This window comes from Pseudomonas sp. CFBP 8771, from assembly GCF_014841695.1.
In the GTDB taxonomy this organism is placed as follows: domain Bacteria; phylum Pseudomonadota; class Gammaproteobacteria; order Pseudomonadales; family Pseudomonadaceae; genus Aquipseudomonas; species Aquipseudomonas baltica.
Genome location: NZ_JACYUJ010000003.1, coordinates 270261 through 325891, shown reverse-complemented (window position 1 = coordinate 325891; position 55631 = coordinate 270261). Strand labels below are relative to the sequence as shown.

General features: G+C 62.5%; 54 protein-coding genes (2 of these 54 cut by a window edge). 27 read left to right on the top strand and 27 right to left on the bottom strand.

The genetic code is table 11. From position 1 onward, the window contains the following. Positions 1-786: the 3' end of an ABC transporter ATP-binding protein gene (locus IFT80_RS09020; protein WP_244652377.1), read on the top strand. The gene continues 1038 nt to the left of window position 1, outside the view; only the last 786 of its 1824 coding nucleotides appear in the window; its start codon lies beyond the left edge, outside the window; it ends in the stop codon at positions 784-786. Between the two features lie 109 nt (positions 787-895). Here the strand turns inward: IFT80_RS09020 and IFT80_RS09015 are convergent, their stop codons facing one another. Together IFT80_RS09015 and IFT80_RS09010 are read right to left on the bottom strand one after the other, a co-directional pair. Continuing rightward, positions 896-1180 (bottom strand): type II toxin-antitoxin system RelE/ParE family toxin, encoded by a 285-nt coding sequence (locus IFT80_RS09015; RefSeq protein WP_122477635.1) that lies wholly within the window; start codon positions 1178-1180, stop codon positions 896-898. After that, positions 1170-1412: a CopG family ribbon-helix-helix protein gene (locus IFT80_RS09010; protein WP_122477637.1), complete on the bottom strand. Its 243-nt coding sequence runs from the start codon at positions 1410-1412 to the stop codon at positions 1170-1172. Before IFT80_RS09010 ends, IFT80_RS09015 begins: the two co-directional genes overlap by 11 nt. 315 nt (positions 1413-1727) lie before the next feature. Here IFT80_RS09010 and IFT80_RS09005 point away from each other — a divergent pair, with 315 nt between their 5' ends. Genes IFT80_RS09005 through IFT80_RS08985 form a run of 5 tightly spaced genes read left to right on the top strand, consistent with a single transcriptional unit; the run spans position 1728 to position 8220 of the window. Next, entirely contained in the window at positions 1728-3395 is a 1668-nt protein-coding gene (locus IFT80_RS09005; protein ID WP_192137361.1) for an ABC transporter substrate-binding protein, read from the top strand. Further along, on the top strand, positions 3392-4384 hold the full coding sequence (locus IFT80_RS09000; RefSeq protein ID WP_192137359.1) for an ABC transporter permease: 993 nt from the start codon (positions 3392-3394) through the stop codon (positions 4382-4384). The genes IFT80_RS09005 and IFT80_RS09000 overlap by 4 nt, the downstream gene beginning before the upstream one ends. Continuing rightward, complete coding sequence (locus IFT80_RS08995) at positions 4381-5244, top strand: ABC transporter permease (RefSeq protein ID WP_192137358.1); 864 nt, start codon at positions 4381-4383, stop codon at positions 5242-5244. Before IFT80_RS09000 ends, IFT80_RS08995 begins: the two co-directional genes overlap by 4 nt. Then, the gene (locus IFT80_RS08990) at positions 5241-6953 is read left to right on the top strand and encodes a dipeptide ABC transporter ATP-binding protein (RefSeq protein ID WP_122477644.1); all 1713 of its coding nucleotides are present in this window, start codon (positions 5241-5243) and stop codon (positions 6951-6953) included. The genes IFT80_RS08995 and IFT80_RS08990 overlap by 4 nt, the downstream gene beginning before the upstream one ends. 46 nt (positions 6954-6999) lie before the next feature. Further along, a complete protein-coding gene (locus IFT80_RS08985) occupies positions 7000-8220 on the top strand; it encodes an acyl-CoA dehydrogenase family protein (protein WP_192137356.1) in 1221 nt (406 codons plus the stop codon). Positions 8221-8377: 157 nt separating this feature from the next. Here IFT80_RS08985 and IFT80_RS08980 read toward each other — a convergent pair whose 3' ends face one another. Continuing rightward, positions 8378-9478 carry a sigma-54 interaction domain-containing protein gene (locus IFT80_RS08980; protein WP_192137354.1) on the bottom strand — a complete coding sequence of 367 codons (1101 nt, stop codon included), beginning with the start codon at positions 9476-9478 and terminating at the stop codon, positions 8378-8380. A 473-nt stretch (positions 9479-9951) separates the two neighbouring features. Here IFT80_RS08980 and IFT80_RS08975 point away from each other — a divergent pair, with 473 nt between their 5' ends. From IFT80_RS08975 to IFT80_RS08960, 4 genes are all read left to right on the top strand, one after another. Further along, complete coding sequence (locus IFT80_RS08975; protein WP_122477647.1) at positions 9952-10761, top strand: energy transducer TonB; 810 nt, start codon at positions 9952-9954, stop codon at positions 10759-10761. An 80-nt stretch (positions 10762-10841) separates the two neighbouring features. After that, complete coding sequence (locus IFT80_RS08970; RefSeq protein WP_122477649.1) at positions 10842-11567, top strand: MotA/TolQ/ExbB proton channel family protein; 726 nt, start codon at positions 10842-10844, stop codon at positions 11565-11567. Between the two features lies 1 nt (position 11568). Beyond that, positions 11569-11970, top strand: a complete 402-nt coding sequence (locus tag IFT80_RS08965) for an ExbD/TolR family protein (protein WP_122477651.1) — start codon at positions 11569-11571, stop codon at positions 11968-11970. A 326-nt stretch (positions 11971-12296) separates the two neighbouring features. Beyond that, positions 12297-12755 (top strand): YfcE family phosphodiesterase, encoded by a 459-nt coding sequence (locus IFT80_RS08960; protein ID WP_192137352.1) that lies wholly within the window; start codon positions 12297-12299, stop codon positions 12753-12755. Between the two features lie 10 nt (positions 12756-12765). Here IFT80_RS08960 and lldD read toward each other — a convergent pair whose 3' ends face one another. Continuing rightward, positions 12766-13899: an FMN-dependent L-lactate dehydrogenase LldD gene (gene lldD / locus IFT80_RS08955; protein ID WP_122477655.1), complete on the bottom strand. Its 1134-nt coding sequence runs from the start codon at positions 13897-13899 to the stop codon at positions 12766-12768. Positions 13900-14154: 255 nt separating this feature from the next. Between lldD and uvsE the strand changes: the two genes are divergently transcribed. Both uvsE and IFT80_RS08945 read left to right on the top strand, forming a co-directional pair. Further along, entirely contained in the window at positions 14155-15174 is a 1020-nt protein-coding gene (gene uvsE / locus IFT80_RS08950) for a UV DNA damage repair endonuclease UvsE (RefSeq protein ID WP_192137351.1), read from the top strand. A gap of 148 nt (positions 15175-15322) precedes the next feature. Next, positions 15323-17680, top strand: coding sequence for a glycoside hydrolase family 65 protein (locus IFT80_RS08945; protein WP_192137349.1), 2358 nt, complete (start codon positions 15323-15325; stop codon positions 17678-17680). Positions 17681-17704: 24 nt separating this feature from the next. Here IFT80_RS08945 and IFT80_RS08940 read toward each other — a convergent pair whose 3' ends face one another. Next, entirely contained in the window at positions 17705-18403 is a 699-nt protein-coding gene (locus tag IFT80_RS08940; RefSeq protein WP_192137347.1) for an SOS response-associated peptidase family protein, read from the bottom strand. 95 nt (positions 18404-18498) lie between these two features. Between IFT80_RS08940 and IFT80_RS08935 the strand changes: the two genes are divergently transcribed. Then, on the top strand, positions 18499-18927 hold the full coding sequence (locus tag IFT80_RS08935) for a LexA family protein (RefSeq protein ID WP_122477662.1): 429 nt from the start codon (positions 18499-18501) through the stop codon (positions 18925-18927). Further along, positions 18914-20191 (top strand): translesion error-prone DNA polymerase V subunit UmuC, encoded by a 1278-nt coding sequence (gene umuC, locus IFT80_RS08930; RefSeq protein ID WP_192137345.1) that lies wholly within the window; start codon positions 18914-18916, stop codon positions 20189-20191. The genes IFT80_RS08935 and umuC overlap by 14 nt, the downstream gene beginning before the upstream one ends. A 57-nt stretch (positions 20192-20248) precedes the next feature. Here the strand turns inward: umuC and norR are convergent, their stop codons facing one another. Beyond that, positions 20249-21835 (bottom strand): nitric oxide reductase transcriptional regulator NorR, encoded by a 1587-nt coding sequence (gene norR, locus IFT80_RS08925; RefSeq protein WP_192137338.1) that lies wholly within the window; start codon positions 21833-21835, stop codon positions 20249-20251. A gap of 124 nt (positions 21836-21959) precedes the next feature. Here norR and hmpA point away from each other — a divergent pair, with 124 nt between their 5' ends. After that, the gene (gene hmpA / locus IFT80_RS08920; protein ID WP_192137336.1) at positions 21960-23147 is read left to right on the top strand and encodes an NO-inducible flavohemoprotein; all 1188 of its coding nucleotides are present in this window, start codon (positions 21960-21962) and stop codon (positions 23145-23147) included. 70 nt (positions 23148-23217) lie between these two features. Further along, a complete protein-coding gene (locus tag IFT80_RS08915; RefSeq protein ID WP_244652375.1) occupies positions 23218-24285 on the top strand; it encodes an NAD(P)H-dependent flavin oxidoreductase in 1068 nt (355 codons plus the stop codon). A 43-nt stretch (positions 24286-24328) separates the two neighbouring features. Here the strand turns inward: IFT80_RS08915 and IFT80_RS08910 are convergent, their stop codons facing one another. Both IFT80_RS08910 and IFT80_RS08905 read right to left on the bottom strand, forming a co-directional pair. After that, positions 24329-25366 carry an LLM class flavin-dependent oxidoreductase gene (locus IFT80_RS08910; RefSeq protein ID WP_122477671.1) on the bottom strand — a complete coding sequence of 346 codons (1038 nt, stop codon included), beginning with the start codon at positions 25364-25366 and terminating at the stop codon, positions 24329-24331. Positions 25367-25438: 72 nt separating this feature from the next. Continuing rightward, a complete protein-coding gene (locus IFT80_RS08905) occupies positions 25439-25924 on the bottom strand; it encodes a flavin reductase family protein (protein WP_122477673.1) in 486 nt (161 codons plus the stop codon). 236 nt (positions 25925-26160) lie between these two features. Here IFT80_RS08905 and IFT80_RS08900 point away from each other — a divergent pair, with 236 nt between their 5' ends. After that, positions 26161-27564 carry a purine-cytosine permease family protein gene (locus IFT80_RS08900; protein ID WP_192059734.1) on the top strand — a complete coding sequence of 468 codons (1404 nt, stop codon included), beginning with the start codon at positions 26161-26163 and terminating at the stop codon, positions 27562-27564. Positions 27565-27649: 85 nt separating this feature from the next. Here IFT80_RS08900 and IFT80_RS08895 read toward each other — a convergent pair whose 3' ends face one another. The 5 genes from IFT80_RS08895 to ribBA form a co-directional block, all read right to left on the bottom strand. Beyond that, complete coding sequence (locus tag IFT80_RS08895; RefSeq protein WP_192137332.1) at positions 27650-28804, bottom strand: ABC transporter ATP-binding protein; 1155 nt, start codon at positions 28802-28804, stop codon at positions 27650-27652. A gap of 9 nt (positions 28805-28813) precedes the next feature. Beyond that, entirely contained in the window at positions 28814-29623 is an 810-nt protein-coding gene (locus IFT80_RS08890) for an ABC transporter permease (RefSeq protein WP_122477679.1), read from the bottom strand. A gap of 6 nt (positions 29624-29629) precedes the next feature. Continuing rightward, positions 29630-30568, bottom strand: a complete 939-nt coding sequence (locus IFT80_RS08885) for an ABC transporter permease (protein ID WP_192137330.1) — start codon at positions 30566-30568, stop codon at positions 29630-29632. Then, on the bottom strand, positions 30553-31578 hold the full coding sequence (locus IFT80_RS08880) for an ABC transporter substrate-binding protein (protein WP_122477683.1): 1026 nt from the start codon (positions 31576-31578) through the stop codon (positions 30553-30555). The genes IFT80_RS08885 and IFT80_RS08880 overlap by 16 nt, the downstream gene beginning before the upstream one ends. 95 nt (positions 31579-31673) lie before the next feature. Beyond that, positions 31674-32822 (bottom strand): bifunctional 3,4-dihydroxy-2-butanone-4-phosphate synthase/GTP cyclohydrolase II, encoded by a 1149-nt coding sequence (gene ribBA, locus IFT80_RS08875; RefSeq protein ID WP_192137328.1) that lies wholly within the window; start codon positions 32820-32822, stop codon positions 31674-31676. A gap of 88 nt (positions 32823-32910) precedes the next feature. Between ribBA and IFT80_RS08870 the strand changes: the two genes are divergently transcribed. Continuing rightward, on the top strand, positions 32911-33213 hold the full coding sequence (locus tag IFT80_RS08870; protein ID WP_122477686.1) for a DUF1330 domain-containing protein: 303 nt from the start codon (positions 32911-32913) through the stop codon (positions 33211-33213). Here the strand turns inward: IFT80_RS08870 and IFT80_RS08865 are convergent. The 6 genes from IFT80_RS08865 to IFT80_RS08840 form a co-directional block, all read right to left on the bottom strand. Beyond that, positions 33210-33773 carry an NUDIX hydrolase gene (locus IFT80_RS08865; RefSeq protein ID WP_192055357.1) on the bottom strand — a complete coding sequence of 188 codons (564 nt, stop codon included), beginning with the start codon at positions 33771-33773 and terminating at the stop codon, positions 33210-33212. The two genes, IFT80_RS08870 and IFT80_RS08865, sit on opposite strands and share 4 nt — an antisense overlap. Positions 33774-33778: 5 nt before the next feature. Then, positions 33779-34531 carry a GntR family transcriptional regulator gene (locus IFT80_RS08860; RefSeq protein WP_122477690.1) on the bottom strand — a complete coding sequence of 251 codons (753 nt, stop codon included), beginning with the start codon at positions 34529-34531 and terminating at the stop codon, positions 33779-33781. A 125-nt stretch (positions 34532-34656) separates the two neighbouring features. After that, positions 34657-35142 (bottom strand): flavin reductase family protein, encoded by a 486-nt coding sequence (locus tag IFT80_RS08855; RefSeq protein WP_192137326.1) that lies wholly within the window; start codon positions 35140-35142, stop codon positions 34657-34659. Positions 35143-35153: 11 nt separating this feature from the next. Further along, a complete protein-coding gene (locus IFT80_RS08850) occupies positions 35154-36635 on the bottom strand; it encodes an aldehyde dehydrogenase (RefSeq protein WP_122477694.1) in 1482 nt (493 codons plus the stop codon). Beyond that, entirely contained in the window at positions 36632-37465 is an 834-nt protein-coding gene (locus IFT80_RS08845) for an alpha/beta fold hydrolase (protein ID WP_122477695.1), read from the bottom strand. Before IFT80_RS08845 ends, IFT80_RS08850 begins: the two co-directional genes overlap by 4 nt. A gap of 23 nt (positions 37466-37488) precedes the next feature. Then, positions 37489-38079, bottom strand: coding sequence for an amino acid synthesis family protein (locus IFT80_RS08840; RefSeq protein WP_185793182.1), 591 nt, complete (start codon positions 38077-38079; stop codon positions 37489-37491). A 351-nt stretch (positions 38080-38430) separates the two neighbouring features. On the opposite strand from IFT80_RS08840, the gene IFT80_RS08835 reads away from it, so the two are divergent. Beyond that, complete coding sequence (locus IFT80_RS08835) at positions 38431-39774, top strand: MFS transporter (RefSeq protein ID WP_185793183.1); 1344 nt, start codon at positions 38431-38433, stop codon at positions 39772-39774. A gap of 59 nt (positions 39775-39833) precedes the next feature. Here IFT80_RS08835 and IFT80_RS08830 read toward each other — a convergent pair whose 3' ends face one another. Next, complete coding sequence (locus IFT80_RS08830; RefSeq protein WP_185793184.1) at positions 39834-40733, bottom strand: LysR family transcriptional regulator; 900 nt, start codon at positions 40731-40733, stop codon at positions 39834-39836. Between the two features lie 65 nt (positions 40734-40798). Between IFT80_RS08830 and IFT80_RS08825 the strand changes: the two genes are divergently transcribed. From IFT80_RS08825 to IFT80_RS08805, 5 genes are all read left to right on the top strand, one after another. Further along, positions 40799-41458, top strand: a complete 660-nt coding sequence (locus IFT80_RS08825; protein ID WP_244652373.1) for an RraA family protein — start codon at positions 40799-40801, stop codon at positions 41456-41458. Positions 41459-41474: 16 nt separating this feature from the next. After that, complete coding sequence (locus IFT80_RS08820; RefSeq protein ID WP_185793186.1) at positions 41475-42344, top strand: NAD(P)-binding domain-containing protein; 870 nt, start codon at positions 41475-41477, stop codon at positions 42342-42344. A gap of 178 nt (positions 42345-42522) precedes the next feature. Beyond that, positions 42523-43374: a LysR family transcriptional regulator gene (locus tag IFT80_RS08815; protein WP_192137324.1), complete on the top strand. Its 852-nt coding sequence runs from the start codon at positions 42523-42525 to the stop codon at positions 43372-43374. Between the two features lie 111 nt (positions 43375-43485). Continuing rightward, entirely contained in the window at positions 43486-44481 is a 996-nt protein-coding gene (locus IFT80_RS08810) for an aldo/keto reductase (protein WP_192137322.1), read from the top strand. A gap of 39 nt (positions 44482-44520) precedes the next feature. Next, entirely contained in the window at positions 44521-46596 is a 2076-nt protein-coding gene (locus tag IFT80_RS08805; RefSeq protein WP_244652372.1) for a hybrid sensor histidine kinase/response regulator, read from the top strand. A 9-nt stretch (positions 46597-46605) separates the two neighbouring features. Here the strand turns inward: IFT80_RS08805 and IFT80_RS08800 are convergent, their stop codons facing one another. The 3 genes from IFT80_RS08800 to IFT80_RS08790 are packed head-to-tail and all read right to left on the bottom strand — an operon-like array spanning position 46606 to position 49618. Next, positions 46606-47604, bottom strand: coding sequence for a lysylphosphatidylglycerol synthase domain-containing protein (locus IFT80_RS08800; protein WP_192137321.1), 999 nt, complete (start codon positions 47602-47604; stop codon positions 46606-46608). Further along, entirely contained in the window at positions 47601-48839 is a 1239-nt protein-coding gene (gene clsB, locus IFT80_RS08795; protein WP_192137319.1) for a cardiolipin synthase ClsB, read from the bottom strand. The genes IFT80_RS08800 and clsB overlap by 4 nt, the downstream gene beginning before the upstream one ends. After that, on the bottom strand, positions 48836-49618 hold the full coding sequence (locus tag IFT80_RS08790; RefSeq protein ID WP_192137317.1) for an endonuclease/exonuclease/phosphatase family protein: 783 nt from the start codon (positions 49616-49618) through the stop codon (positions 48836-48838). The genes clsB and IFT80_RS08790 overlap by 4 nt, the downstream gene beginning before the upstream one ends. A gap of 346 nt (positions 49619-49964) precedes the next feature. Between IFT80_RS08790 and IFT80_RS08785 the strand changes: the two genes are divergently transcribed. Both IFT80_RS08785 and IFT80_RS08780 read left to right on the top strand, forming a co-directional pair. Further along, complete coding sequence (locus IFT80_RS08785; protein ID WP_122477707.1) at positions 49965-50282, top strand: helix-turn-helix domain-containing protein; 318 nt, start codon at positions 49965-49967, stop codon at positions 50280-50282. Further along, on the top strand, positions 50275-51546 hold the full coding sequence (locus IFT80_RS08780; protein WP_192137315.1) for a type II toxin-antitoxin system HipA family toxin: 1272 nt from the start codon (positions 50275-50277) through the stop codon (positions 51544-51546). The genes IFT80_RS08785 and IFT80_RS08780 overlap by 8 nt, the downstream gene beginning before the upstream one ends. 1 nt (position 51547) lies before the next feature. Here IFT80_RS08780 and IFT80_RS08775 read toward each other — a convergent pair whose 3' ends face one another. The 3 genes from IFT80_RS08775 to IFT80_RS08765 all read right to left on the bottom strand — a co-directional run bounded on the left by IFT80_RS08775 (position 51548) and on the right by IFT80_RS08765 (position 54116). Next, positions 51548-51973 (bottom strand): VOC family protein, encoded by a 426-nt coding sequence (locus tag IFT80_RS08775; RefSeq protein WP_122477711.1) that lies wholly within the window; start codon positions 51971-51973, stop codon positions 51548-51550. A 122-nt stretch (positions 51974-52095) separates the two neighbouring features. Further along, a complete protein-coding gene (locus IFT80_RS08770) occupies positions 52096-52959 on the bottom strand; it encodes a LysR family transcriptional regulator (protein ID WP_192137313.1) in 864 nt (287 codons plus the stop codon). A 188-nt stretch (positions 52960-53147) separates the two neighbouring features. Then, positions 53148-54116 carry an AraC family transcriptional regulator gene (locus IFT80_RS08765; protein WP_192137312.1) on the bottom strand — a complete coding sequence of 323 codons (969 nt, stop codon included), beginning with the start codon at positions 54114-54116 and terminating at the stop codon, positions 53148-53150. Positions 54117-54218: 102 nt separating this feature from the next. Here IFT80_RS08765 and IFT80_RS08760 point away from each other — a divergent pair, with 102 nt between their 5' ends. After that, on the top strand, positions 54219-55469 hold the full coding sequence (locus IFT80_RS08760) for an MFS transporter (protein WP_192137310.1): 1251 nt from the start codon (positions 54219-54221) through the stop codon (positions 55467-55469). Between the two features lie 6 nt (positions 55470-55475). On the opposite strand, the gene IFT80_RS08755 is transcribed toward IFT80_RS08760, so the two are convergent. Next, positions 55476-55631 carry the final stretch of a type II toxin-antitoxin system RelE/ParE family toxin gene (locus IFT80_RS08755; RefSeq protein WP_122477718.1) on the bottom strand. It continues 219 nt past the right edge of the window, so only the last 156 of its 375 coding nucleotides appear in the window; the start codon falls outside the window, past its right edge; its stop codon occupies positions 55476-55478.

Sequence of the window (55631 nt, the reverse complement as noted above, 5' to 3'; positions counted from 1 at the left end):
GAGCCCGATGCCCAGCCGCTCGCCGCCGTGCGCGGCGCCATTGAGTTTCGCGACGTGAGCTTCGGCTATTCACCGCAGAAACCGGTGTTCGAACACCTGCAGTTGTCGATCCCGGCGGGACAGCGGGTGGGTTTGGTCGGCACGTCCGGTTCGGGCAAGTCGTCGCTGCTCAATCTGCTATTGCGCCTGTACGACGTCAATCAGGGCCAGGTGTTGATCGACGGCCAGAATGTGCGCAGCGTGACCCAGCATTCGCTGCATCAGCAGATCGGTCTGATTCCTCAGGAGCCGGGCCTGTTTCACCGCAGCATTGCCGAAAACATCAACTACGGACGGCTGGATGCCAGCCCGCAGGAATTGGCACAAGCCATCCACCGCGCCGGCGCCAGCGCGTTCATCGACGGCATGGACCAGGGCGCGGATTCGCTGGTCGGCGAACGCGGTGTGAAGCTTTCCGGCGGCCAGCGCCAACGGATCGCCATCGCCCGCGTGCTGCTCAAGAACGCACCGATCTTGGTGATGGACGAGGCGACCTCGGCGCTGGACTCGATCACCGAGCGTTTCATTCAGGAGAAACTCGACGAAATCATGCAGGACAAGACCGTGATCGTCGTGGCCCACCGGCTCTCGACCGTCGCCCACCTGGACCGCATCCTGGTGTTCGAGGACGGCCGTATCATCGAAGACGGCTCCCACGATGACCTGCTGGCAAAGCAGGGCCAGTACTTCCGCCTATGGAGCCGCCAGGCACAGAACGCGCACGACGAAGAAGTCGCATCGGCTTAGCCTGATCGTGATTCGCCGCAGAATAGCGGTGTGTGGGGCGAGTTATGTGCCTGCTGAAGCTATTGCACAGCGAGGGCATTCAGGATTGCCCTCGCCAAGGTCGTGCACGTCACCAGTTGGAGCGTGGCCGCTGCCTTGTGTGGAAGATCCCGAGGATCTGCAGGCGATCGCCACAAATCCGGTACGGAATCAGATAGGACCAGTTCGGAACCGCCCACTCGCGTGTGTGTTTGACCCGACCCTCGCGTCCCATCGTAGGAAACTGCGCGAGTTTATCAACACTTGCGAAGATTGCATCTGCGAAATCATCTGCAGCTTTCGGATTTTCCAACGCAATGTAGTTGGCTTCGTCCTCTAGGTTCTTGAGGGCCTTTTCCAGCCATTCAACCCTCATTCCGACTCCAACGCCGGGCACGCATGGCCGCTACTCGTTCCTCATCGGCAAATTTGCCGTTGTCGGCTTCCTTTACCGCCTGCTCGATTTGCGCTGTCAGTGTTTTTTCATGTTCGATGTAGTCGCGAAGGACGTCCATGGCTAGATAGCTCGCGCTCTGGCCATGGCTCTTGGCAAGGTCCGAAAGAGAGTTGGACAGATCTTCCGGAAGGTTCAGCGATATACCGGTCATGGCAACCTCGGCGTTGAGTGGTGGTGAATATATTACACCGCAAAACCCCTTGAGCATTGGCGGGTTGTCGCGAGGTATGTATGAAGCCGCTCGCGACAGCGGCTTTTTCCGACGGTAGTCAAATCAAATAATCCAGCACTCCAAAGGCTCCGGCGCAGCAACTGTCTGCCAGGCAACACCCATTCAACAAAATGCCTCGTCACTTCATTCACCCAGCGCTGGAAAGCCCCCGCAACAACGGGGCGGAGCAGTCGGCATGGCTTGTGCAATCACCCCTTGTGAGCTTCAGCATCGACACAAGGCGCAGTCCGACCCATGCCAGACATTCATCCGCGTTCTTCTGCAAGACCCCATGGCGGTATCGCGTGGGCCGGTTTGTTGGCCGTCAGCTTGCTGCTGGGCGGTTGCGACAACCATCCCACCAATGCCGCACGCACCGACACCCCCGTCAGCGGCGGCACGTTGATCTATGCCACCGACCGCGAGCCGACCTGCCTGGACCCGCATGTAGCCGGCGACATGCCGCAAGTGTTTCTCGCCCAGCAAGTCCTCGATTCACTGGTGTCGATGGATGCCGAAGGTCATATCGGGCCATGGCTGGCGAAAAGCTGGGAGATCTCTCCCGACGGCCTGACCTACACCTTCCACCTGCGCGACGAGGTGCGCTTCACCGACGGCACGCCGTTCAACGCCGCGGCGGTGAAGGCCAACCTCGACCACATGGCCAACCCCAAGACCCAGTCGAGCACCGCGGGCGGCTACATCCGTCAATACCAGCGCACCGATGTCCTCGACAGCTACACCGCCCAAGTGCACCTGGCCACACCCTACGCGGCATTCCTGGAAGTGCTGGCGCAAGGTTTTCTCGGCATCGAATCCCCCGAAGCGCTACTGCGCTCGCGTGATGTGAACTGCGAAAGCCCGGTAGGCACCGGCCCCTTCAAGGTGGTGCGCTGGGACCGTCAAAGCCAGGTCGTGCTTGAACGCAACCCGCAGTACAACTCGGCGCCGCCCACGGCCCGGCACCAGGGGCCCGCGTATCTGGAGCGCATCGTCTGGAAGTTCATCCAGGAGCCGTCCGTGCGTTTCGCGTCGCTGCAGGCCGGTGAAGTGGACGTGATCGAAGCGCTGCCACCCGAATCCCACGAAGCGGCGCGGCGCAACCCGGACCTGCAACTGATCATTGCCCAGCGCCCCGGCAACCCCACCAACGGCACCCTGAACATCCGCCGTGCGCCGTTCAACGATATCAAGGTGCGCGAGGCCTTCGTGCGCAGCGCCGACATCGAAGGTGCCTTGAAAAGCGTCTACTTCGGCGAGTTTCCCCGCGCCGGTGGTCCGCTGAGCAACGCCACGCGCTTCTACAGCCCCGACTTCGAACACGCCCAGGATTACCATCCGGCACGTGCGGCACAACTGCTCGACGAAGCCGGCTGGACCGGTCGCGACGAGGACGGCTATCGCCTCAAGGACGGCAAGCGCCTGCAGGTGAGGGTGATCCTCGGCAACCGCACGCCGCCATCGGAATTCACCTTGTGGGAGCAGGTTCAGGCCACCACGCGGCAGGCCGGCATCGAACTGATCATGGAGCAGATGAGCGATGTGCAGGCGACCAAGCGCCAGGCCGATTGGGATTACGACATCCGCGTCGGCTACTGGAATACCAACACCGCCGACGTGCTGCGGATCATCTTCAGCAGCGCGTTCATCCAGCCTGCGGGTGTCGGCGGCTATCACCAGAACTCCGCAGGCTTCAGCGATCTGCAGTTCGACGATCTGGTGCAACAGGCACTGGCCACTCAGGACGCCAGCCAACGCCAGGCGTTGTACCGCCAGGCGCAAGCCGTTGCCTCCAGCCACTACCTGCAACTGACCACCTACCCGCAAAGCACTCGGCTGGGCATCTACAAGACGACCCAGGGGGTTCGTCTGGAACCCTCGCTGGCCGTGACCTACCTCTATGACGCCTGGGTGAACAAATGACCACGACACGCGTAACCGTCGCGCCGCCGGACCCGCGCCGTCAGCGTTTGCTTCGCCTGGGCCGCCGCGCGGCCGTGCGCCTGGGCGGTGGACTGCTGGTGTTATGGGCGGTCGCGACGCTGACCTTCTTCGCCCTGCGGCTGATGCCGGGCGATCCGGTGCAAGCCATTCTGGGTGGACCCAGCGGCAACCCGACCCCGGAAACCATCGCCGAGGTCACCCGCGAGTACGGCCTGGACCGGCCCCTGGCGGTCCAGTACGGGCTGTATCTGCTGCGCCTGGTGCAAGGCGACCTGGGCGTTTCCTACTCCCAGCACATGCCGGTCACACGGGTACTGGCCGAGCAGGCTGGGGCGACGCTGGAACTGACGCTCAGCGCGCTGCTGCTGGCGTGGCTGCTGGTGCTGGCCCTGACCGTGTTCAGCGCAGGTCGCCGCAGCTGGGTCGGGCGCCTGGCGTCCCTGGCTGAAACCCTGTGCGCGGGCCTTCCGCATTTCTGGCTGGGCATCGTGCTGCTGGCGGTGTTCGCCTTCGGCCTGCGCCTGTTCCCACCGGCAGGCAGCGACGGCTGGCGGACCCTGGTGCTGCCGACGATCGCACTGGCGGTACCGCTGGCCGGGTTCATCGGCCAGGTCACCCGCGAATCCCTCGAGCTGACCCTGGAGCAACCCTTCGTGCTGACCGCGCGCACCCGTGGCCTGAGCGACGCGGCAGTGCGCTTCAAGCACGCGCTGCGCCATGCCGTCTTGCCGGGGGTGTCACTGTCGGGCTGGGCGATCGGCGCGCTGATCAGCGGTGCCGTGGTGATCGAAGTGATCTTCTCGCGCAGGGGGCTGGGCCGTCAGTTGTATCAGGCGGTGCAGCTTCAAGACTTGCCGTTGACCATCGGCATCAGCCTGGTGGTAGCCGCCGGTTACGTGCTGGCCAACATTCTCGTCGACCTGGTGTACCAGTGGATCGACCCACGGCAGAAGGAGACCCTGGCATGAGCGATCTGACCCTCGAAAGCCCGGCGCTGCCGCTGCGCAGCCAACGTCGACCGCGTCGGATTCACCTCGGTGCAAGCCTGTCCATCGCCTTCCTGGCGCTGGTGATCGTGGCCGCGCTGGTACCGCAGCTGTTCGCTCACGGCGACCCGCTGGCCATCGTCCCGCGCGACGCCTTTCATCCACCTGGGTGGGCGCATTGGTTCGGTACCGACCAGTCCGGTCGCGACATCTATTCACGGGTGATTCACGGCGCGCGCCTGTCGCTGTTCGTTGGCCTGGCCGCGACGGCCCTGGCGATGAGCATCGCCATTGCCCTCGGTCTGCTGGGCGGCCTGGGCGGGCTGCGCACCGACCGCGGCGTGGGCTGGTTGCTGGAAGTGCTGTTCGCCTTTCCCAGCCTGGTGCTGGCGTTGCTGTTCGTGGCCATTTTCGGCAGCGGTATCGGGCCGCTGATCATCGCCACTGGCCTGGGCGCGGCGCCCGGGTATGCGCGGATGGTCCGTGGCCAGGTGCTGGCGGTGCGCAACGCCGGCTACATCGAAGCGGCGCGCGCCCTGGGCCACCCGACTCGCCGCATCATCCGGCGACAGCTGCTGCCCAACGCCATGCGCCCACTGATCGTGACCCTGACCATGGGCGTCGGTCAGGCCATCGTCTGGGCCTCGGCGTTGAGCTTCCTCGGCCTGGGCGCGCGGCCGCCGACGCCGGAGTGGGGCACCATGCTGTCGATGGGCCGCGACTTCATTGCCAACGCCTGGTGGCTGACGTTTTTCCCCGGGCTCTTCATCGTTCTCACCACCTTGTCGACCACCGTTGCCGGTCGCTATCTGCAACAACGCCTGGAGGGTCGCCTGACATGAGCCACAAGACGCTGATCGTCGAAGGCCTGAGCGTCGAGTTCGCCGGGCAGAGTGTGGTGCGTAACCTGTCGTTCACCTTGCCGCCGGGCAAGACCCTGGCCTTGGTCGGCGAATCCGGATCGGGCAAGAGCGTCACTGCGCGCAGCCTGATCGGCCTGGCCGGGGAGGGCGCGCAGGTGCGGGCACGGCGCCTGCAATATGGCGATCTCGACCTGCTGGCCTTGAGCGACCGCCAGTGGCGTCGGGTGCGCGGCAAGGACATCGGCTTCGTGCTGCAGGATGCCTTGGTTTCGCTCGACCCGCTGCGGCCGGTCGGCAAGGAAATTCTCGAAGTATTGCAGACCCATGGTTGGGGCGACCGTGCCTCCCGTGCCGGGCGGGTGCTGCAACTGCTGGAACGGGTCGGCGTACCGGAACCGGCCCTGCGTGCCCGCCAGCGCTCTGGCGAGTTGTCCGGCGGCCTGCGCCAGCGTGCGTTGATCGCCAGCGCCCTGGCCCTGGATCCTGGGCTGGTGATCGCCGACGAGCCGACCACCGCACTGGACGCTACCGTCCAGGCGCAGATTCTCGGGGTACTGCAGGAGATCAAAGCCCAAGGCAGTTCGTTGCTGATCATCAGTCACGATCTGGCGGTGGTGGCGCAATTGGCCGACGAGGTACTGGTGCTGCAGCACGGTGAAGTGGTGGAGCAGGGCAGCATGCATCAGGTGCTGACCGCGCCGCGCCATCCCTACACGCGCAGCCTGCTCGATGCGGTGCCGGCCGAGCATGCGCGTGGCACTCGGCTCAGCCCAGGTGAGCGTACCGCCACGATCGCCCGCACGCCGTGCCTCGATCAGCCGGTGCTGTTACACGCCCGTGGCCTGGGCAAGCGCTACGTAGGGCCTGATCAACAGGTACGCCAGGTGGTCGACGGCGTCGATTTCGAACTGCGTGCCGGCCAGACCCTGGGCATTGTCGGCGAATCCGGTTCGGGCAAGACCACCGTGGCGCGCATGGCCCTGGGGCTGCTCGAGACAGACGATGGCCAGGTGCGTTTCCTCGATCAGCCGTGGAACGGCAGCGCCGACGCACGGGTCGCCGAAAGCCAGCGCCGAGCGCTGCGGCGTGACATCAGCGTGATCTATCAGGACCCGCTCAGTTCGTTCGACCCGCGCTGGAACGTCGGGCAGATTCTTGCCGATGCGCTGGACGTGGCCGGCGTCGTCACCGCCGAACAAGCGCCGCACATCCGCCGCCTGCTGCAACAGGTGCGCCTGCCTGCCGAGCTGGCCGCGCGTCGGCCCCTGCAGTTGTCCGGTGGCCAGCGCCAGCGGGTGGCGATTGCCCGCGCCATTGCCAGCAACCCCAAGGTCATCGTCTGCGACGAGCCGGTATCGGCACTGGATGTCTCGGTACAGGCCCAGGTGCTGGATCTGCTCGCTGACCTGCAAGCCGAGCTGGGCCTGGCCTACCTGTTCATTTCCCATGATCTGGGCGTCATCCGCCATGTCAGCGACGAGGTGCTGGTGATGCGCCATGGCCAGGTGGTCGAGCACGCGCCGGTCGAGCAGTTGTTCGAGTCGCCACAGCACCCGTATACGCAACGCTTGCTGGGAGCGGTGCCACGGCTGCCCAGTGCCGGCGTGCCGTTGCAGGTGCCCCCACTGGAGCCGGAAAACGCCGTGCTGCTGTTCGATGAATCCCGCTTGTGGAAGATCGCCATCTGAAGGCGTCGCGCTGCTCCTTACACCCATTTCAAGACAGGAACCGTTCATGACTCAAGCTGCGAAAGTCACCCCTTCCACTGCACCCGAAGCGCCGCTGAGCGTGGCACAGTTGCTGGCACGCGCGGAGCAACTGCTGCCGGACATCGCTGCCGGCGCCGCGGCGCGCGAACGTGATCGTCAACTGCCTTACGAGGCCGTCGCGCAGATTGCCCAGGCGTTGCTCTATACCCTGCGTATTCCCGCTCGTTACGGCGGCCCTGGCGGCTCGGTCAAGGACGTCATCGGCCTGCTGGTGCGCATCGCTTCGGCAGATTCCAATGTGGCTCAAGCGCTGCGGCCAGGTTTCGCTTTCATCGAAGGGCTGCTGGTGTCCCGAGCCGAAGGCGCCGAGCAGGAACGTCAGCTCTGGTTCGCCCGTTACCTGCAAGGGGCAGTGCTGGGCAATGCCGGATGGGAAGTAGGCGGTGTCAACGGCGCGATCAGTGCGCGCATCGTGCGCGAAGGCAACCACTACCGCGCCAACGGCAGCAAGTTCTACAGCACCGGGTCGCTGTACGCCGACTGGATCAGCGCGGTGGCGTTGGACGAGCACGACCAGCCAGTGTCATTCATGCTGCCCCGTGACCGCGAAGGGTTGGTGCTGCTGGATGACTTCGATGCCATGGGCCAACGCTTGACCGCCAGTGGCACGACGCGCCTGGACAACGTGCAGGTGTACGCCCATGAAGTACGCGCACGCACGGTGGAAGAGGGCAAGCGTACGCTGGTGACGCCGTTCCTGCAGTTGTTCCTGGCCTCGGTGCAGGCCGGGATCGCGCGCAATGCGCTGAACGATGCAGTGGCGTTTGCGCGCAATCATGCGCGTCCGATCAAGCACAGCAGTGCCGCTCAATCGGTGGATGATCCGTATGTTGCGTTGAGCGTGGGCGAGATTTCAGCGCGCGCCTATACGGCCGAGGCGTTGGTGCTCAAGGCCGCCGAAGCGATCGATCGCGCCTGGGGGGCCGGGCTCGACCCGGCGGCAGTGGATGAGGCGGCGATCGAGGTCGCGCAGGCGCAATACATCGCCGCCGAATGCGCGCTCAAGGCGGCGGAACGGGTATTCGATGTGGGCGGTGCCTCCACCACAGGGCGTGGTCACAACCTGGACCGGCATTGGCGCAATGCCCGCACGGTGGCCAACCACAACCCTCGCGACTGGAAGGCCGCAGCGGTGGGCACCTGGCAGCTCAAGGGCACGCCACCGCCAACCTCGGGATTGTTCTGAAAGACAGTCGACCCGACATCCACCGTAGGAGCGGTCAGCGGCCGCGAAGGCTTCACCGCGCAGTGCCTGCTACACCGCAACGTCCTTTTCGCGGCCGATGACCGCTCCTACGGTTTTCTCTGTATGCAGGAACGGTCAGCGGCCGCGAGTGGCTGGTTCAGATTGACAGCCTGAACACCCGAGCATCGGGCTGATCGGAAACAGCACACCTTTTGTTCACCGCCAGTTCGCCCATCTTGATCAGCCTGGTGCGGGTCACGTTGCGGCTCAGGCCGAGCAGGTTGGCGGTGTGCACCTGGTTGCAATGGCTGAAACGATAGGCCGAGCGCAGCAGGGCCTCCTCGACTTTCTCGTGCAGGTCACCGACCTGCTCGTCGAACAGCCGCTGGAACAGCCGGTCCAGTGAAGCCTCCACCGAATCGTCCACTGCCGGGCTGTCATCGGCGCGTTCGATGCGCATGTTCGACAGGCGCAGGTCGTCGCGCTCGATCACGCCGTTGCGGCAGATCAACAAGGTGTGGTGAATGACGTTCTCGAGTTCGCGAATATTGCCCGGCCAGCTGTAGTGCAGCAGCTTGTGCTCAGCCTCGGGTGACAGCGTCGCCTGTTTGTAGCCCAGACGCTTGCAGTACACATCGAGGAAGTGCCGGGTCAACGCGATGATATCGCCGGGCCTTTCGCGCAGTGGCACCAGCTCCAGGCTGACCACGTCCAGCCGGTAATAAAGATCCTCGCGAAAGTTGCCGGCATTGATGGCTTTTTCCAGCAGCACATTGGTCGCCGCCAATACCCGAACATCAATGGGGATGCTCTTGCGCGAACCCAGGCGTACCACTTCGCGCTCTTGCAGTACGCGCAGCAACTTGACCTGGATGGGCATCGGCAGGTCGCCGATTTCATCGAGAAACAGAGTCCCGCCGTTGGCCTCCTCGAACCATCCGGCTTTGGCTGTCAGCGCGCCGGTGAAAGCGCCTTTTTCGTGACCGAACAGCTCGGCTTCCACCAGCGACTCGGAAAACGCTCCGCAGTTGACGGCCACGAACGGCTTGTTACGCCGCCCACTGAGGTTGTGGATATGGCGCGCGACCAACTCTTTGCCGGTGCCGGTTTCACCGATGATCAGCACGCTCGCCTCGCTGGGCGCGACTTGCTCCAGATGCGCCAGCAAGGCCCTGGACTTCGGGTCTTCGAACACCTGGGCAGTGGCGCGAATGGAGGTGGCGAGGGCGGGCGATGGGGGGAGTGTCAAAAGCTGCATGGCGACGCCTTCAAAGTGCAGAGTAAAAAGAATGAGTCGATCTAAAGCCACATCTGCGCTGCCTGGGCAGCCACTGCGACACTGAAGGGGATACTAAAGGATATAAAAAACGATCGTTAAATACCTTATGAGCATTAGCTTATGTCGTGACGTAAAAAACGTGACAGTCCGTCGATGCACCTGCTCGGCTTGCAAGGTCGTTGTCGGTAGAGCGCAACTGGTTAATTCTGCTGGAGAAATGAATATTTCTCGAATCAACCCGTTGTTGCCTGCGCAACAGCTAAGTTGTTCAGCTGTTCTGCAGTCAACAGTGAATTGCACGCGCTAAATCACAAACTTTCCCTTATGTCAGATAGGCAGTTTGGGATAACAAACAATTACTTTTCGAACCCGTCGAGTTTGACCATCATTCGCCCGCCGAAGAGGCCGATTGGACTTGTTTCTTCACGATCACCCGTCAACAGGAGTAACTGATGAATAACCTCAAGGCCGCCCTGGAGGTGCGGTGGCATCCGGTACCCGGCGATGTGCTCGACCTGGGCCGGGTGTTCCGCGAGCCCTTGGGCGAGCTGCGTCTGCAACGTGCGCCGAAGCGTATCCTCGGTCGTCGCGAGGGCGTGCTGCTGGGGGTGTTCGCGCTGGTGCTGCATGGGGCGGTGATCTATTGGATCAGTCAGACCCCGACACCGGCGCTGCCTACAGTGCCGCCGGAAATCCCACCCATGACGATCGAGTTTTCGCAGCCAGCGCCACCGCCGGTGGTGGAGACGCCGCCGCCACCGCCCGAGCCGGTCGCACCGGTTGTCGAACCGCCACCGCCTGTCGAGGATGAATTGGCGGCCAAGCCAGCACCACCGCCGCCCAAGCCAAAGCCTCAGCCCGTGGTCAAGAAGCCGGTGCCAAAGCCTGCGCCCAAACCGGTCGTGCAACCGCCTGCGCCGCCGCAATCCGTGGCCGCACCGACGCCGCCCACGCCGCCTGCACCCCCTGCGCCGCAACCGGTGACACCGGCCTCGGCCAATGCCGGCTACCTGCACAATCCGGCGCCCGAGTATCCGGCCCTGGCCATGCGTCGCAACTGGGAAGGGACCGTGCTATTGCGCGTTCACGTGCTGGCCAGCGGCAAGCCCAGCGAGGTTCAGGTACAGACCAGCAGTGGTCGCACCCAGTTGGACGACGCTGCGCTGGCAGCGGTGAAACGCTGGAGCTTCGTCCCGGCCAAACGGGGCTCCGACCCAGTCGACGGCTGGGTCAGTGTGCCGATCGATTTCAAACTGCGCTGAACAACTTTTCTTGCACCAAGCGGGCTACCTGACCAAAGGCGCGTCGCATTACTTATTGCCTTGCCACAGAGAGCCTCACCATGAATCTTCTGACAGAATCGCCATTCACTTCCGTCGAGCACTCGGTCATCTGGCTGCTCATCCTGTTCTCCGTTGCCACCTGGGGCCTGGCCTTGCTCAAAGGGCTGCAGTTCGCCCGGCTCAAGGGCCAGGATCGCAAGTTTCACAAGCAGTTCTGGGCCGCTTCCAGCCTCGATTCGGCCGCCCACCTGGCGCAGGAACAACCCGGTGCAGCGGCCCGTGTCGCACAGTCGGGCTATGCCGCCATTCAGGTCAACGAGCAGGCGCACACCGATCTGAGCCAGGCCATCAATCATCAGGATCGGCTGGAGCGTGCCCTGCGTCAGCAAATCGTGCGTGAGCGGCGCTCGCTGGAGACTGGCCTTGCGGTACTGGCCAGCATCGGCAGCACCTCGCCTTTCATCGGCTTGTTCGGCACGGTGTGGGGGATCATGTCGGCGCTCAAGGGCATCAGCGCAGCCGGTTCGGCCAGTCTGGAAACCGTGGCAGGTCCCATCGGCGCAGCCTTGGTGGCGACCGGCGTGGGGATTGCCGTCGCGGTGCCGGCGGTGCTGGTCTACAACTATTTCCTGCGGCGCCTGAAGCTGACCGCGGCAGACCTCGATGACTTCGCCCATGACTTCTACAGCCTGGCGCAGAAGCACTCCTTCCGCGTACTGCAACATCCGGCGTTGGCTCGCAGTGGTGCTGCGGCTTCCGGCCACAAAGTGAAGGAGGCATCCTGACATGGCCTTTTCGACTCAGGACACGGACGAAGTGCTCAGCGAGATCAACGTGACGCCGCTGGTGGATGTCATGCTGGTGTTGTTGGTGGTGTTCATCGTCACCGCGCCGTTGCTGACCAATTCGATCCCGATCAACCTGCCCAAGACCGAAGCGGTGGCGCCTGCCGAGCAGAAGGATCCGCTGGTGGTCAGCATCGACGGGCAGGGGAAGCTGTTCATCAACAAGGACGAAATCCAGCCGGACCTGCTTCAGGTCAACCTGCAGAACGCCCGGCAGAAGGATCCTGATGTGCGGGTGCAGCTGCAGGCCGATGATGGCGTCAACTACGGCGAAGTGGCCCGGGCCATGGCCTCCATCGAAAAGGCGGGCATCACCAAATTGGCGGTGATCACTGCCAAGTAGTGTTATCCCCCTGTACCTGACACACCGCAGCGTCTGTTCGCGGTCACTGACCGCTCCTACAAAGGTATTGGATCCCCCGTAGGAGCGGTCAGCGGCCGCGAAGGGCTGAATGCAGGATACCTGACACACCGCAGCGTCTGTTCGCGGCCACTGACCGCTCCTACGGAAGTGTCGGATCCCCCGTAGGAGCGGTCACCGGCCGCGAAGGGCTCACTGCGCAGTATCGGCAGGATTGCGGTAGGTTTTGCGGTCGATGGATGATCTTGGGGGAACCTGCCCAGGTAGATCACAGTCCAGATCCGCACAGCTCACCCAGGATATCGACAGTGAAAGTAGGCATCATTTCCGACACGCACGGCCTGTTGCGGCCCGAAGCGGTGGCGGCATTGCAGGGCTGCGAGCGCATCGTTCATGCCGGCGATATCGGCAAGGGCGACATCGTCCAGCAACTCTCCGCGATTGCCCCGGTGCAAGTGGTGTCGGGCAACAACGACGTCGGCATGACCTGGGCCGACTCGCTCGCCGAGGTACTGCATTTCGAGCTAGAAGGCTGGCCCACCTTGTTGGTACACGACATCGCCGATGTACCCGCGGCGCTGCGCGAAGACACACGCCTGGTCATCACCGGTCATTCGCACAAACCGCTGATCCAGTGGCGCGGCGAGTGCCTGTACATCAACCCCGGCAGTGCCGGCCGTCGCCGCTTCAAGCTGCCCGTCACGCTGATGGTGCTCGACGTCCAGCCCGACGCGGTGCACCCGCAACTGGTCCACCTGCTGCCGTGATGCCTATCGCTCAACGCACCAGCGAATCCGAACCGATCTCGCTGATCGACTTGGCCCCGGTCAGCACCATGGCCACCCGCATCTCCTTCTCGATCAATCCCAGCAGATTGCTCACACCCGCGCCCCCGGCCACCGCCAGGGCGTAGATGAATGCCCGACCCAGCAGCACCGTGTCGGCCCCCAGCGCGATCATCCGTACCACGTCCAGCCCGCTGCGAATCCCCGAATCGGCCAGGATTGCCAGATCGCCCTTCACCGCATCGGCAATCGCCGGCAAGGCCCGTGCGCTGGACAGCACGCCGTCGAGCTGACGCCCGCCATGGTTGGACACCACGATACCGTCGGCACCGAAGCTCACGGCGTCGCGTGCGTCCTCGGGATCCAGAATGCCCTTGATGATCATCGGCCCGTCCCAGAACTCACGAATCCACTCCAGATCCTTCCAGGAAATCGACGGATCGAAGTTGCTCCCCAGCCAACCGATGTAGTCGGCAAGCCCGGTGGGATTGCCGCGGTAGGTGGAAATATTGCCCAGATCGTGCGGACGACCGTGCAGGCCAACGTCCCAGGCCCACGCCGGGTGCGTGACGGCCTGCCACATGCGCCGCATCGGCCCGTTGGCGCCGCTCATGCCCGAGTGCGCATCGCGGTAGCGAGCGCCGGGCACCGGCATGTCCACGGTGAAGATCAGCGTCTTCACCCCGGCGGCGCGGGCGCGCTCCAGGGCGTTCTTCATGAAGCCGCGGTCCTTGAGCACATACAGCTGAAACCACATCGGCCGGGTAATGGCCGGTGCGACCTCTTCGATGGGGCAGACCGATACCGTCGACAGGGTGAACGGAATGCCCTTGGCATCCGCCGCCTTGGCCGCCTGCACCTCGCCACGACGGGCGAACATGCCGCACAGGCCGATGGGCGCAAGCGCCACCGGCATGGCCAGAGTCTCGCCGAACAGCTGGGTTTCCAGGCTCAGCTCGGACATGTTGCGCAGCACCCGCTGACGCAGGGCGATGTCCGCCAGGTCACTGACGTTGCGTCGCAAGGTGTGCTCGGCGTAAGCGCCGCCGTCGATATAGTGGAACAGGAACGGCGGCAAGCGGCGCTGCGCCGCGGCGCGATAATCGGTAGAGGCAGAAATGATCATGGGCGCGCCATCTCCCGGACGTGAAGAACGGCGCAGACTGAACTGTTCGTTGGCATGGGTCGGATTCCCTGATTGTTGTTGGAGATCTGCCAGGAGCAAGCTGAATTGGTAATACCAATTTACAATGTATTGGCTACAGATTAAGAGTGGCACAGGGCGTCTGTCAATTTGCCCGGCTGTGTAGCGGTAAGGAGAGAGGAACGCTGGCTGCGGTTGTCTATGACCTACCTACTTGAATGCCAGGCTCTTATTCGAATGAACACTCCCCGCATCGGCTTCGCCTGCCAATACCGACACGCGATCCGCGCCCTGACCCTCGCCGAATTGAAGCTCATCGAGGGCGCCTACAACCCCCGCACCACCACCTTGCGCTGGATGAACAGCGTCGCCACGCAAGTGGCTCACGAAAAGCTTCAAGAGGTCGTCCGCCACAACCTGCAGGCGCAACTGCAACTGCTCGACTATGTGGCGCAACTGCCCGAAGCCATGCGCATGCTGCGCCTGAGCAGCGACCTGCTGCCGTTCTACAGCCACCCGCAGGTGGCGGCGTTCTACCAGCAGCCCGAGCGCCAGGCGTGGCTGGCCGAACGCTTCGCGGCCATGGGCCAGTTGGCACGCGATTCAGGCATCCGCCTGTCTTTCCATCCCGGCCAGTTCTGCGTGCTGGGCTCGGACAAGCCACCGGTGGTGGAAAACAGCCTGGCGGAATTCGAGTACCACGCCGACATGATCCGCATGATGGGTTACGGTGTGCAGTTCCAGGACTTCAAGTGCAACGTGCACATCGCCGGTCGCCTTGGCGCCGAAGGCATCCGCGCGATCTGGCCGCGCTTGTCCAGCGTGGCGCGCCACTGCATCACCTTCGAGAACGAAGAGAAAACCTACGGCGTCGACGACTGTTTGCAGCTCGCCGACTTGGCGCCCGTGGTGCTGGATATCCACCACTGCTGGATCAACGAGAACGACTACATCGACCCGAACGATCCCCGCGTGGACCGCATCATCGACAGCTGGCGCGGCGTGCGCCCGGTGATGCATTACTCGCAGCCCCAGGAGCGCCTGCAGGAACTGGGCTTCAGCGCCGAGCAGAAGCTGGAGATGCAAACGCTGCTGCAGGTGGTGTCCAAGCGCGACCTGTATGGCCACAGCGAGCTTATGTGGAACCACTGGACCAACCTCTACGCGCTGCAGTTTCTCGAGCGCTTCGACATCATGTTCGAGGCCAAGCACAAGAATCAGGCCACCCTGGAGTTCCATCGGCGTTACATGATGTAACCACTGCGCACCCCCCAAGAGGCCGAACCTAGAGCCTCGGCATGGGTCTGCATTGAGGACTATCGACGCCTGCACACTCGAGGAATCCTTGCATGACGCTTACGCCGGTTACCGCTCTCGCCCCGTTGCACGCTCGTGGGCAACGCCCATGAAGGATCGCCCGACCCATTCCCTGGCCTTCGACCATTTCGACCTCGACGACGAACAGCGCCGCGAAGCGCTGTTCACCCTGGCCAACGGCGTGATCTCGTGGCGCGCCTGTTCGCCCGAGGCCTGCGCCGTGCCACAGCCCGAAGGGCATTACCCCGGCCTGTACCGGGCGGGCTGGTACGACGATGCCGCACGCCAGGTCAACGGCACCACCACCCATACCGCGGCGTTGGTCAACCTGCCAGACCCCTTCGGCTTGACGCTGTCGCTCAATCACCAGCCGTGGTTAGAGCTTGGGCCGGACACCCTGCAGTCCTATCACCAGCATGTCGACATGCAGCGCGGTGTTCTGACCCGTCGGCTGTCGTTGCTGCTGGACGATGTTCCGGTCGAACTCGTCGAGACCCGTTTCGTCAGCCTCGCCAATGCACAACTGGCGGTGCTGCGCTGGGAGCTGCGTGCCCAGAAACCGCTGACCGGCCTGCGCGTGCGTACGACGCTGGACAACAGCCGCAGCAATTATCTGATCGAACGCGACCGTGACTACGAAGGGCGCCGTTTGCACAGCCATCGCTGGGAACACCTGGTAGATGGTCGGGCAGGGGTCGTGGCGACCCTCGATGACTCGTCGCGCAAGGTCGCCGTGGCCGTGCAGACCTGCGCCCCGTGCCAGTGGCAGGGGCAAGTGGCGGACGACCGTCTGGTGCAGGAAGCTGATGTCGAGTGGCCCGAGCACGGCCCGCTGGTACTGGAAAAGCGTGTCATCGTTCAAGTCGACGACGAGTTTCACGGACTGTCGAGCAGCATGGCGGCACTGCCCGACGCCAGCCATGCGCAATTGCTGGCTGCCCATGAGCAGGCGTGGCAGGACACGTGGGAATACGGGCGCATCCGCGTTGCCGATCCGGCTGTCGACCACCCCCTGCAGTTCGCCGGCTGGCATATCCAGCAGACGGTTTCTCCACTGAGCATGAGCCATGACCTGGGGTTTCCGGCGCGCGGCTGGCAGGAGGGCTACTTCGGCCAGGTGTTCTGGGACGAGCTGTTCGCCTTTCCGTTGTTCGCCACCCACCGTCCGCAGCTGGCCAGCTCGTTGCTCGACTATCGCCATGCGCGTCTGCCGGCAGCGCGGCGCCGGGCCGCTCGGCTGGGCTGTTCCGGCGCAATGTTTCCGTGGCGCAGCGCCCACGATGGCGAGGAACAGACCCCGCCGTTCCAGTACTACCCACTTTCCGGCCATTGGGTGCCCGACCCGACGCACCTGCAGCGTCACATCGGCTCGGCCGTGGCCTATGACGCCTGGACGCTGTACCTGGCCACCGGTGACGAACAGCAACTGGCCGGAAAGATCGGCGACCTGATCATCGAGGTCGCGCGCTACTGGGCCAGCGTGGCGCGCTTCGACGAATCCCGGCAGCGCTACGTCATCGAAGGCGTGATCGGCCCCGACGAATACCACAACGCCTATCCCCATGCCGAGCAACCGGGCCTGGACAACAACGCCTACACCAACCTGATGGCAGTGTGGACGCTGTGCCGTGCACTGGACGTGCTGCAGCGATTGCCGACGGCGCTGCGCGAAGACCTCGTCGAACGCCTGGCACTGCGTCCCGACGAGGCATCGCACTGGGAACATGTCAGCCGCAACATGTTCTTGCCATTCACTGCCGACGGTGTGCTCGACCAATTCGAGGGCTTCGAACGATTGCAGCCCGCCCCGGATGAGTGGAAAAGCGAGGACAACCCACGCCTGGACTGGATGCTCGAAGCCCGCGGTGATCATTGCGACCACTATCAGGTCAGCAAGCAGGCCGACACCCTCATGCTGTTCTACCTGTTGTCCAATGAGCAGTTGCACGCCCTGTTCGCCCGCTTGCGCTACCCGTTCGACGACGACATCGCGCGGCGCACCATGGACTATCACCTGGGCCACGTCTTTCATGAGTCGAGCCTGTCTAAAACCGTCTGCGCCGGTGCGCTGGCTCATACCGACAGTGATGCCTCGTGGATGTACTACCAGCACTGCCTGCGCACCGATCTGGACGCCAAGCCCGACAGCGGCGTGCGCGAAGGCGTCCACCTGGCAGCCATGTCCGGCGCCTTGGACGTCATGCAGCGACATTACCTGGGTGTGTGTCCGGCCGTGGAAGGGCTGCGGGTGTTCCCGGCGCCACCGCCCGGTCTGGGCGACGTCAGCCTGGCAGTGCAGTTTCATGGGCAGTGGGTGGATGTGACGCGTATCGATGAAGTGATCACCGTGCACTTGCGTGAGTTGTCGACCCGAGCAATCACCTTGATCCACGCGCTGGGCACGGAACAGCTCGACCCCGGCTCGTCGGTCAACGTCAGCGGCTGAGTTCAGCAGGCGGCGAGCACGGCATCAGGACGCCTCATCAATGGGCGCAATCAGCTCCGCACCCTGGTTGCGCACATTGCCAACGGCCTTGCTCACCGTATGCCATCGGAAGTCGGCCACCGGCCGGCCTTCATGCTGGGCGATCTCCAGACTGCGCTCGGCACTCACGTCGGCTTCCAGCCATTCCCGCGCCTGCTCCGGTGCCAGCACCACGGGGCGGCGATCGTGGATATCGACCATGCCTTCATTGCTGGCATCGGTGATGATCACGAAGCCATCACCTTCACCAGGCTCAAGCCCAGGCGTGACCTGCGCCAGGGCGGCGAAGAACATCGGCGTCTCGTCCGCAAGATGAATGAACCACGGCTGCTTCTTTTTCGGGTCGTCGGCATCCTTGACCCACTCGTACCAGCCGTTGGCCGGCACCAACACACGCCCATTGGGCCACAGTTGCTTGAAGAACTTGCCGGTGGCCACGGTTTCGACCCGGGCGTTGATCGGGGCAGGGCGCTTGCCCTGAGCCCAGAACGGCGCCCAGCCCCATTTCACCGAATCGATCAGCAAGCCTTGCTCAGTACCCTGCAGTACCAGGGCGCGCTGCGTCGGCGCAATGTTGTAGCGTGCCTGCGGCTGTGGGTCGACATAGCTGATGACCTGCTGACGCGGGGCCAACTCGCGCAGATAGACCTCCATCGCTTCGTACATCGAGTAGCGACCACACATGGTGTTCTCCGTCAGATTGTCGCGGTCTTTGGTTGACCTCGAGGTTCTTACAAAGTTAACTGTATATTCGTACAGTATCAATACCAGGCAATCCCATGATCACCATTCTTGGCCCGCTCGCCCAGGGCAGCACCGCGCATCCGCTGTATTCGTTCAAGGTCCCGGCCGGTTTTCCCTCGCCTGCGGCCGACCACATGGAACAGCGCATCTCGCTGGACGAGCTGCTTGAAATCCGCGCACCGCACATCTATTTGGTGCGCATCCAGGGCGACAGCATGCAGGGCGCCGGGATTTTCTGCGGCGACCTGGTGATCGTGGATCGCTCGATCGAGGCCGAGCACGGCCATGTCGTCATCGCGGCGGTGAACAGCGAACCGGTGTGCAAGCGCCTGCACAAGCGCGGTCGCGAGGTGATCCTCAAGTCGGCCAATCGCGATTACCCGCCGCGCTACATCATGGAAGGCGACGAATTGCTGATCTGGGGCGTGGTCACCTTCAGCGTACGCGCCCATGAAAAGGAATGAGCCGGTCTTCGCCCTGATCGACTGCAACAGCTTCTACGCCAGCTGCGAGCGGGTGTTTCGCCCGGACCTGGCGAAGACCCCGATCGTGGTCCTGTCCAACAACGATGGCTGCGTGATCGCTCGGTCCGCCGAAGCCAAGGCGCTGGTGAAAATGGCCTCGCCGTATTTCCAGATCAAGAACCTGCTGCGCCAGCATGGCATCGTGGCGTTTTCCTCCAATTACGCGCTATACGGTGATATCAGCGAACGGGTGATGTGCATCATCGAGTCCATGGTGCCGGCCCTTGAGGTCTACAGCATCGACGAAGCGTTCGCCGACCTCACCGGCATGCATCAGGACCTGGACGCCCTGGGCCGAGACATTCGCGAACAGGTCTACCGGCGCACTGGCATCCCGGTAGGCGTGGGTATCGCCGGTACCAAGACCCTGGCCAAGCTGGCCAATCATGCCGCGAAGAAATGGCATAAACAGCTGGGCGGCGTGCTCGACCTGCGCGAGGCGGGACGCCGCGATCGTCTGTTGAAAGTCACCCCGGTGAGTGATGTGTGGGGCATCGGGCGCAAGATGAGCGCACACCTGCAAGGCATGAACATCGCTACCGCCTGGGACCTGAGCTGCGCCGACCCTGCGCTGTTGCGCAGCCGGTTCAGCGTGGTGATCGAAAAGACCGCCCGTGAACTGGGCGGCACGCCCTGCCTGGCGCTCGAAGACCCCGATCCGCCCAAGCAGGAAATCTGCTGCAGCCGGATGTTCGGCAAGCGCCTGACCGAGATCGCGCCGATCCGCGAGGCGGTGGCCAGCTACGTGATGCGCGCTTCGGAAAAACTGCGGGCGCAGCATTCGTTGTGTCGGCAGCTGCGCGTAAGCGTGCGCACCGGCATGCTCAACCCGCTGGAAGCCAAGTACGCCAACGGCGTGGTGGTGCAGCTGCCATACCCCACCGACGATGTACGCCTGTTGACCAAGGCGGCGGTGCAGGGCTTGGAATTCATCTTTCGCAGCGGCTTCACCTACAGCAAAGCGGAAATACTCTTGCTGGGCCTGTGTCAGCGCGGCGAGTTCACCGACGACCTGTTCGCCAGCGCGCAACCGGCCGCCGCCGAGCGGCTGATGCAGGTGCTCGACCAGGTCAACGGTCGCTGGGGCAGGGGCACGCTGCGCCCAGCAGCGGTGCCGACCAACCCGGACTGGGGCATGCGTAGGGAGATGATGAGCCAGAGCTATACGACGCAGCTCGAGCAGCTGTGGACGGTCAGGGGGTGAGCGTTCCATCGCGCCTGTAGTTGGGCGCGGCAAACGATGAGGTGGCCGGTGTCGTTCCTAGACGCGCCGAACGCTGACACCCAGCCGAGCCGCAAGCCTTGCCAGATTGGCGCGATCCAGGCCGAGGCTCTTGGCAGCAGCGGTGATATTGCCTCGGTGCTGCATCAATGCGTTTTCCAGGAGCTCTTTCTTGTAGTCATCAACGGCGGCCTTGTAGTCGAGGGGCATCGACCGAACGGAATCGCTTGAACGCGCGGGCTCGGTTTCCAGGACTCTGGCGGTGGTCGGAAGGTCGAAATCGTCTGCCAGCAGAACGAGCATGTCTTTACGGGCTGAACCGGAACCCCGCTTTTTCGCCTTCAACACGGCCCTGGCGATCTGGTGCTCCAGCTCGCGAACATTCCCCGGCCAGGCGTATTGCCCGAGCGCCTGTTTGGCTGGGGCGGCGAACCGCACCGGAGGCAGTGCCATGCGGTACCGGTTTTCCTCGGCGAACGCGCCTGCCAGAAGAAGGATGTCCTCCTTGCGCTCTCGCAGTGGCGGCACGCGCAACGGGTACACGGTCAGACGATGATAGAGGTCGGCACGAAATCGACCTGTCCGAACCTCTTCGGCCAAGTCGCGGTTGCTCGCGGCCAGCAAACGAATATCCACCACGTGTGAACGGTCGGAGCCCACGCGCTGCACATCACCGCCTTGCAGCACCCGCAGCAGCTTGGCCTGCACCGACAGCGGCAGCTCGCCGATTTCATCGAGGAAGAGCGTGCCCCCACTGGCCATCTCGAATTTGCCGAGGCGGTTCTCGACGGCGCCTGAAAACGCGCCTTTGACGTGACCGAACAGTTCGCTTTCGACAAGGTGTTCCGGCAAGGCGGCGCAGTTGACGCTGATCATCGGCTTGTCGGCACGGTGAGAGTGGCTGTGGAGCCGACGCGCCACCAGTTCTTTGCCAACGCCCGTTTCACCAGTAATGAGTACGGTCAGCTCGCTGGGCGCCACCAGGTCGATTTCTCCCAGCAACTGTTTGAATGCCTCACTGGTACCGATCATCCGTTGAGGTCCGCCCTGGTGGGCCAGTCGGTAGGCATCGGCTCGCTTGCGTTCGCCCTCGAGAGTGCGCATCAGCTCGTCGAAATGCCCGGCGGCCACCACCGTAGCGGCGGCCAGGCGCGCGAAGGTTTCCACCGTCTGCAGATCGTCCTCGGAAAATTGACCCACGTTCAGCGCGTCCAGGGTCAGAACACCCCAGATTTTCTCGTTGATGCGCAGGGCGCAGCCCATGCAGTCGTGCACAGGCAACGCGCTGGCGCCGATCAGGCCGTCGTAGGGGTCCGGATAAGGACAGTCGGGCGCAAACAATATCGCTCCCGGTGCCTCGACGATCGCTTTCAAGCGCGGATGGCTGTCCACCGGGTACCGTCGCGCCATGGCATCCACCGCCAGCCCATGGGCGGCTTCGGGTATCAGAACGTGATCTTCGAGGCGCAGGATGGCGACGGCATCGGTGGGTACCAATTCGCGAAGCGCATCGAGCACACGCTGGTAACGGTATTCTGCGCTGATCTCCGCAGTGAGATCGCTCAGCAGCGGGAGAAGCGCCTGGAGAGCCCGTGATGACTGAGTCGAAATGACCTTGCCTTTCATATTTGGGTCTTTTTAACCGAGTCTAAAAGACTCTTAAGAATAGATGAAGGACTGATTTTATTGGATTTTCTGTATGGCATAGCGGTTGCTATGAAGATAGCACCCATCTGCATCCGGAGTTCACATGCTCACTCAAGCTCAGCGCGACATCATCAAAGCGACCATCCCCCTGCTGGAAACGGGGGGTGAGGCACTGGCTACGCATTTCTATAACATCATGCTGGATGGCCATCCAGAGGTCAGGCCTTTGTTCAATCAGGCGCATCAGGCAAACGGCTCGCAACCTCGGGCGCTCGCGAACGGTGTGCTGATGTATGCCCGCAACATCGATCGTCTGGAAAACCTGGGACCGCTGGCAAGCCAGATCGTCAACAAGCACGTTGCGCTGCAGATTCTTCCCGAGCACTACCCGATCGTGGGTGCTTGCCTGTTGCGCGCGATTCGTGAAGTGCTGGGTGAAGAAATCGCCACTGATGAAGTGATAGCAGCATGGGCGGCAGCCTATCAGCAGTTGGCCGACATTTTGATCAGTGCTGAAGAACAGGTGTACGAAAACGTCGCCGCCGCACCCGGTGGGTGGCGCGGCGGGCGCATGTTCCGGGTCGCCGGCAAGGTGCCTGAAAGCAGCGAGATCACCTCGTTCTACCTGGAACCGGTCGATGGCGAACCCGTCATTGCGCATGAACCGGGCCAGTACATCAGCCTGCGCCTGAACATCGATGGGAACGAGTGCCGGCGCAGTTACTCGCTGTCGGCGCCATCCTCGGGGGTGGGGCTGCGCATCAGTGTCAAGCGCGAGCCCAGTGGTGTGGCTTCCAATTATCTGCACGACCAGATTATCGCTGGGTCAGTGCTCGAGCTCTTTCCACCTTCCGGCAACTTCACGCTTGCAGAAGGTACCAAGCCATTGGTGCTGATCAGTGGCGGGGTGGGTATCACGCCGACGATCGCTATGGGTGAAACTGCGCTGCAGGCAGGTGATCGTCCTGTGGTATTCATCCACTATGCAAAAAATGCCCAGGCTCAAGCGTTCAGAGACCAGCTTCGTGAATGGCAGCAACGTTTCCCGCAGTTCAGGGCCTACATCGTTTACAACGAGGCCAGTACCGATGCAGGGGCGCAGCCTGATGCCGTCGGCATGCCTTCGATAGAGCAGCTGCAGCAATGGTTGCCCGCTGACCGCAACGTGGATGCCTACTTTCTCGGCCCCAAACCGTTCATGGCATTCATGAAGCGAACGCTTCGAGACATGGGCGTACCGGACGGTCAGGCGCATTATGAGTTTTTCGGACCTGCAGAGGCGTTGGTCTAGCACTGGTCAGGTCGGATCGCTAACCGGCACGACCAATCGAGAGGAGGGATGAGAAATGCCGAAACCCGACATGCTGTCCGAATGGGGGATCACGCATCCGATCGTTCAAGCGCCCATGGTAGGTGTCTCGACGCCGCAATTGGCAGCAGCTGTTTCCAATGCCGGTGCATTGGGCTCCATCGGTCTGGGGGCCAGTACGCCAGAGCAGGGGCGTGAGTTGATCCGGCAGACCAGGGCGCTCACCCACAAGCCCTTCAACGTCAACATGTTCTGCCATCGCCCGGCTGCGTTCGACCACGCCAGAAACGATGCGTGGCTGCAGTATCTTTCAAGTTTCTTTCCCGAGTTCGACGCTGCACCTCCGCCGGTCTTGAAAGAAATCTACAAAAGCTTCGTCGATGATCGAGCCATGCTCGAGATGCTCGTCGAAGAAAAACCGTCGGTCGTCAGCTTTCATTTCGGCGCGCCGCCTGTGCAGTGGATCGATGAGCTCAAGTCGGCGGGTATCTGCGTCATCGGTTGCGCAACGACGTTGGCCGAAGCACAGCAGCTGGAGCGCGCAGGCGTTCAGGCCATCATTGCCCAAGGGTACGAAGCCGGCGGGCATCGGGGGGTGTTCGATGATGGGTTCGGACAAGACCAGCAGATGGGCCTGTTCGCGCTGTTGCGCATCATCGTTGAAACCGTGGATCTGCCGGTCATTGCCGCCGGCGGGATCATGGATGGTGCCGGGATAAATGCAGCGCTGATGCTCGGCGCAAGTGCTTGTCAGCTGGGAACGGCTTTCATTTTGTGTCCGGAGTCGTGTGCAACCCCAGAGCACCGGCAGGCGCTGAAAAGCGCGAAGGCGAGTCAGACACGGGTTACCAGCTATGTATCGGGCCGACCGGCCCGCGGGATTCCGAATCGTCTGTACCTGGAGTCCGGAACCGACAGCGTCCCCATGCCAGCCGAGTACCCGTTGGCCTACGATGTTGCCAAAGCCCTGCATGCAGCGGCCAGCGCCAAGGGATGCCACGATTTTGCAGCCCAGTGGGCGGGTCAGGGCGCACCGCTGGCCAGGGAGCTGCCTGCGCAAAGGCTCGTTCAGGCCCTTGTCGAAGAAATGCAGGCGGCCTCTCGCTTCAGTCATTCATGAAAAAACCGGGCAAGTGCCCGGTTCTTTCACTGACGCTTCAAGCTTATCGAAACGCTGGCACCACCTCATTGATGAACAGCTCCAACGACTTCTTCTTTTCTGCATGGGGCAGGCTGTTGTCGCACCAGAAGCTGAACTCGTCGACGCCCAGTTCCTGGTAGTACTTGATGCGCGCGATGATTTGTTCGGGCGTGCCGATCATGGTGTTCTTGCGGATGTTCTCCAGTTCGAACTCGGGGCGCTCGGCGAACTTGGATTCCGGGCTGGGTTCCAGGAAGCCGTTGACCGGGGTGGTCTTGTTGCCGAACCAGGCGTCGAAGGTGCGGTAGAAGCGCGAGATCGCCGTGGCGCCGACCTTCCAGCCGTCGGGGTCGTCACTGGCGTGAACGTGGGTGTGACGCAGCACCATCAGTTGCGGGCGAGGTACGTCCGGGTTGTTCGCCAACGCCGTTTCGAACTTGTTCTTGAGATCGACCACTTCCTCGTCGCCCTTCATCAACGGCGTGACCATGACGTTGCAGCCGTTGGCGACGGCGAAGTTGTGCGAGTCGGGGTCGCGCGCGGCGATCCACATCGGTGGCGTCTTGATCGGCTTCGGCACGCTGGTTGAGGTGGGAAACTTCCAGATCTCGCCATCATGGGCGTAGTCGCCTTCCCACAGTTTACGCACCACCGGCACCATTTCGCGCAGGGCGTTGCCGCCACTGCTGGCCGGCATGCCACCGGCCATGCGGTCGAATTCGACCTGGTAGGCGCCGCGAGCCAGGCCGACTTCCATGCGCCCGTTGCTGATCACATCCAGCAGTGCGCATTCGCCTGCAACACGCAGCGGGTGCCAGAACGGCGCGATGATGGTACCGGCGCCCAGATGGATGGTGGTGGTCTTGCCGGCCAGATACGCCAGCAGCGGCATGGGGCTCGGGGAGATGGTGTACTCCATGGCGTGGTGCTCGCCGATCCATACCGTGCTGAACCCGCCTTTTTCGGCCATCAGGGTCAGTTCGGTCAGGTCTTCGAACAGTTGCCGGTGGCTGGTCTTGTCGTCCCAGCGCTCCATGTGTACGAACAGCGAAAATTTCATCTTGCCTACCTCGGATCTGTTGGCGGTGATTCGTCCCGGCCGGGGGCTTGCCGCAGCCTGGGTATGGGAGTGTCAGGCGAAAGCGGGAAGGGCGCCCATTTTGCCGCGGCAGTAGACCAGCGGGCTTTGCGGGGCGCTGGGTACCAGCAGATTCTTCACCGCGCCAACCATGATTGCGTGGTCACCACCCTCGTACTCGCGCCACAGTTCGCACTCGATGACCGCAATGGCATTCTTGAGTACCGGATTACCCAGAGCGCTCATGCTCCACTCGATCCCGTCGGCCTTGTTCTTGCCTTTGCTGGCGAAGGCGTAGGCTTCGGCCTGCTGGTCGCTGGAAAGCAGATGGATGGCGAAGCGCTTGCTGCGAATCAAGTGGGGGTAGGAGTCGGCTTTGTAGTTGGGGCAGAACAGCACGAGGGCCGGATCGATCGACAGCGAGCTGAAGGCACTGGCGGTCATGCCGACCAGTTGGCCTTCGTCGTCCAGCGTGGTGATCACGGTCACGCCAGAGGGAAACGAGCCCATGACTTGTTTGTAGATTTCGGCATCGATCATCAAAGGCACCTCTCGTTTATTCGAATATTTGTTGGTCTGATGGTATACCAAAGAAATGTTTGTGCAACCCTGAATTTCAGTCGCCAGATACACAACTGGCAACGGCTTGGGGTGGCGGGACTGAGCGATCCACTTGCCTTTTCTTGGTATACCGTAATATGGTCTGTCTATCAGAAGCGGGTCGTTGCATCGATCCGGATTCCTACAAGAACAACAACAGACTCGAGTGAAAGACTATGTCCGAGCGTACATCGCAAGACCCATTGATCGAGAGCTACACCGTCGAGCAGGTCCCTTCCACCGAGCGCCATGGGCGGGCTCGGGACCTGTTCACACTGTGGTTCAGCACCAACATTGCGCCCCTGCCGATCGTGACCGGCGCCATGGTGGTACAGGTGTTCAACCTCAACCTCGCCTGGGGGTTGCTGGCCATCGTGCTCGGGCACTGCCTGGGTGGGCTGGTCATCGCCTTGTCCTCGGCCCAGGGGCCGCGGCTGGGCATTCCGCAGATGGTCCAGAGCCGCGGACAGTTCGGCCGCTTCGGCGCGCTGCTGATCGTGTTTTTCGCCGCATTGATCTATGTCGGCTTCTTCATCTCCAACATCGTGCTGGCCGGCAAGTCGATCCACTCGATGGTCGAGCCGATCTCCCTGCCCGTAGGCAGCGTGATCGGCGCCTTGGCCGCCACCGCCATTGGTGTGCTGGGCTACCGGTTCATCCATACCTTGAACAAGATCGGTACCTGGGTGATGGGCGGCGCACTGCTCGCCGGATTCGCCTATGTGTTCAGCCAGCCGTTGCCGGTCGACTTCCTTACCCGTGGTGGCTTCACCCTGGCGGGGTTCATCGCCACGGTGTCGTTGGGAGTGATCTGGCAGGTCAGCTTTTCGCCCTACGTATCGGATTACTCGCGCTATCTGCCGACCGATATCGGCATCGCCAAACCGTTCTGGGCCACCTATGCCGGTGCCACCCTGGGGACCATCCTGTCGTTCAGTTTCGGCGCGGTGGTGGTGCTCGCAACGCCGCCGGGCACCGAAGCGATGACTGCTGTGGCGCAGGCCACCGGGGCGCTGGGCCCGCTGCTGATGCTGCTGTTCCTGCTCAACATCATCAGCCACAACGCCCTGAACCTGTACGGCGCGGTCCTGGCCATCGTCACCGCCGTGCAGACGTTCGTGGCCCACTGGACGCCCAGCGTGAAAGTACGCATCGTGCTGTCGGCGCTGGTGTTGAGTGGCTGCTGTCTGGTGGCGGTGGGCGCCTCGGGTGACTTCATCCAGGACTTCATCGGCTTGATCCTGGCACTGCTGCTGGTGTTGGTGCCCTGGGCGTCCATCAACCTGATCGACTTCTACCTGATCAAATACGGCAACTACGACATCGAGTCGATCTTCGCCGCCGACGGCGGGCAGTACGGGCGCTTCAACTGGCACGCGATCATCGCCTACGCCTGTGGCATTGCCGTGCAGCTGCCGTTCGCCAACACCGCCTTGTATGTCGGCCCCTACGCCCACCTGGTCGAAGGTGCCGACCTCTCCTGGCTGGTCGGCATCGTGGTGACCTGCCCACTGTTCTACTGCCTGGCCACGCGCAAGCAACAGCGCGCAGAGCGGGTACGCGCCGGATACGCCAAGTAGTTCGAACCGACAGAAACAGCACCTGCAAAAAGGCCCCGATCACTCGGGGCCTTTTGCGTTGCGGGGTAGAAGGCGCGTTGCAGGCTCAGTGCGCGCCAGCCGCCTTGTTGAGGTCAGCGTCTTCCCACTGGGTGTACACGCAGGCATCCGCCGCTGCCCAGCGCACCTGGACCTGCTCACCGGCCTGCAAGGGCATGCCGGCTGCAGACAAGGCCTTGACCGTCATCGGCGTGCCACCCTGGGTCACGACGCTGCAGGTCTGGCTCTCGCCGAGAAACAGCGTCTCGGTGACCGTGGCGGCGATCTGGTTCCAGCCCGGCAGCAGCGGTTGCTCTGCAGCCTGCGCGGCGCTCAATGCCTGGGCTTTCTCGGGACGTACCATCAGCAGTACCTGCTGGCCCGTATTGGCGCCGGGTGTCAGGCGCTTGCCCAGGCTGGCGCCTTCGAAGCTGCCGGAACCGTTGCTGGTGGTGGTCAGCTTGAGGAAGTTGGAGTTGCCCAGAAACGAGGCCACGAAGGCATTGGGCGGGTTCTGATAAAGGTCGTAGCCGCTGCCCAGCCCGACAATCTTGCCGTGGCTGAAAATCGCGATACGCTGCGACAGGCGCATGGCCTCTTCCTGGTCGTGGGTCACGTAGACGATGGTGATGCCCAGGCGCCGGTGCAGCTGGCGCAGCTCATCCTGCAGGTCTTCGCGCAGCTTCTTGTCCAGTGCGCCCAACGGCTCGTCCATGAGCAGAATGCGCGGCTCGTAGACCAGGGCGCGAGCGATGGCAACGCGCTGCTGCTGGCCACCGGACAGCTGCGAAGGGCGACGGTGTGCGAAGGCCTCGAGCTGCACCAGCTTGAGCATTGCGTCGACCTTGCGATCACGCTCGGCGCGGCCCAGCTTGCGGATGTCCAGGGGGAAGGCAATGTTGTCGCGCACCGACAGGTGCGGAAACAGCGAATAACGCTGGAACACCATGCCGATACCGCGCTTGTGCGGCGGCACGTTGACCAGCGACTGGCCGCTGACCAGGATCTCGCCGGAACTGGGTGTCTCGAAGCCTGCCAGCATCGACAGGGTGGTGCTCTTGCCCGAGCCACTGGAACCGAGGAAGGTCAGGAACTCGCCGTTCTTGATGTCCAGGTCGATATTGTCGACCGCAGCGAAGTCGCCGTAATGACGGTTCAGGCCGCGGAGGCTGACCAGGGTGTCGCCGGCCTGCACGGCCTGTTGTTTGATCACAGCACTCATGTCCAGCTCCTAGGCGTTGACGGGGTTACGGCGACGAATGATTTCGGCAGCCACCATGACCAGCACCGACAGGGCGATCAGCAGCGTCGAGGCGACGGCGATCACCGGCGTCAGGTCCTGGCGCAGGGTGGTCCACATTTTCACGGGAAGGGTCTGCAGGGTGGGGCTGGCCATCATTACGCTGAGGACCACTTCATCCCAGGAAACCAGGAACGCGAACAGGCCGCCGGCGACCATGCCCGGACGAATGGCCGGGAACGTGACCTTGAAGATTGCCTGCAGGCGGGACGCACCACAGATCACTGCGGCATCCTCGATGGACTGGTCGAACAGCTTCAGCGAGTTGATGATCGAAATGATGGTGAAGGGCAGGGCGACGATCACGTGGCTGACCACGAACGAGAACACCGTGCCGGTGTAGCCCAGCTTGAGGAACAGCGCATACACGGCCACCGCGATGATCACCACTGGCACGATCATCGGCAGGGTGAATAAGGCATACAGCAACTCGCGGCCCGGAAACTTGCCACGCACCAGCGCGAAGGCCGTCGGCAGGCCCAGCAGTACCGCGAACACAGTGGTCAGCGCAGCGACTTTCAAGCTCGACCAGGCCGCTGCCATCCACTCGGGGTTGGCGAAGAACTGCAGGTACCACTTGGTGGTCCAGCCCGGTGGTGGAAACACCAGCCACTGGGATGAGCCGAACGACAGCAGCACGATGAAGACGATCGGCAACAGCAGGAACAGGCCGATCGACCCCGTGGTGAGGTACAAGCCCACGCGCAGGCGTCGACTCATGGCATTGGGGGTAAGAAGCATGATGACTTACCTCGAATTGCTGGAGCCGACCGGGGATTCCGGTTGCAGCTTCAGATAGAAATAGAACAGCACCAGGGTGATCAGCACCAACAGTGCGGCAGCAGCGCTCGCCAGACCCCAGTTGAGGAAGGATTGCACCTGTTGCACGATGAACTCGGGCAGCATCATGTTCTGCGCGCCACCCAACAGCGCCGGAGTCACGTAATAGCCCAGCGACATGACGAACACCATCAAGGCACCGGAGAACAGTCCCGAGCGGCACAGCGGCAGGAATACCCGGAAGAAGTTGGTCCACGGACTGGCGCCGCAGATGGCGCCGGCCTGCAGCACCATCGGGTCGATGGCCTGCATGGTGGCCTGCAGCGGCAGAACGATGAACGGAATCATGATGTAGCTCATGCCGATCACCACCCCGGTCAGGTTGTGCACCATCTCCAATGGCTGGTCGATGATGCCCAGGGCCATGAGCAACTTGTTGACCACCCCCGACGCCTGCAGCAGCACCAGCCAGGAGTAGGTGCGCGCCAGCAGGCTGGTCCACATCGACAGCAGCACGATGCTGAAGATCCAGCGGCCCCAGCCCCGTGGCACCAGGGTGATAACCCAAGCCAGTGGAAAGCCCAGCAATACGCTGAACAGGGTCACCAGCCCGGCCACCGAAAAGGTGTTGAACAACACCCGCGCATAGGCCGAGTTGGCGAACAGTTCGCGGTAGTTGTCCAGCCCCGGTGTCGGCTCCAGCACGCCGCGCAGCAGCAGGCCAATGAGCGGGGCGAAGAAGAACAGGCCGAGAAACACCAGCGCCGGGATCAGGTTGCTCGACCCGCGCCAGCGCTGGATCAGGCTCGGGCGCGGCTGGGCGGCGTGCAGCGCACCAGGGCCGCCGGCGGCGCCCCCGGTGCTGCCGAGGGCGGAGGGCGAGGACAGCTTCACTTGACCAGCCATTCGTTCCACCGTGTCGCGATAGAGGGGCCATTCTTGGCCCAGTAGGCGAAGTCCAGAGTGATCTGGTCGTCAACGTGCGCGGTCGACAGGTTGGGCGCCAGAACCGAGTCCAGGCGCTGCACGCTTTCAGTGTTGACCGGGGCGTAGGCCGTCAGATTGGAGAAATCGGCCTGGCCCTTGGCACCGGTGGCGTTGGCCACGAAGCGCATGGCTGCCTCCTTGTTTTTCGAGCCCTTGGGCACGACCAGGAAGTCGGCCATCGCCAGGTTCTGCTTCCAGCTCACGCCCACCGGAGCGCCATCCTGTTGCAGGGCGTAGACCCGACCGTTCCAGAACTGACCCATGGTGACTTCGCCCGAGGCCAGCAGCTGCTGGGACTGGGCGCCGCCGCCCCACCAGACGATGTCCTTCTTGATCGAATCGAGCTTCTTGAAAGCGCGGTCGAGGTCCAGTGGATAGAGCTTGTCGGCAGCGACGCCGTCGGCCAGCAGGGCGATCTCCAACACGCCTGGGCTGGGCCACTTGTACAGTGCGCGTTTGCCGGGATAGGCCTTGGTGTCGAACAGTGCAGTCCAATCCTGGGGTTTGCCGGCGCCGACCTTGCCTTCGTTGAAGCCCAGCACGAATGAGAAGTAGAACGAGCCCACGCCGTAGTCGGAGACGAAGCGCGGGTCCAGCTTGGTGCGGTCGATGACCTTGAAGTCCATGGGTTCGAGCAGGCCTTCGCTGGCCGCACGCAAGGCGAAATCGGCTTCCACGTCGACCACGTCCCACTGCACGTTGCCGCTCTCGACCATGGCCTTGAGCTTGCCGTAGTCGGTGGGTCCATCCATGACCACCGCTGTGCCGCTGCTCTTGCTGAACGGATCGGCCCACGACGACTTCTGCGCGTCCTGGGTGGTGCCGCCCCAGCTGACGAAGCTCAGCGTCTCGGCTGCCACGGCAGTGCCTGCCGTGAACGCCAGCGTCGCTGCGGCCAACGCCGCTATCGCACGTTTTTTGAATACCATCTTGTACGCCCTCATTTGTCATTGTTTGAGCGGGCTGTTTCCACACCCGCGTATCGGGAGCAGTCAGGTCGTGGCGACCTGGGCGATCGTTTGTTTCAGATGCCGTTGCCGTCCATGGCGGATGCATCCGGTCCGGGTGCCTGGAATGCGATGCTTTCGACCACTTCGAGGTCGTAGCCCGTGAGACCTGCGTACTTGAGCGGCGGGCCCAGGTGACGCAGTTTGCCGACGCCCAGATCCTGGAGGATCTGCGCGCCGGTACCGACTTCCGAATAGATGCGTGTCTGCGTACTCGAATAAGGGCGCACCGGCTGGGTCAGGTGCGGTACGCGCTCGAGCAGGGCCTGGGAAGACTCGTGATTGGCCAGCACCACCACCACGCCCGTACCGTGCTCGGCGACTTTCTGCAGCGCCGCCCACAGCGTCCAGTTGGCGGGACCTGTGTACTCGGCGCCGACCAGGTCGCGCAGCGGGTCGATGACGTGCACCCGCACAAGAGTCGGATCTTCGCGGCGGATGTCGCCCATGACCATGGCCATGTGCACGCCGCCCTGGATGCGGTCTTCATAGCTGACCAGGCGGAACGTGCCGTGCACGGTAGGCAGCTCGCGCTCGCCCATGCGCGTCACCGTGTGCTCGGTGCTCAAGCGGTAGTGGATGAGGTCGGCGATGCTGCCGATCTTGATGCCGTGACGCGCAGCGAACAGCTCCAGATCCGGACGACGCGCCATGGTGCCGTCGTCTTTCATGACTTCGACGATCACCGCGGCAGGGGTGAAGCCGGCCAGCCGCGCCAGGTCGCAGCCGGCTTCGGTATGCCCGGCGCGGGTCAGCACACCGCCTTCGCGGGCGCGCAGGGGAAAGATGTGGCCCGGTTGCACCAGGTCGGCGGCAACCGCCTGAGGCGCCACTGCGGCGGCAACGGTGCGCGCCCGATCGGCGGCGGAGATACCGGTGGTGACCCCGCTGGCGGCTTCGATGGAAACCGTGAACGCGGTGCCGAACCCGCTGCCGTTGCTGGGTACCATCTGCTCCAGCCCCAGCCGCTGGCAGCGTTCCTCGGTGAGGGTGAGGCAGATCAATCCGCGTGCTTCGCGGGCCATGAAACTGATGGCCTCGGCCGTGCAGCGGTCGGCGGCGAGCAGCAGGTCACCTTCGTTTTCGCGGTCTTCGTCGTCCACCAGCAAGACCATCTTGCCTTGACGAAAGTCCTCGATGATTTCTTCGATGCTGTTGAACGCCATGCCTGCACTCTCTGGGATGACTGGTCTGGGATAACTGGCCTAATCGTGGTATACCATAATACGTACATTACCCCCTGTCGAGGTGAAAATGAAGGCTTATTGGATTGCTCATGTAGACGTTACCGATCCTGCGCAGTACGTGCTTTACACCCAGCGCGCGCCGGCGGTTTTCGCCCAGTTCGGGGGGCGCCTGCTGGCCCGTGGGGGGCGTTCGCAAGCCATGGAAGGCAGGGCCACGCCGCAGCGCAGCGTGGTGATCGAGTTCGATTCGTACGCCCAGGCGCAAGCCTGTTACGAGTCCAGGGAATACCAGGAAGCAGCCGCCCTGCGTGCGGGCGCCGCGAAGGCCGAAGTGATCATCGTCGAAGGTTGCGAGGCGGTCGCCGGCTAGCGCATGAAGTGGATGCGGCCGGTATCGTCGTTGCCCATGTAGATGCCGTAGGTACCGGTCGCGCGCTCCTGGATGTAGCGCTCCAGGATCTGCCGGATGGCGGGGTAGTAGATGCTGTCCCAGGGAATGTCCTGCGGCGCGAAGAACTGCCGTGCGGCAGTTTCCGGGCCGAATTCGTCGGTGATCTCCAGGGCCATCGCGCGAAAGATGATGTACACCTCGCTGATCCGCGGGACGCTGAAGATCGAGTACGGCGAGAGGATTTCGGCGCGCACTCCGGCTTCTTCCCACAGCTCGCGCAGGGCGCCTTCCTCGGTGGTTTCTCCGCTTTCCATGAAGCCTGCGGGCAGCGTCCAGGTGCCGGGGCGCGGCGGGATCGCGCGCTGGCACAGCAGGTACTTGCCGTCGGTTTCGACGATGCAGCCGGTGATGACCTTCGGATTGACGTAATGGATGTGGCCGCAACCGGAGCAAAAGGTCCGCTCATGGGTATCGCCCGCAGGGATTCCGAGGCTCAGGCCGCAGGCACCGCATTGGGGGCAAAACCGTGGAGTGGCCATGGCGGTCAGCGTCCGATGCGCGGTTCGTTGAGGGCTATGGGCGCGGCGATGTCGCGCACCTTGTGGTCGTCGTTGCGCTGCTGACGCAATGATTCCAGGGCCACCTTCGCAGCGGCGCGGACGTGATCGACGGACGCCTGGTGGGCCGCCATCGGATCGCCGCTCTTGATCGCGGTGACGATGCGTTCCATTTCGTCGCTACTGACGCCGCGGCGGTTTTCCTGCGACACCGAGGTGGCGCGCAGGTAGCTGATGCGGGCCTGCAACTGGCGCAACTGGGTAGCGGCGACCTGGTTGCCCGAGCCTTCGAAGAGCACGTCGTAGAAACCCTGGACCGAGCTCAGCACGTCGGACAATGCACGCTCTTCGAGCGCCTTGCGGTTGACCGCCAACGCTTTTTCCAGGGCACGGATGTCCCGGGCCTTGGCATTGAGGGTGAACAGCTGGACGATCAGGCCTTCGAGCACGCAACGCAGCTCATAGATGTCGCGAGCGTCTTCCAGGGTGATGATGGCCACGCGTGGACCCTTGGCGTCGGCGAATTCCACCAGGCCTTCGGATTCCAGGTGTCGCAGCGCCTCGCGCACCGAGGTACGGCTCACGCCCAGGCGCTCGCACAGATCACGCTCGACCAGGCGATCGCCCGGCAGGAGCTGGAAGTTCATGATGGCGCTGCGCAACTTGTCGAGCACGATTTCGCGCAGGGTGACGGGGTTGCGATTGACCTTGAAGCTGTCGTCGAGGGGCAGGCGTTTCATCGGGTCCGCTCTGTTGAAAAGGCAAAAAAACAGCGGCGAGTCTAGCACGCCACCCGGCCTTGCTGCCCAACGGCGACAGGCCAGGTGCCCAGGTGCGGCTGGCCGAATGGGTCAGCGCAGGTCGATCATCCCAGGGTCGGCAATGCGCCCAGTTTGCCGCGGTGGTAAAGCATGGGCGTCAACGGCTCGCTGGGCAGGATCAGGTTCTTCACTGCACCGACGATGATCGCGTGATCGCCACCGTCGTACTCGCGCCACAGTTCGCACTCGATGATGGCCGTGGCTTTCTCCAGCAGCGGGTTGCCCAGCTCGCTGAGGTGCCAGGCGATGGCCTGCGCCTTGTCCTTGCCCTTGCTGGCAAAGGCGTAGGCCTCCGCCTGCTGGTCTGCGGACAGCAAGTGAATCGCGAAGCGCTTGCTGTCACGCAGGACAGGGTAGGTGTCCGACTCGTAGTTGGGGCAGAACAATACCAGCGCCGGGTCGATCGACAGCGCACTGAATGCACTGGCAGTGATGCCGACGATGCCGCCTTCCGGGTCCAGCGTGGTAACCACCGTCACGCCGGATGGGAACGAAGCCATCACTTCTTTGTAGATGCCGGGTTCGATCATTTCAAATTACCTCAACGCATCACGAATGGGTCGGGCATGGGGGCCTGGGACAGGTTGATCCATACCGTCTTGAGTTCTGTGTAGGCCAGTACCGAATCGATGCCGCTCTCGCGGCCATAGCCACTGTTCTTGAAGCCGCCGATCGGCGCCATGGCCGATACCGCGCGGTAGGTGTTGACCCAGATGATACCGGAACGCACGTCACGGGCCAGGCGGTGGGCACGGCCCAGGTCGCGGGTCCAGATGCCGGCGGCGAGGCCGAACTGGGAGTCGTTGGCCATGGCCAGCGCTTCTGCTTCGGTGGAGAAGCGGATGACCGACGCCACCGGACCGAAGACTTCCTCCTGCATGATCTTCATGGAGTGGTTGTCGCATTCGAACAGGGTCGGCTGGTAGTACCAACCGTCGCTGTCGGTCTGTGCGCGCTGACCGCCCATGCGCAGGGTAGCGCCTTCTTCCAGCGCCTGCGCGACCAGGCTTTCGACCACGGCCAATTGCTGGGCGGTGGCCATAGGGCCCATTTCGCTGGCTTCGTCCTGGGGGTTGCCGATCTTGATGCGCTTGGCGCGCTCGACCAGACGCTCGACGAACTCGTCGTAGATCTCGTCCTGCACCAGCAGGCGCGAGCCGGCCACGCAGCTCTGCCCCGAGGCGGCGTAGATGCCGGCCACCACGCCGTTGATGGCGCTGTCCAGGTCGGCATCGGCGAAAATGATGTTCGGCGACTTGCCGCCCAGCTCCAGGGACAGCTTGGCGAAGTTTTCGGCGCTGCTGCGTACCACATGGCGCGCGGTGGCGGCACCGCCGGTGAAGGCGATCTTGCGCACCAACGGGTGGCGGGTGAGGGCAGCGCCGGTGCTCGGGCCGTAGCCGGTGACGACGTTGACCACGCCCGGCGGAATGCCGGCTTCCAGAGCCAGGCGCGCCAATTCCAGCAAGGTGGCGCTGGCATGCTCGGAGGGCTTGAGAACGATGGTGTTGCCGGCCGCCAGGGCCGGCGCCAGCTTGATCGCCGTCAGGTACAGCGGGCTGTTCCAGGGAATGATCCCGGCAACCACGCCGATCGGTTCGTGCACCGTGTAGGCGAACAGGTCGGGCTTGTCGAGCGGCAGTGTGCCGCCCTCCAGCTTGTCTGCCAGGCCTGCGGTGTAGTGGAAAAATTCGGGCAGGTAGCCCACCTGGCCGCGGGTTTCGCGGATCAGCTTGCCGTTGTCACGGCTTTCGAGCTGAGCCAGCGCTTCCTTGTTCTCGCCGATCAAGTCGCCCAGTCGGCGCAGCAGCTTGCCCCGGGCGGTGGCGGTAAGCCCGCGCCATGCCGGCGCCTCGAACGCCCGCTGTGCGGCCTGCACGGCGCGGTCGACGTCGGCCTCGTCGGCGTCGGGCAACAGCGCCCAGGGTTGGGCCAGGGCCGGGTTGTGACTCTCGAAGGTCTTGCCGGACAGCGCATCGACCCACTGGCCGTCGATGCACATCTGAAAGCGTGAAAGGGTCATGCGACGATCCCCTGTGCCTGGTTGTCCAGGCGCTGGGCCCGGGTGAGAAAATCCAACAACATCTGGTTGACCAGCCGGGGTGATTCCACCGGCATCATATGCCTTTGCTCGTGGAGTATCGCTACCTCGGCGTGGGGAATGCGCTCGGCCATTTCCCGGGCCATCTGTGGCGTGGAGCCCGGGTCGAGCTCACCCGTGGCGATCAGCGCCGGCGCCGCGATGCTGCCGAGGTCATCGGCGCGGTACATGTCCTGGGTGGCGAACAGCTCATAGGTGGTTAAGTAGCCCTGAGGATCATTGCTGGCCAGGGTCTCGCGCAGCGCGGCGATCTGCGCCGGGTTGGCCGCCTGATACTCGCGGCTGAACCAGCGCGACAACGCCGCCTCGGCGTTCGCGTTCGGGCCATGCTCGGCAGCCTGCCCGGTGCGCGCTATCACCCCGGCGCGCTGTTCGGCGCTGCGGTTGAACACGCTGTTGAGCACCACCAGGGCCTGCAGGCGTTCGGGGTAGTGCAGGGCGAACGCCCGTGCCACCAGCCCGCCCATGGAAAAACCGATGACCGTCGCTGCGGGCACCTGCAAGTGGTCCAGCAGTTCGAGCAATTGGTCGGCATAACCGAGCAACGCCGTGCCTGGCGCAGGCAACGCACTGGCGCCATGCCCGAGCATGTCGTAGGCGATGACCCGATAGTGCGGCAGCAGCCCGACGAACTGGCCTCCCCACATTTCCTTGTTCAAGCCCACTCCATGGATGAACACCACGGGCGGGCCGTCACCCGCGGCCAGGTAACTGGTACCGGCCGCAGTGCGTTCAGCGGTAAGCCGAATCATGGAGCGCTCCTGAGTCAAGTGGGTCACTGGGCCTTTTCGGCAGCCAGCTCTTCCAGGTCGATGTAACGGTTGCCGATCCGCGGGTGCAGGCGCCCGCCGTTGGCGCAGCCCAGGACGACGACGATCTCGTCGGCGCGCGGCGAATCCTCGATCTGCATTTCCAGGGTGACGTAGTGGGAGCGCAGGCCTTCGTCGTCCTTGTGCATCATCGGGATCTGGATCGAGGTGCCAGGGCCGCCGCGCTTGTTGGTGAAGCTCAGGTAGCTCTTGGCTTGCACCGCTTCACGGTAATGGTTGCCGAAGCGCAGGGTGTGGATGACGGCCGAAGCGTGCTCGATTTCGCCGTCGGCACCGACCACCGCCGCCTTGCCGTAGGCCTCGATCTTGTCCGCGCCACCGATGCTGGCCACCAGGCGCTCGACCATCAGGGCTCCGAGGTCCGAACAGTTGGCCTTGATCTCCGGTTTCAGGTCATCGACGAAGCCGCGGCCCAGCCACGGGTTCTTCATGACCACCGCGAGGCCAACCATGGTCACGGGAGTGTCGGTGGCCTTGCCGCCTTCGATGAGGGTCTCTTCGGAGTAAGTGACGATTTTGCGGATCTCGAAGCTCATGCCTGTTTCCTTCTTGGAGGGTTTGTATCTGGTATTATGGTATACCAAGAACGAGCTTCGGCAAGTGTTTTTTTGTGGCACGGGCGGTCTCGTCTGACTGCCCGTAGAACTGGGGATAGAACCCGGCCGAAAAGCCAACCATGCTCGGCGCGCGTGGCGCAGGTGATCGGATTCAACCTCGCGTTGTTGTCGGGAAGCACGGTTGGCGGTGCATCGGCGTGAACGACGCGGGCACACTTGTGCGCCGTGTCATGCCAATAGAGAATGAATGAATGTGCTTATTTATCGCTTTTTCTATTTCGCGCAGCTGGCCAAGATTGACCATCGAACAAACATAATAAAGGAACGCTCATGGTCGAATTAGCCCACACCGAGGCCGCCGCTCGGTCGGCCAGGTCGAAGTATCGCTGGATAGTGCTGTCGGTGATCGTCGTGGTGTACATGCTGGCCGCTGCCGATCGCGCTAATATCGGCATCGCTCTGCCGTATATTCAGAAGGAATTTGGCGCCAGCAACGCGCAGGCTGGCATGCTCGTCAGTGCGTTTTTCCTGTTCTATTCACTGGGTCAGATTCCGGCAGGCTTCATCATTAGCCGGTTTGGCGTGCGGCTCGTCGCGCCGGTGTCGATCACGCTGACGTCGATCGTCACCCTGTTGATCGGAACCGCGCATAACTTCGGCATGATCAAGCTCTATCGGTCCGCCTTGGGCATCGCCGAAGCCGCACTCCCGCTGTCCATGCTCAGCACCATCAATCGCTGGTTTCCAGCGGGTGAGAAGGGCTTGGCCACGGGCGCATTCCTTTCTGCCGCCAAGATGGGCGCCGTCATAGCCCCACCCGTGGGCGCCGCCATCATCATGCTTTACGACTGGCGCACCATGTTCATCGTCTTCGCCATCCCCGGCCTGCTGCTGGCATTGATCTGGTGGTGGGTAGTGCCAAACGATCCCCGTGCCTGCAAGCGGGTCAACGGTGCCGAAGCCGATCATATCGAAGATCAGACCCCGGCCGAGAGCGGGCCCAAGCGCCGTCAGCGAGATTTCGGCGCGTTGGACAAAGTGCTGCGCTACCAGCGAGTGGCACCCCTGGCTTCCTCTAAATCGGTATTTGCCTCCTGGAACATCTGGGGCTGTGGCCTGGGTTATTTGCTGATGACAGGCGTGGTCAATGTGCTGCTGGCCTGGCTACCCAAGTACCTGAGCGAAGTGAAGCACTTCGAACTGATGCAGGTTGGCTTCATCGCCGCACTGCCGTTTGCCGGTGGAGTACTGGGTAACATCGTCGGCGGCTGGTTCTCGGACCGGATTCTGGACCGTCGTCGCAAGCCCACCATGATGATCAGCGCGGTGGCCACTTGCGTGATGATGGTGGCCTTGGTTTATGCTCCCAACGGGCTGTTGGCAGTAAGCTTGCTGTTGTTCGGCACGGGCTTCCTGCTGAACATCGGTTACTCGTCGTTTTCGGTCTATTCCATGGGCCTGACCAGCCGCTCCACTTACCCGGTTGCGGCCTCGTTGGTCAACAGCGCAGGGCAGGCGGGCGGAGCAATAGCACCCCTGGTCACCGGCTTTCTGCTGGACAGCTACAGTTGGACAGCGGTCTTCATTTTCCTGGGGATCTGCTCGCTGGCGGCCCTGGCCTTCGTGCTGACCATTGCCGAACCGGCTGATCAGGTCGAGCCCGCCGCGCAATGACAACGTTGCGTTGATCCTGGTAATACGCAATGGGGCGCCGAATGCACGGTGCCCCGGGCTCATCGTTGCAACTGGCGAGTGAAGTCGCACAGCTCTACTGCCAGCCCCGACACCTCGGTCATGAACGCTGAAGGGCGATCGTTTCGATACATCGCCTTGTAGGGCACTGGGGGTAATGTGGGGGTTGTGCGGATGATGTTAAGTTTGCCCTCGTCCACCAATGGCCGAAAGCATTCCAACGGCAGATAAGTCACACCCAAGCCTGCGGCTGTCAGTCCGAGCATGGCGGTCAGACTGTCCGAGGACAGCGTCTTGGGCAGGTCGACGCCCAAGGTACGCAACCATTTGTTCACGAACAGTCCCGAGCCCGATTTCTTGCCTTGAACCAGCATTGGGTATTTCGCCAGTTCCGCGAGGTCCAGCACCTCATCGTGGCCTATCAGGCCCGGTGCGGCCATCCAGGCATTCTCGACCTCGCCCAAGGCGACAGAGGTCACTTCCGGCGCGGTAAAGGTGTCGGGAATGATGATCAGGTCGATCATGTCGTCCATGAGCTTTTCATGGAGGTTGCGGCTCATGTCGACCTCTGGCTCGATAATGAGTCCCGGATAATCGGTTACCAGCCGCGTCACCAATCGCGGCAGCCAAGTCCATGCGGTCAGTTCGGTCACACCCAACCTGAGCCGGCGCTTCACCACTTGGGTACCGTCCTTGAGGGAGTCGATGCGCTCGGCGAGCCCGAGCATTTCCCGCGCTATCACTAACAGTTCCTCGCCAGCGCTGGTCAACCGGGCGCCGCGTTGCGAACGGTCGAACAGCTGCATGCCGGTCGACGCCTCGAGTTCCTGAACGCGTTTGGATATGGCGGACTGAGTGGTGCTCAGGTGCTCTGCAGCGCGCTCGAAAGTTCCGAGCCGCTCTATCCAGTGTAAAGCAAGCAATTGGCGCAGGGTGATCATGTCCATTCCTTAATAGAATGATTGGATATTGAATAATATCGCTTTTTCTATTTCATAGCCTGTTTATGCTGGTGTTATCTGCCATCGGAGAACTGTCTATGACTGCCGTACTCGCCTCATCCGAACGTGACGAACTGGTAACCGCATTTGCCCGCACCTCCACTTCGATCATCAGTGACTGTCTGGATCGTTTGCCGGGCGCAGCGTTGCGCCCCTTTCACAAGATCGAAGGGACCATGGCTGGTATCGCTTTGACGGTAAAAGTCGCCAATGGCGATAACCGAGCCATTCATCAGGCCCTTGAACTGCTCGAACCTGGCCACGTACTGGTGGTCGATGGCGGCGGCGATGTCAGCCGTGCATTGATGGGCGACATCATGGCGGCGATTGCTGAAAAACGTGGCGCGGCGGGTGTGGTGATTGACGGCGCGATTCGCGATCTGGCAACCATTGGCAAGGGTATGTTTCCGATGTTCGCGCGGGCCGGCATTCATCTGGGCCCCTACAAGAACGGACCTGGTGAGATAAACGTTCCAGTGAGCATCGATGGGATGATCGTGTCGCCGGGCGACTTCGTCGTCGGTGACCACGATGGCATCGTCGCCTTCGCCGCATCGCGCGCGGCCGAGCTGTTGAGCGCCTGTCATGCGACCGAACAAAAGGAAGCGGAAATGATGGCGCAGATCGCCGCAGGCACTTACAAGGGCGCCTACGCCGCTCACTGATTGCAGGAGATACAGCATGAAAATCGGAATTATCGGTGCAGGCGAAGTCGGACTGACCTATGCAAGACCCTGGGCGGCAGCTGGGCACGAAGTCGTTTTGTGCGATCTGAAGCCGTCCGCTGCTGCGGCGGCCTTCGCTGCGCAGGCAGGCAGCGATATCTGTACATCGGTTGCAGATATCGCGCCAAGCTGTGACGTACTGGTATCGTGCGTGTTTGGTACGGTGTCGCTGTCCGTCGCCGAGCAGGCGCTCGCGCATATGGCCAAGGACGCTTTATATGTGGACATGACCACTGCCGATCCCGCATTGATCAGGACGGCGGCGCAACGTGCCGCAGAATTCGACGTGAGTTATGTCGATGTGGCCATCCTCGGTGCGATTGCGCTGACGCACGAAAAAACCAACTTGCTGGGCGCCGGCACTGGTATCGAGCGCGCCCTGACGTTGTTCGCCTTCGCCGGCGCGCCGCTCAAACCAGTGGAGCACGGCGCAGCCGGTGATGCGGCGGCCCTGAAGATCCTCAGAAGCGTATTCACCAAAGGCTTGGAAGCCCTGACTATCGAATGTTTCATGGCCGCGGAGAAGCAAGGCGTCAGTGACAAGTTGCACGACGCTTTGAGCGACATCGATCAGGCAAGCCTGCGCGATTTTCTCGGTGCCCTGATCCGCACCCATGTACTGCATGCGCCGCGTCGCTTGAAGGAAGTCGAAGAAGCTGAGCGGCAGTTGCGTGCCGCTGACATGCCGGTCGCGGTGCTGCCGGGGGTCAGGGATCTCTTCCAGCGCACGACCGACCAGATCGCCGCGAATCCGATCGATGTGGCAACACCCACGCTGCCGCAGGCATTCGAGTGGTTGTTCAAGGTCAACGAAGTATCCAGATGACTGCGCGGTGACGTAGCTTGTGTTCCCTGTGGGAGCGGTCATCGGCCGCGAAAAGGGCCCCGTAGTTTGCCTGATGCTCCGTGGCGTCTGGTTCGCGGCCGCGGACCGCTCCTACAGGGCATTTGCGCGTTTTGAAGGGGGGTGGGGGTATCATGGCCTGATCACAGGCGAGGTATCCATGTTCGATTGGGAAGATCTGAGGCACTTTGCGGCATTCGTGCGGGCGGGCTCGTTGACGGCGGCGGCCAGGGCGCTGGCGGTGGACCATGCCACCGTGGCGCGGCGCATTGCGTCACTGGAAACCGCGCTCAACCTCAAGCTGGTCGATCGCCGCTCGCGTGCCTACGTGCTGACCCACCAGGGGCTGCGGATTGCCGAGTTCGCCGAGCAGATGAGCACCTCTTCGTTCGCTCTCGAGCATTACGCGGGCGCCGATCAGCCGGACGTGCAGGGCGAAGTGGTGCTGTCGGCGCCGCCCGTATTGCTGGGCAGCCTGATCGCGCCCCACGCCGGTACCCTGCTGGCGCAGCATCCGGCGTTGTCGCTGCGCCTGGTGGGCACCAAATCGCGCACCTCGCTGGCGCGCCGGGAGGCAGACGTCGCCATCAGTCTGGCCCGGCCGCTGGAGTCGACATTGGTGGCGAGTCTGCTCGGGCACCTGGACTATGCGCTGTACGCCAGCCCTGCCTACCTGGCGCAGTTAGCGAAGCCGCGTTTCATTGGCTACGACGCTTCGCAGGCCAAATCCCTTCAGCATCGCTGGCTGGTCGAGCAGGCCGAGGACGGCGAATTCGTGCTGTGCAGCAACGACCTGCGCGTGCAGGCACTGGCTGCCGCCGGCGCCGCGGGTATCGTCTGCCTGCCGGCGTTCATTGCCGCCGAACATGGCCTGCAACGGGTCGACCCTGAAGCGGCCACCTTGAACATCGAGGTCTGGATGGCGTTCCACGAAGACGTGCGCGCAACGCCACGCATCCAGGCGGTCAGCGAATTCGTGCGGCATTGCATGGCAGTGCTGCCACGCTTGTGAATTTCTGCATAGCTCAGGTGCGACGCCTGGGGGTTATGTCCGATAGGAGTGGGCGCTAAGGTAAAGGCATCGGATCGGCATGTGGCGCGGTCCCCCCGCAGGAGCCTCTCCATGAACTACGTCAAGCTGGGCAACACCGGCCTGGACATTTCCCGCCTGTGCCTGGGCTGCATGACCTTCGGCGAGCCCGATGCCGGCACCCACCCCTGGACCTTGGGCGAGGATGCCAGTCGGCCGATCATCAAGCATGCGGTGGAGCAGGGCATCAACTTCTTCGACACGGCCAACAGTTACTCGGCCGGCACTTCCGAAGTCATCATCGGCAAATTGCTCAAGGAGTTCACCCGTCGCGAGGAAACCGTGATCGCCACCAAGGTGTTCTTTCCGGCCAACATGTGGGAAGGCTCGAAAAAGCCCAATGAGCAAGGCCTGTCGCGCAAGGCGATCATGGCCAGCATCGATGCCAGCCTGCAGCGGCTGGGCACCGACTACGTCGATCTCTATCAGATCCATCGCTGGGACTATCACACGCCCATCGAAGAAACCATGGAAGCCCTGCACGACGTGGTGAAAGCGGGCAAGGCTCGTTACATCGGGGCCTCGTCGATGTACGCCTGGCAGTTCGCCAAGGCCCAACAGGTCGCGGCCAGCCATGGTTGGAGCCGGTTCGTCTCGATGCAGAACTACCTCAACCTCATCTATCGCGAAGAAGAGCGCGAAATGATTCCCCTGTGCCTGAATCAGGGTGTCGGCCTGATGCCCTGGAGCCCGATGGCCCGCGGCCGGCTGACGCGCCCGCACGGCATGCAGACCGAACGCACCCGCACCGACATTTCCGGGCAGTCGTTCTATGCTGCCACCGAGGTCGAGGATGGCAAGGTGATCGACGTGGTCGAGCAGATCGCCAAGGAACGCGGCGTGCCCATGGCGCAGGTGGCGCTGGCGTGGGTGTTGAACAAGCGCGGCGTGTCGGCGCCCATCGTCGGTGCTTCCAAGGCCGTGCAGTTGGACGATGCCCTGGCTGCACTGCAACTGTCGTTGAGCGAAGAGGAAACGGCGCGGCTCGAAGGCCCCTACGTGCCACACGTGGTGACCGGTTTTGCCTGACAGCGCTGGGCGCAGGTGGGTCGCCGAAGAATCGCGCGGATGCTATCGTTGCTGGGCGATCCACTGCCCGAGTTGAACATGACCCACCCGTTTCCCTTTTCCCGAGAGGGCATGAGCGAGAAAGTACGCTGCCACGACTGGGCCGCGACGCCGCTGGGGCCGATCCACAGTTGGCCTGCCGTGTTGCGCATTGCCGTCGATATGCTGCTGGCATCGCGGTTCCCCGGCTGTCTGGCCTGGGGGGACGAGCGCATCACCCTGTACAACGATGCGTTCGAGCCCTTGCTGGCGGGCAAGCCGCCGGCGCTCGGGGTGCCGATGCACATCGTCTGGAACGAAGTGTGGGACGACATCGAGCCGATAATGACGCGCGCCTTCCAGGGCGAAGCGACTTTCATCGAGGACTTCCCGCTGGTCATCCAGCGCAACGGCAGAGCCGAGCAGGCGTATTTCACCTTCTGCTACAGCCCGGTACGCGACGAACATGGCACCATCGTGGGCATGCTCGACACGGTCATCGAAACCACTGCAACATTGCAGGCCAGGGACAGGGCCGAGCAGGCAGCCGAAGGCTTCGAGCGCGAAGCGGTGGCGCGTACGGCCGAACGTAACCGGTTCTGGGACCTTTCATCCGACATCATGTTGGTGGCCAGCCGCAGGCTCGAAATCACAGCCATCAATCCGGCCTGGTCGCGGGTGCTGGGCTGGAGCGCCGAGGACCTGGTTGGCCGGCACGCCATCGACCTGATCCACCCCGACGATCATGAAGCGGTAGCGATCGCGATGGTGCCGCTGTTTCGCAGCGAGCGGCTGCATGACATGACCTGCCGCCTGCGCCACCGCGACGGCAGCTACCGTTGGATTGCCTGGGCAGCGGTGCCTGCCGAAGACTCGTTCCACTCCGTAGGCCGCGACGTGACCGAAGAGCGCGAGCGTGCGCTGCTGCTGCAGCAGGTCGAAGAGCAACTGCGCCACAGCCTCAAAATGGAAGCGGTCGGGCAGTTGACCGGCGGGCTTGCCCACGACTTCAACAACCTGCTGACCGGCATCAGTGCCAGCCTGGAACTGCTGCGTCAACGTGTCGAGCAGGGCCGCATCGGCGAGCTCAAACGTTACATCGACGCTGCACAGGGGGCCTCGGCCCGGGCCGCCACCCTGACTCATCGGCTGCTGGCGTTCTCGCGTCGTCAAACCCTGGCGCCACGGGCTGTCGAGCCCAACGCCCTGATCGCCGACCTCGAAGACCTGGTACGCCAGACGCTGGGCCCGAGCATCGAGTTCAGTGCCCAGAGTGACGACGATGTCTGGTGGGTGCGCGTGGACGCCAACCAGTTGGAAAGCGCATTGCTCAACCTCTGCATCAACGCCCGTGATGCAATGCCGGGGGGCGGCAGCCTGTGGTTGCGCGCGCGCAATCACCATCAGTTCGCCCGAGCCCGCACCGAGAACGATCTGCAGCCGGGCCAGTACGTGTGCCTGAGTGTGACCGACAGCGGCACCGGCATGGATCCACAGACCATCGCACGGGTATTCGATCCGTTCTTCACCACCAAGCCATTGGGTCAGGGCACCGGCCTGGGCCTGTCGATGGTGTACGGCTTCGTACGCCAGTCGGGCGGGCAGATTCGCGTCGATTCCTCACTGGGGCAGGGCACCGCAATGCACCTGTTCCTGCCGCGACACACCGGCGAGATCGGTGCGACGCTGCCGGTACTGACCGGAGCCCTGATAGACACCGAAGCCACCGGTGAAACCATCGTTTTGATCGACGACGAAGGAACGTTGCGGCAGATGGTGGGCGAGGCGTTGCGGGAGAAGGGCTATCGAGTGCTGGAAGCGGCCAATGGCGTAGAGGGCCTGTCACTGGTGCAAGGCGGCTTGAAGGCCGACCTGTTGATCACCGACATCGGCCTGCCGGGTGGGCTCGATGGTCGTCAGGTGGCGGATGCTGCCTGGGCGATGGAGCCGGGTCTGAAGGTACTGTTCATTACCGGCTATGTGGATCAGACCGCAGCCATGGACGAGTTGCCCGAAGCTGTTGCTCATGTGCTGACCAAGCCGTTCAGCCTGGACCACCTGACCCACACCGTGCGCTCGATGTTGGTCAGGCGTTAGCTCATACCGCTATCCGGCGCCGCTGCTGGCGCCCGACTCGCGGTTTTTCTCGATGGTTCGGGTGCGTTTCTCCAGCACCAGGTACACCACGCAGGCAATAGCCAGCGGCAGCAGGAAATACAGCGCCCGGTAGGCGATCAATGCGGCCAGTAGCGCACCTTTGGAGTATTGCCCTTGCAGCAGGGTGATGAAGATGGTTTCCAGCACACCGAGGCCGGCTGGGATATGGGTGATCACACCGGCAATGCTGCTGATCAGCAGGATCGCCAGAATGGTCGGGTAGCCGACCTTCTCGGGCAGCAACGACCACACCAGCAAGCCCATCAGGCTCCAGTTCAACGCGCCCAGACAGGCTTGGGTCAGCGCCATCTTGAACGACGGCAGAAGAATCTCCTGCTTGCGTATCGTCCAGGTGCGTTTCTTCGAGAAGCGGCAGGCCGCCAGGTACGCCAGCCCAAGCAGGATGATCACTACGCCGATGATCTGCAGCCCGGTACTGCCGATCTTGAAACCTTCGGGAAGCGCCGGCAGGCCCATGGCGAACAGTGTACCGGCCACGAACAGGTAGCCCAGCCAGTTGGTGATCAGACACAGGCTGAGAATCTTGGTAATGGCCGGCACATCCAGACCCAGCTTGGAGTACAGGCGATAACGCAGGGCAATCCCACCGACCCACGAGCCCAGGTTGAGGTTGAACGCATAGCACACGAAGGCCAATGGCAGTACCTGCCGACTGGGCACTTCGTGGCCGATATAACGCTTGGCCAGCAAGTCATAGCTGGCGAACGTCAGGTAGCTGGCTGCGACGATGCCGGCACCGATCAACAAGGTACTCATCTTGTAGGAGCTCAGCGCATGCTTGACCTCCTGCCAGTCGAGGTTTTTCACCAGCATGAACACCAGCACCGGGACCAGGATGAAGCACAGCACGGTCATGATGCGCTTGGCCCATACCCACTTGCTGGATTTCGGCGAGGCCTTCGGCGCGCTCTGCGATGAAGTCGTCATACCGTCTCCTTGTGATCCAGCGACGGCGCCTGGCAATGCTGCGGTTCGACATCGATCAACGGCACCAGCTTGGGCGAGTGCGCCGGAATGAACCCCACCATGGCCGGAAAGTGGCGCAGGAAGTGGAAGGTGAGGAAGATGATCGGCGCGCGCCACCAGTACCCACGCAGAACCCGTTGCAGGCTGATCGACTTGCAGGTGCTTTCGGCCAGTTCCTGCAGGTGATCGTGCAGCCGCTGGTTGAAACGGCGGTCCTTGATGATCAGGTTGCCTTCCAGGTTGAGCGACAGGCTCAGCGGGTCGAGGTTGCTGGAACCCACGGTCGACCATTTCCGGTCCACCACCGCGACCTTGCCATGCAGCGGACGCTGGCAGTACTCGCGGATGACCACGCCGTCACGCAGCAGATAGTTGTAGAGCAGGCGCGAGCACAGGCGCACCAGCGGCATGTCGGGCATGCCCTGCAGAATCAGGGTCACGTCGACGCCGCGCCGAGCCGCGTTGCGCAGTTCGCGCAGAAAACGGTAGCCGGGGAAGAAGTAGGCGTTGGCGATGATGATCCGTTCACGCGCACCACGAATCGCCTTGAGGTAGTGGTCCTCGATATCGGTGGTGTGTTCGTTGTTGTCGCGAATGGTCAGCAGCAGCCGCGCGCTGGCGCTGTCGGCATCGGGCGACGGGCTGCGCGAGCGCCATGGCGCACGGTCGCGCACGACCTTGCTGGTGCGGTCGAGCAGTGCCAGGGTGGCTCGGTGCAGGTCGGCCACGATGGGGCCTCGTACACGCACGGCATAGTCCTGCTTGGCCATCGGATCGCCGGAGTCGGCCAAGTGGTCGGAACTGTAGTTGATGCCACCGACGAATCCGATTTCGCCGTCAATGACCGCAATCTTGCGGTGCAACCGACGAAACAGGTTGGTGCGTACGCCCATTACCCGCGGCTGCGGGTCGAAGGCCAGCAGTTTCACGCCCGCATCGGACAGTTCGCGCAGGAACTGCGTGCTCAGCTCCGCCGTGCCGTAACCGTCCACCAGCACTTCCACACGCACGCCACGTTGCGCCGCTTCGATCAGCACCCGCTGCAAATCCTTGCCTACTTCATCTTCATAGATGATGAAGGTCTCGATCAACACTTCCTCTCGAGCCTGGCCGATAGCCTCGAACACCGCCGGGAAGAACTCCTCGCCGTTGATCAGCAGCTGGATTTCATTGTTGTCACGCCATTGCTCGCTCATAAGCGAACCTCCACTGCGAGGGGCACATGATCGGAAAGATGGGACCAGGGTTTGCGCGACAGCACCTTGGGCAGGTGGGCTGTCGCGTTGCGAATGTAGATGCGGTCGAGCCTGAGCAGTGGCAGCCGGGCCGGGAACGTCTTCGCCGCACTGCCGAAGGCTTCGACGAACACTTCGGTCATGTGGCAGCTCGCCAGGGCTTCGTCGGCACGCACGCGCCAGTCGTTGAAATCGCCCGCGACGATTACGGCAGCTTTTGGATCAAGGCTGTCGAGCAACTGGCAGAGCAACTTCAGTTGCTGCTGGCGCTGGCCTTCGCGCAGCCCCAGGTGCACGCAGACGGTGTGCACCTCTCCATGCCCCGGCACGGCCAGCACCGAATGCAGCAGGCCACGCTCCTCGGTGCCATTGACGCTGACATCGAGGTTTTCGTGACGCACGATCGGAAACTTGGACAGCAGCGCGTTGCCGTGGTCGCCGTCCGGGTATACCGCGTTGCGGCCGTAGGCGTACACCGGCCACATGCTGTCGGCGAGAAATTCGTATTGGGGAACGTCCGACCAGTTGTCGTAGCGCTGGCCATGGGAGCGATGCATCCCGAGCACTTCCTGCAGGAACACCACGTCGGCGCCCAGCGTGCGTACAGCCTCGCGCAACTCGGGGAGCACGAAGCGCCGGTTCAGCGGGCTGAAGCCCTTGTGGGTATTGACCGTCAGAACATGCAGGGAAGTTACCGCCACAGCGTCCTGGGGTAACGGCTGAGGATTGGGGGTGGTCATTCTGAAGCTCCTGAGGGGACGACAGGGGCACTTTGGCCCCTATGGTCCGACTCGGAAGCGATTGTGAAGGTTCAACGGTGCCATCATTGGAGACCAGGCCCATGCCGGAGCGACCTGATGCTGTAGAAAATGCGTTTCACAGACGTGCTCAGGTCCGCTCAGGGTGCTGGTGCGAGGCGAGGTCATGTGGACTGTATGTGACCTGAAAAATCATAAATCCAATAAGTTGTGGCATAAGTCGATAAAATTGATATAACCAACAGCATAAGGGATTTAAATTTTACCTTGGATGCATGCCCATCCTATAATGTGGGTCACTACGCCAGACAGTCCCCGAGGTTTCGCAATGTTGGATTTATATTTCAACAAGCCAGCCGAGATCGCCAAGCGCCTTTGCGGGCGCTTGCGCACCGAGCGGCTGGCACTGAACATGACCCAGGCCGATCTGGCGGCCCGCGCCGGCATAGGCACCAACACCGTTTCCAACCTTGAAGCCGGACGCAATGTCGGGTTCGAGAACCTGGTCAGGGTGGCGATGGCATTGGGTCGAGCCCAAGAGCTCGATGGCTTGTTCATGCCCAGGCTGGAAAGCATCGATGACATCCAGCGCTATGAAAACAGTGCCAAACGTCTTCGCTCTAAAAGGAAGACTGGCAATGCCTAAGCAGGTGAACGTTTTTTACGAGGGCTGGGGCGAGCGATGGCAGTGGGGCACGCTGGTGTCTACCACTGCCCTGACGGGTCGTCCGGTGATCGTGTTCGAGTACAGCAATGAAGCCAGGGAAAAGGGCTTTGAGCTGTCGTCTTACAGGCTGCCGTTGAAAGGTGCTCGATTGCGACGGGATTTTCCAGACCACCAATGGCATCTGCCAGGACCCGTCTACGACGCGTTACCAGACGGCTGGGGCATGTTGCTGATGGATCGCATGTTCAGGCGTCGTGGGCTCGGCACGGCGCGAATCGGTACGCTGCAACGGCTGGCCTACATCGGTAGCAATGCGATGGGCGCCATGACGTTCGAGCCGGTGGTACCCGAGGGGCAGGAGTCCGATGTTCATATTCCTTTGGAACAACTTGCAACCGAAGTGCAGGAAGTGCTCCAGGGAGACGGCGGTGAGTTCTTGCAGACCCTGCTTCTGGTGGGCGGCTCGCCTCAGGGTGCGAGGCCCAAAGCGCTTGTTCATCGCGACCCGGCAACGGGCGGATTCACCACGGCGGTGATGCCGGGTTTCGAGGCCTGGCTGGTGAAGTTTCCAGCCAAGGACGAACATGCGGAGGTGTGCGCCATTGAAATGGTCTATGCCGAGTGCCTGCGCATGTGCGGGATCGAAACGCCCGAGACCCAGTACTTCGGTCTGCCGGGCGGGTTGGCTGCGTTTGCCAGCAAGCGTTTTGACCGCCGGGGTGGCCTGCGCATCTCGATGCAAAGCCTCGCAGCCTTTACCGGGGCCGACTATAGATCACCGGGCGTATTGGACTACGTCAACTTCCTGCGGGCGACGCATATGTGTACCAACGACGTGCGAGCGATGGCAACGGCGTTCGAGCGTGCGGTCTTCAATGTCGCGTTTAACAACCGGGACGATCACCCGAAGAACTTTGCCTACATCATGACGCGCGACGGTCAGTGGCGATTGTCGCCGGCCTACGACGTGACGTTCTGCGAAGGACCAGGCGGATACCACCAGATGGATGTGATGGGTGAGGCGCTGGCGATTTCACGTACGCAAATGCTGCGGCTTGCCGAGGAAGCAGAGCTCGCCCCGGCTGCCGCAAGCAAAATGATCGAGGGTATTTGTGATGTGGCCAGCCGGTTCGCGACTATTGCTCAGGACCTGTATCCGCAGCTCATTACTCAAGACACCTTGCGCATGATCCAGAACCGTATTGATGAGAACGTTGCTCGGCTGCGAGCAACAGTCAGCTGAATCACTTGGCAAACAGCTGGCTCATGTCCTTGAAGGCCTTGAACTCCAGCGCATTGCCACAGGGGTCGAACAGGAACATGGTGGCCTGCTCGCCGACCTGGCCCTGGAAGCGGATGTAGGGTTCGATCACGAACTCGGTTCCGCGCGCCCTCAAGCGCTCTGCCAGGGCCTCCCACTGCGCCCATTCCAGAATGATGCCGAAGTGCGGGACCGGTACGTTGTGGCCGTCCACCGCGTTGCTGTGCACACTTTCCTGCGAAGCCGTCTTGGGGTGCTCATGGATGACCAATTGATGGCCGTAGAAATCGAAGTCTACCCACTGTGCGCTCGAGCGGCCTTCGGCAAGACCGAACACCTCACCGTAGAAGTGACGGGTGGCGGCCAGGTCGTACACGGGGATTGCAAGGTGGAAGGGCGAAAGGCTCACGGTGATTTCCTTTGGACTGGTTTTGATTTTTATCAATTCTTATCCGGAAATACCCCGAGTAAAAGCGCAAATCTTGGGTTCCGAGCTCCAATTATTCTGATGAATCAAGCGTTCGTTAAGCTTTATACCGCCTGCAGAACGCAGTCTCGAAACAGATTGAACAGCGGCGAATGCTTCTGTCGGTACTTGGCTACCAGCACGATTTCTCTGAAAAACGTCAGCTCACGCAGCTCCAGCACTCTCACGTTCTCCGAATGTTCGAGCCACAGGCCCGCTTTGGGTACCAATGAAACACCCAGCCCACTGCGCACCATCTTTACAATTGCATCCAGCTCATCCAGTTCCAGGGTTTGGCGAACGTGGATCTTTTGCTCCTTGAGAAACTGGGTGACCAGGCGGCCGCCGAACGATCCGCGGTCATACCGCACGAAGGGCTGTTCTGCGAGAAGCTTGAGCGGATCATCGCCTGCTACATCCTTGGCGGTGATCAGCACGAACGCCTCGCGCGCGATCACCTCGGCCTGCAGATCCTTGGGTAGCGAGAAGGGCGGCTTGATCATGATGGCCAGGTCCAGCTCACCTGCATCCACCTGACTGAGCAGGTTCAACGAAACACCCGGCACCAGGTGGGTTTCGATGAACGGCGCCTGTGATTTCAAGGTCACCAATGCCTGCGGCAGGATCCCGGTCTGAACCGTGCCGATGGCGCCGATGCGCAACGAGCCCTGGAAACCATTGGCACTGTCGGCCGCGCCCATTTGCTCGAACAGGCGCAGGATTTCTTCGGCCATTGGTATGGCGCGTTGGCCTGCCGAATTGAGGGTGGCCGAACGGCCTGTGCGGTCGAACAGCTTGACGCCGAGTGTTTCCTCGAGACCTTTGATCTGCGCGCTGACGGCGGACTGGGTCAGCCCGACCTGCTGGCCGGCGGCGGCAAAGGTGCCTCGCTGGGCTACGCAGATGAAGGTCTTCAGTTCTCGGATCATGGGGTGCCTTGGTGTGTTGACGGATAGGTGCGCAATGACGGGATATCCAGAAGCTGTCCGGATCCTCGAAAAGCACTTTACTTCTGGTCGGCGATTACAGCCTGAAAAACACCCTGTTGCTCCCAGTTTCGTCCCTCGCTTTCAACGGGTGTACCAGCGTTCGCGAGTGGCTACTTCTGTTGCTTCCACTACCTGCGTTCGGCTTGCCTCACCTTGCGGCTCAGTCCAGGCGTTTTGCCGGTAATGCGTTTGAACGCGCGGCTGAACGCGGCCTGGGAGGTGTATCCCAAGCGCTGCGCCACCTCTTCGATCGGCAGCCTGTCCAAGGTTAGCCACTGGCTTGCAAGGCGCATTCGCAGCTCGGTCACGTAGCGCAGCGGCGTCATGCCAACCGTCACCTGGAAGCGCTCCGCGAAGGCTGAACGCGAGGTATTGCAGTGCTCGGCCAACTGCGCGACGGTCCAGTCCCGACCCGGTTTTTGATGAAGCGCCAGCAGTGCACCGGCCAGGCGTGGGTCGCGCAAGGCCGCGACGAGCCCAGAGGCATTGCCGCAGGCGCACTCGACCCAGCCTCGAACGACCATGGCAGCTACCACGTCGGCCAACCGCGCAAGGATACCGGCGAAACCGATACGGGCGGCGCTGACCTCGCGCTCCATGGTGGCCAGAATCGGCACCAGCCCCGGGTAACGCTGGCCGCCGGCATCGATCAGCATCAGCCCCGGCATCAGCCGGCCAAGGCCATGGAGGCTGCCCAGTTCAAACTCCATGCAAGCGCTGAACATTATTGTGCTTGGCGTGGCGCTGGCATCGGTTCCGGTATCCACTTCGCTGACGGTATCACCGAGCGGTGCGCTGTCCAGACGGTCGATGTCTTGAACAGGCGCGTGCGGATGAGAAAACAGTTGATGGGCTGCCCCATGGGAGATGAACACGGCATTGCCGGCAGATAGCGCGTAGGTGCTGCCATCCTCCATTTGCAGCACCGCATCGCCGACGGCGATGAAGTGGAACCAGGCGTGCCCGGACTTTTCCGCGAAACCCAAACCGAAAGTGGGGCCCGCCTGGATACGCCGGTACTCGACGCCACGCAATCGCATGCCGCGCAACAGTTCGTTGATGAGATCCGAGGAAAGAGCAAACTGATCTGCAGACATCGTTCAGGTGTTTCGGTCAAAAACCAGAGATTCTAGATCATAGATCATCCAGATCTCGGCGCCTAGACTTCCGCTCGTAATCAAGATTGGGAGATCTGAGCAATGACTGAAGGTGTATGCAACACCGTATCCGACCGCCATACCGGTATCGACGCGGACGTAGAGCCTGCGACGCCGGCGTGGATGGCCGTCTTCTCGTTGGCAATGGGGGTGTTCGGATTGCTGACCGCCGAGTACCTTCCGGCCAGTTTGCTGACGCTGATGGCTACCGACCTGGGCGTATCCGAAGCGCTGGCTGGCCAGGCAGTAACAGTGACCGCAGTGGTGGCACTGTTCGCTGGCTTGCTGGTGCCTGGCCTGACCCGCAGCATCGACCGGCGCTGGGTATTGCTGGGTTTTTCTACCTTGATGGTCGCCTCCAATCTACTGGTCGCCGTGTCCTCCAGCTTCGCGGTGCTGTTGTCGATGCGCATCCTGTTGGGCGTCGCCCTGGGCGGGTTCTGGAGCATGGCAGCGGCGGTAGCGATGCGCCTGGTGCCAACTGCCTTGTTGCCCCGGGCGCTGTCGATCATTTTCAGCGGCATCGCTATCGGCACGGTCGTTGCGGTGCCGCTGGGCAGCTATCTGGGCGGGCTGTATGGCTGGCGCAGCGCGTTCTTTGCAGCGGCGGCGGTGGGCATGGTGACCCTGGCTTTCCAGTCGTTCACTTTGCCGCGCCTGGCGCCGCGGCGGCCGGCAAGACTGCGTACCATTTTAGAGGTGTTGCAGCGTCCGGGCATTGCCATGGGGATGTTCGGTTGCGTGCTGGTGCACAGCGGCCACTTCGCGATGTTCACCTATGTTCGGCCGTTCCTTGAAGGCACGACCGGCATCGGCGCTCAAGGGCTGTCGCTGATGCTGCTGGGCTTTGGTGCGGCGAACTTCGTCGGCACGCTGTTGGCCGGCAAGCTGCTGGAACGAAACCCGCTGGCCACCCTGGTGCTCATGCCCGCACTGGTCGGCCTTGCAGCACTGGCATTGGTGTCGTTGCCAGCCTCGGTGCCGGGGCAGGCGGTACTGCTGGCAATCTGGGGCTTGGCCTTCGGTGGTGTGCCGGTAGCGTGGTCGAACTGGGTCGCCAGCGCGATCCCTGATCAGGCGGAAAGCGCCGGAGGCATGGTCGTGGCTTCCGTGCAATCAGCCATCGCCACCGGCGCCGCCGCTGGCGGTGCGATGTTCAGCCTTGGCGGCAGCTCAGGCGTATTCGTAGCGGCGGCTGTGGTGATGCTGCTGGCTGCGTTGCTGATTGCGCTGCGGGTGCGCGTTCCTTCTCGCCGCGGGGTTGGCCAGCGGGAGTCTGCGCTGCATCTGTGATTCTGATCAGTCGTCCAGCAAATGCAACTGCACTTCCATGGCGTCATGAAGGAGTCTGACGACCTCGATCACATGGTCGTTTGCCACACGATAGAACACGATATGGCGAGGGCTTTTCACCGTTCCGTGGGTTTGTTTGGCCTGCTGACGCGAATAGATGAG

Excerpts from the sequence above, each read along its gene's own strand:
- IFT80_RS09015 (WP_122477635.1), bottom strand. The coding sequence starts at position 1,180 with ATGAGGGTTGAATGGCTGGAAAAGGCCCTCAAGAACCTAGAGGACGAA.
- IFT80_RS09010 (WP_122477637.1), bottom strand. The coding sequence starts at position 1,412 with ATGACCGGTATATCGCTGAACCTTCCGGAAGATCTGTCCAACTCTCTT.
- IFT80_RS09005 (WP_192137361.1), top strand. The coding sequence starts at position 1,728 with ATGCCAGACATTCATCCGCGTTCTTCTGCAAGACCCCATGGCGGTATC.
- IFT80_RS09000 (WP_192137359.1), top strand. The coding sequence starts at position 3,392 with ATGACCACGACACGCGTAACCGTCGCGCCGCCGGACCCGCGCCGTCAG.
- IFT80_RS08995 (WP_192137358.1), top strand. The coding sequence starts at position 4,381 with ATGAGCGATCTGACCCTCGAAAGCCCGGCGCTGCCGCTGCGCAGCCAA.
- IFT80_RS08990 (WP_122477644.1), top strand. The coding sequence starts at position 5,241 with ATGAGCCACAAGACGCTGATCGTCGAAGGCCTGAGCGTCGAGTTCGCC.
- IFT80_RS08985 (WP_192137356.1), top strand. The coding sequence starts at position 7,000 with ATGACTCAAGCTGCGAAAGTCACCCCTTCCACTGCACCCGAAGCGCCG.
- IFT80_RS08980 (WP_192137354.1), bottom strand. The coding sequence starts at position 9,478 with ATGCAGCTTTTGACACTCCCCCCATCGCCCGCCCTCGCCACCTCCATT.
- IFT80_RS08975 (WP_122477647.1), top strand. The coding sequence starts at position 9,952 with ATGAATAACCTCAAGGCCGCCCTGGAGGTGCGGTGGCATCCGGTACCC.
- IFT80_RS08970 (WP_122477649.1), top strand. The coding sequence starts at position 10,842 with ATGAATCTTCTGACAGAATCGCCATTCACTTCCGTCGAGCACTCGGTC.
- IFT80_RS08965 (WP_122477651.1), top strand. The coding sequence starts at position 11,569 with ATGGCCTTTTCGACTCAGGACACGGACGAAGTGCTCAGCGAGATCAAC.
- lldD (WP_122477655.1), bottom strand. The coding sequence starts at position 13,899 with ATGATCATTTCTGCCTCTACCGATTATCGCGCCGCGGCGCAGCGCCGC.
- uvsE (WP_192137351.1), top strand. The coding sequence starts at position 14,155 with ATGAACACTCCCCGCATCGGCTTCGCCTGCCAATACCGACACGCGATC.
- IFT80_RS08945 (WP_192137349.1), top strand. The coding sequence starts at position 15,323 with ATGAAGGATCGCCCGACCCATTCCCTGGCCTTCGACCATTTCGACCTC.
- IFT80_RS08940 (WP_192137347.1), bottom strand. The coding sequence starts at position 18,403 with ATGTGTGGTCGCTACTCGATGTACGAAGCGATGGAGGTCTATCTGCGC.
- IFT80_RS08935 (WP_122477662.1), top strand. The coding sequence starts at position 18,499 with ATGATCACCATTCTTGGCCCGCTCGCCCAGGGCAGCACCGCGCATCCG.
- umuC (WP_192137345.1), top strand. The coding sequence starts at position 18,914 with ATGAAAAGGAATGAGCCGGTCTTCGCCCTGATCGACTGCAACAGCTTC.
- norR (WP_192137338.1), bottom strand. The coding sequence starts at position 21,835 with ATGAAAGGCAAGGTCATTTCGACTCAGTCATCACGGGCTCTCCAGGCG.
- hmpA (WP_192137336.1), top strand. The coding sequence starts at position 21,960 with ATGCTCACTCAAGCTCAGCGCGACATCATCAAAGCGACCATCCCCCTG.
- IFT80_RS08915 (WP_244652375.1), top strand. The coding sequence starts at position 23,218 with ATGCTGTCCGAATGGGGGATCACGCATCCGATCGTTCAAGCGCCCATG.
- IFT80_RS08910 (WP_122477671.1), bottom strand. The coding sequence starts at position 25,366 with ATGAAATTTTCGCTGTTCGTACACATGGAGCGCTGGGACGACAAGACC.
- IFT80_RS08905 (WP_122477673.1), bottom strand. The coding sequence starts at position 25,924 with ATGATCGATGCCGAAATCTACAAACAAGTCATGGGCTCGTTTCCCTCT.
- IFT80_RS08900 (WP_192059734.1), top strand. The coding sequence starts at position 26,161 with ATGTCCGAGCGTACATCGCAAGACCCATTGATCGAGAGCTACACCGTC.
- IFT80_RS08895 (WP_192137332.1), bottom strand. The coding sequence starts at position 28,804 with ATGAGTGCTGTGATCAAACAACAGGCCGTGCAGGCCGGCGACACCCTG.
- IFT80_RS08890 (WP_122477679.1), bottom strand. The coding sequence starts at position 29,623 with ATGCTTCTTACCCCCAATGCCATGAGTCGACGCCTGCGCGTGGGCTTG.
- IFT80_RS08885 (WP_192137330.1), bottom strand. The coding sequence starts at position 30,568 with ATGGCTGGTCAAGTGAAGCTGTCCTCGCCCTCCGCCCTCGGCAGCACC.
- IFT80_RS08880 (WP_122477683.1), bottom strand. The coding sequence starts at position 31,578 with ATGGTATTCAAAAAACGTGCGATAGCGGCGTTGGCCGCAGCGACGCTG.
- ribBA (WP_192137328.1), bottom strand. The coding sequence starts at position 32,822 with ATGGCGTTCAACAGCATCGAAGAAATCATCGAGGACTTTCGTCAAGGC.
- IFT80_RS08870 (WP_122477686.1), top strand. The coding sequence starts at position 32,911 with ATGAAGGCTTATTGGATTGCTCATGTAGACGTTACCGATCCTGCGCAG.
- IFT80_RS08865 (WP_192055357.1), bottom strand. The coding sequence starts at position 33,773 with ATGGCCACTCCACGGTTTTGCCCCCAATGCGGTGCCTGCGGCCTGAGC.
- IFT80_RS08860 (WP_122477690.1), bottom strand. The coding sequence starts at position 34,531 with ATGAAACGCCTGCCCCTCGACGACAGCTTCAAGGTCAATCGCAACCCC.
- IFT80_RS08855 (WP_192137326.1), bottom strand. The coding sequence starts at position 35,142 with ATGATCGAACCCGGCATCTACAAAGAAGTGATGGCTTCGTTCCCATCC.
- IFT80_RS08850 (WP_122477694.1), bottom strand. The coding sequence starts at position 36,635 with ATGACCCTTTCACGCTTTCAGATGTGCATCGACGGCCAGTGGGTCGAT.
- IFT80_RS08845 (WP_122477695.1), bottom strand. The coding sequence starts at position 37,465 with ATGATTCGGCTTACCGCTGAACGCACTGCGGCCGGTACCAGTTACCTG.
- IFT80_RS08840 (WP_185793182.1), bottom strand. The coding sequence starts at position 38,079 with ATGAGCTTCGAGATCCGCAAAATCGTCACTTACTCCGAAGAGACCCTC.
- IFT80_RS08835 (WP_185793183.1), top strand. The coding sequence starts at position 38,431 with ATGGTCGAATTAGCCCACACCGAGGCCGCCGCTCGGTCGGCCAGGTCG.
- IFT80_RS08830 (WP_185793184.1), bottom strand. The coding sequence starts at position 40,733 with ATGATCACCCTGCGCCAATTGCTTGCTTTACACTGGATAGAGCGGCTC.
- IFT80_RS08825 (WP_244652373.1), top strand. The coding sequence starts at position 40,799 with ATGCTGGTGTTATCTGCCATCGGAGAACTGTCTATGACTGCCGTACTC.
- IFT80_RS08820 (WP_185793186.1), top strand. The coding sequence starts at position 41,475 with ATGAAAATCGGAATTATCGGTGCAGGCGAAGTCGGACTGACCTATGCA.
- IFT80_RS08815 (WP_192137324.1), top strand. The coding sequence starts at position 42,523 with ATGTTCGATTGGGAAGATCTGAGGCACTTTGCGGCATTCGTGCGGGCG.
- IFT80_RS08810 (WP_192137322.1), top strand. The coding sequence starts at position 43,486 with ATGAACTACGTCAAGCTGGGCAACACCGGCCTGGACATTTCCCGCCTG.
- IFT80_RS08805 (WP_244652372.1), top strand. The coding sequence starts at position 44,521 with ATGCTATCGTTGCTGGGCGATCCACTGCCCGAGTTGAACATGACCCAC.
- IFT80_RS08800 (WP_192137321.1), bottom strand. The coding sequence starts at position 47,604 with ATGACGACTTCATCGCAGAGCGCGCCGAAGGCCTCGCCGAAATCCAGC.
- clsB (WP_192137319.1), bottom strand. The coding sequence starts at position 48,839 with ATGAGCGAGCAATGGCGTGACAACAATGAAATCCAGCTGCTGATCAAC.
- IFT80_RS08790 (WP_192137317.1), bottom strand. The coding sequence starts at position 49,618 with ATGACCACCCCCAATCCTCAGCCGTTACCCCAGGACGCTGTGGCGGTA.
- IFT80_RS08785 (WP_122477707.1), top strand. The coding sequence starts at position 49,965 with ATGTTGGATTTATATTTCAACAAGCCAGCCGAGATCGCCAAGCGCCTT.
- IFT80_RS08780 (WP_192137315.1), top strand. The coding sequence starts at position 50,275 with ATGCCTAAGCAGGTGAACGTTTTTTACGAGGGCTGGGGCGAGCGATGG.
- IFT80_RS08770 (WP_192137313.1), bottom strand. The coding sequence starts at position 52,959 with ATGATCCGAGAACTGAAGACCTTCATCTGCGTAGCCCAGCGAGGCACC.
- IFT80_RS08765 (WP_192137312.1), bottom strand. The coding sequence starts at position 54,116 with ATGTCTGCAGATCAGTTTGCTCTTTCCTCGGATCTCATCAACGAACTG.
- IFT80_RS08760 (WP_192137310.1), top strand. The coding sequence starts at position 54,219 with ATGACTGAAGGTGTATGCAACACCGTATCCGACCGCCATACCGGTATC.